The organism is Fulvivirga maritima (assembly GCF_021389955.1).
GTDB classification, from domain to species: Bacteria; Bacteroidota; Bacteroidia; order Cytophagales; family Cyclobacteriaceae; genus Fulvivirga; species Fulvivirga maritima.
Window position 1 is genome coordinate 766,544 of record NZ_CP089980.1, and the last position, 57,671, is coordinate 824,214.

Consider the following 57,671-nt stretch of genomic DNA (forward strand, 5'->3'; position numbering starts at 1 on the left):
TCCATTTTTTTGGCTACCTGTACCCCTTCGACCAATAAAAATTCAGATAAATCACAAAAAAAAGAAGCCACTTTACATAAGAAGCACTGGGACTATAAAGGAGAAACGGGCCCGGAGCACTGGGCAGAAATTGACGCCAACGACTGCGATGGCAAAGCCCAGTCTCCCATAGACATAATAGATCCTGTTGTAAGTACCGATATTACCCCGATAGACATCCACTATAATGATGTAACCAAAATTCATGATGTGACCAACAATGGCCATTCTATTCAGTATAATTTTTCGGATGGAGATTACATTACGGTAGAGGGTAAAAAGTATAGTTTAAAGCAATTTCATTTTCACGAACCTGCAGAACACACTATTAAAGGCATTCGGTACCCTATAGCCATCCATTTAGTACACATGTCTGAAGATAATGAATATGCTGTGCTAGCCTTACTAGGCGAAGAAAAATCAAGTAATGATGAAGTGTTTGAGTTTTTAAACAGCTACCTACCTCTCCAGGTAGAAGAAACAAAAGAAATAAACGAGGCTTTTAACATAAACTCAGTATTCCCTAAAAACAAAAGTTATTACTCCTACACAGGTTCACTTACCACACCTCCGTGCACCGAAAATGTGAAATGGTTTGTAATGCAGCAAGCTCTTCCGGTTTCTGTTGAGCTAATCAACACCCTTCAGGATTTAATGCCGGTAAATAATTACAGAAAGACCCAACCTCTACACGATAGAACTATTTGGGCTTCTAATTAACATTCTTACCCTCAAGTTCTGTAAGGGGCTTGAGGGGTTTTATCATCCCGTCAAAACGTCTACTCTATCCTTACCACAAAAGTCTTACAGATTCTCTCATAAAGGTCATTATCACTTTTCTTGTAATAGGTTTCAGTCTCTTGCCCAATTTTATTGTAAAAATTAAATGACTTAGGGTGGCTGCTACTTATTAGCATTTGGCGAAAGCCTAGATCATAATAATGAGGCATTATTACAGACTTTAACCAGTAACCTCCATACCCCTTCCCTTTTTCAATAATATGAAAGTACTTTAAAAGTATAGTTTTCTTAAAATCGCCGTGATTCACTCCAAGCTTATCAATAGCGCCTCCCACAATGGTTAAGACTCCTTTAATATCACCATCCTTTTCTATGGTATGTATTTCGCAACATATCCCTTCAAGTTTTTTCAGGCTTTCTATATAATTAATTGCATGATACAACTCATTATAATCATCCCAGCTGTTTTCAAGCTTCCAATTCACATATTTCCCAATAGGAGAAAATAGCCTGCTATCAAAGGATTTATAAATTATAAAATTCTCTCCATCTCCCCCCGTTCCGATTATTTCCATTAGTATTTTTCTAATTTTAAGTTAGAGTAAGCTTTTTACTACTACTCAAAACTACCAAAACCCCAGACTTCTGACCCGGTGCAGTCTGAGGTTTGTAAAACATGACAAAGACTATTTTTCCTTATTCTTTTTCTCTTCTATAAGGTAAGAAACAAACAAACCAATGCCTCCAAAAAGAAACAACATAGAGAGATAAGCTACCGGCGGCCTAAAGCCGGCAAACTCACGCAGCAATTCTCCTACAAGAATGCCACAGCCTACGCCTACAAAAAGAAATCCGAGTCGCAGGGCTAAATTATTTTGCCCTAAACCTCCACTCGCCAACCATTCTGACCTGTTTATCCCTTTCTCAATCAAAGCCATACGCTCATTATTGGTATACTTTCTTAAAAAGATAATAACCAGCACTATGCCTATTACTGCCAAAATGGGAACTGATAAAGCTAAAATTTGCATATTATTTTGAGTTTTATTTGCCGGTTGGACTTCAGTTATGAATATGAGGTTACAACTTGATTCTATTTTTTTTTAAAATAAAATTTTATGAAAAAATACGACATACCTTGTAACTTGATGATCTTTATCTGCGTCAAAAGCCCGTGCATAAGCAAAATGACAGTATTCTTGTAAATCGTATTATTAAAGGCGAGCAGCACCTTTTCAATATTTTAATTGAAAGGCATAAAAAATATGCATTTAACATTGCTCTTAAAATCTTAGATAATGCCGAAGACGCTGAAGAAGTGGCTCATGACAGCTTTATAAAGGCTTACAAGAACTTGCATAAGTTTAATCAGGAGGCGAAATTTTCTACTTGGCTGTATCGTATCACTTTTAATACGTCTATCACTGCCAAAAGAAAACAAAAGCACAAGAATGAAGAAATAGATGACGCTAAGCACGATTTCCAGCAAGCAGAAGCCAACCTGCTCGAAAAAAAGGATCAAAAGCACTACATCAACCTGGCATTAAAACAGCTATCTGATGTAGATCAGACTATTATATCGTTATTCTATTTAAAGGAGTTCTCTCTTGAAGAAATTGCCGATATTACTAATATGGATGCGAATAATGTGAAAGTAAAATTGCACAGGGCCAGAAAAAAAATGGCCAAAGAGATGCAAAACATTTTAAAAGGAGAAGCATTAAATTTATAGTTATGAAGAAGCCTATTAAAATATCAGACGAACTACTTTTCGATTATATAGACGGCTCACTAAACCATGCTGACAGGCTAATGGTAGAAGAGGCCTGCAAGAAAAGTCCCTGGAAAGAGCGGCTGCAAGAACTCACTGCACTAGACACTTCATTACTATCCATCCATGATAACTGGGCTGAACCTGCTGAAGGATTCAATACAAGCATTATGAAAAACATTAGTGCTTATGAAGCTACACCAAAAACCAGCAGAAGAAATATAATATTACTATCCGCCTTGATCCTGACATGCATTATTGGTTGCATCAGTCTCTCCAGCTTACCTGCAAGCTATTACATGAATCAGCTCTTAATTCCCCAGGAAGCACTTAACAATTTGAATATAAATGAATTACCAAAAAGCATTGCCATTAACTTGCAATTAGTAATCGAAGGATCATTGTTTGTCTGTGCGTTACTTGCTTTAATACTTTTCGACAGAATAATTTTAAAACCATTTTTCTCAAAAAGAAAAGTAAGCTCCAGCCACTAGCATTTGATTTTTCCCAAAAATGGAATTTCATTTCTATATTGAGTCTGCATAAAGAAAAAAGGGAAGCCTATGGCCTCCCTTTTTTCTATTTATAACTATTTAAACTATTGTCGAGTTTATATGTGTTGTTCCTTCACTGTTTGTTGCTCTTTCTCAGTAGTTTGTTTCGAGTAAGTCGCACAAGTATAAGCACTACAAGAAGAAGCGAGCAAGCCCACTGCCACTAAAAATAGTAAGGATTTTCTCATCTTTAAATATGGTTAGAGTTCATGTTAATTAATATTACCTGGTTAAATCGCAAAAAGAATACCAGATGGTATAACTCTTATGATTTGTGACCGTTGTATTTAGTATGATTATGTTCTCTATAGACCAATTCGATCGCAGCAGGTGAACAGATTTTCTTTTGAATTCGTTTTGAACTTAATCTTTACTGTTTAATTTTCTACGTCTAATTATGTTAGGTACACGATTCACTAAATATATACCCTCTCCCGATCAAAGTAAATCCGATTTTGATAAGCTTATGGATATATTCCTACAGCTGGTCACTATTACCGGAGGAGATGTAGCCGAAGCCCTGGCCTGGCTGAGTAATCTTGACAAGCAATATAACATTACCAGCGACGGTTATGGCATGGGTGATTTCATTGAGGACCTGCAAGACAAAGGCTACCTTACTGATAAAACACCCGATGGCTCTTTTGAAATTACAGCCAAAAGCGAGCAAAAGATAAGATCAGATGCTTTAGAAGAAATATTTGGCAAGCTTAAAAAATCAGGAAAAGGAGATCATAAGACCCACTTTAGCGGTCAGGGAGATGAACAAACTACTGACAGAAGAAACTATCAGTTTGGCGATAAGCTAGAGCAGCTCTCTATGACTGATTCTCTGCGTAATGCCCAGATCAACCACGGTTTGGATAGCTTTATGATGACTGAGAATGATCTTGAAGTGGTAGAGAACGAATACAAAACGCAGACCTCTACCGTACTTATGATTGACATTTCTCACTCCATGATTTTGTATGGAGAAGACAGAATTACGCCAGCTAAAAAAGTAGCTATGGCACTGGCAGAGCTTATCACCAGAAAATATAAAAAAGACACTTTAGACATCATTGTATTTGGAAATGATGCTTGGCAGATAGACATCAAAGATCTACCTTATTTGCAAGTAGGGCCTTACCACACTAATACCGTAGCCGGCCTGGAGCTGGCCATGGACCTGCTCAGAAGACGCAGGAACCCTAACAAGCAAATATTCATGATTACAGATGGAAAACCTACCTGCCTTAAACAAGGGATCAAATACTATAAAAACAGTTTTGGTATAGATAGTAAGATCCTTAACAAAACACTAAACCTGGCCAAGCAGTGCAGGAAACTTCAAATTCCGGTTACTACTTTCATGATTGCCTCAGACCCATACCTGAAGGAGTTTGTAAAAGAATTCACTCAGGTAAATAATGGCAACGCTTACTATAGCAGCCTTCAGGGGCTTGGCCACCTCATATTTGAAGATTATAAAAGAAACAGAAGAAAGAAACTTTAACAAAGGGAAAACATATTTATGGAATCAGCTCAACTGAAGGAAGTGAAGACCCTGGGCGCACTAAAAGCTACAGGGTATACCAGTAAATCCGTAAAACAAGAGTTGCGTGATAACTTAATACAAAAAATAAAAGATAAGGAAAATGTATTTGAAGGCATATGGGGTTATGAAGACACCGTAATACCTGATATGGAAAGAGCAATACTTTCTATGCATGACATTAACCTGCTTGGTCTGCGCGGGCAGGCTAAAACACGTATGGCGCGTATGATGGTTTATCTGCTAGACGAATACATACCTATTATTGATGGTTCTGAAATGAATGACGATCCTTTCAATCCTATTTCTAGATATGGAGTAGATACTATTGCAGAAAAAGGTGATGACACACCCATTAGCTGGCTACACAGAGAGGAACGATACAGTGAGAAACTAGCTACTCCTGATGTGTCTATTGCTGACCTGATAGGTGATGTGGATCCTATAAAAGCAGCCACTTTAAAACTTCCTTATTCTGACGAAAGAGTAATTCACTTCGGTTTAATACCCCGATCTCACAGAGGCATATTTGTGATTAATGAAATCCCTGATCTACAGGCTAGAATTCAAGTGGCTCTCTTTAATATTTTACAAGAAGGCGATATTCAAATCAGAGGATTTAAGGTAAGAATGCCTCTTGACATCCAGTTTGTTTTCACGGCTAACCCTGAAGACTACACCAATAGAGGAAGCATAGTAACTCCGCTAAAAGACAGGATTGACAGCCAGATTATTACGCACTATCCTAAAGACATTACTATAGGTAGAAAAATTACTGAGCAAGAAGCTAATATTAAACCCGAGCAAAAAGATCTTGTAGAAGTTAATGACATCAGCAAAGACCTGATAGAACAAATAGCATTTGTGGCTCGTGATAGTGAATATGTAGATAGCAAAAGTGGAGTTTCTGCAAGGCTTACTATTTCTGCCTATGAAAACCTGCTCAGTGCAGCAGAGAGACGCTCTTTGTACAATGGCGAAAAGACTCAGATAAGAGTATCTGACTTATATGGTGTAGTACCCTCAATTACCGGTAAAGTAGAGCTCGTATACGAAGGTGAGCAAGAAGGCGCTGGTATAGTAGCCAGAAACCTTGTAGGCAAAGCCATAAGATCTCAGTTTGTAGAGTACTTCCCTGATCCTGACAAAATCAGAAAGCAAAAAGGAGAGAACCCTTATAAAACTATTACTGACTGGTTTGGAGATAACCATGAAGTAGACCTGCTTAATGATTTTAATAATAAAGAGCACGAAAAAGCATTAAAAGACATTCCGGGTTTAGAGAAACTGGTAGATCAATATCATAAAAATGAAAGCTCTGCCACCAAGCTTTTCCTGATGGAGTTTGCCTTACACGGCCTGGCTGAATACAGTATGCTAAGCAGACATGAGCTGGTAAGAGGCCTGCAATTTAAAGACTTGCTAAGCGGCATGTTTACTATGCCTGGTCCTGATGATGAGGACGAAGAGGACGATAATCATTTTTAACTATTAATGATGAGCAACAATGCAACTCTCAGAGGTAAAAAGGCTCATCAGGCATGGGGAAAATGCCACGATTGAGTTCAAGACTAAAATACGGCATCCTGAGAAGGTAGTGAAAGAATTAGTGGCCTTTGCCAATACGGCAGGAGGCCACCTTTTTATTGGTGTGCATGATGATGGCAGCTTAGCAGGAGTAAAATACCCCGAAGATGAGATATTTGCCTTAGACAGAGCTATTGAAAAGTACTGCAAACCGGCATTTGAATATTCTATTTACACAGTAGACCTCACAGAAGACAGCTCCATAGTAGTCTACGAAGTGCCACCCAGTAACAACAGGGCGCATTGCGTAGTAAACAAAGAGCTTCTACAAGGCAGACAAGCCTTTGTAAGAGTGGCAGATAGAAGCATAAAAGCCAGCAAGCACGTAAAGGAGATCCTGGATAGGCAACGTAAAAACAAAAGTATCCAGTTTAGCTTCGGAGAAAAAGAAAAGCTGCTCATGACTTATTTAGAAGATCATGAAACTATTACCGTAAACCAGTTTAAAAAAATCTCAGGTCGCAATTATTACCAGGCTTCCAGAACATTAATACTTATGGTCCTAGCCAATGTTTTGGAAATTCACCCTAGCGAAAAAGAAGATTTTTATACTTTGAAGGGGGTGGCCGTTTAAGCTTTTACTAAGAAATTCTGAATGGAAATTTTAAAAATCCCCCACCACCAAACCTGGGCACTAAGACATAAAGTGATGTGGCCTGATAAACCGCTGGATTATGTCAAACTAGAAAATGATGAATCAGGTTTACACTACGGTTTGTTTATAGATGGAGAGCTAACTTCCGTAATTTCATTGTTCATAGAAAACGGTACTGGTCAGTTTAGGAAATTTGCCACCCAAGCCACCGAGCAAGGTAAAGGATATGGATCACGCCTGTTGCATTTCCTATTTGAAGAAGTTCAAAACCAAAATCTGACAGAAATATGGTGCAATGCAAGAGTAGACAAAGCAGGCTTTTACCAAAAATTTGGAATGCGAACCACTGATAAACAATTCACTAAAGGCGGTATTGACTATGTAATTATGAAACGAAACATTAAGTAATCTTTACTATTTCCCCGTTTCTTATTTGATTACAAAAAATACTTAAAATCTTTCGATCGTTTATTTCCGTTTTATCCCCAGATGGTTAAATTTACCTATTGACCACTTTTTAAACGACCTACCCTTTATGGCAAAAGCTCAATCCAAAGACAAGAAAATTTTTGTTTTAGACACATCAGTCATCATTTACGAACACAACTCCATCATGAACTTTGACGAGCATGATGTGGGCATACCCATCACCGTATTAGAAGAACTGGACCAGTTTAAAAAAGGAAATGACACCAAGAACTTTGAAGCCCGGGAGTTCACCCGCCTGCTTGATAAATTAGCTCAGGGGCAGATGCTGCATAATTGGAATAACCTTAATGGAAAATCTAAAGGCAAGTTTAAAGTGCTGATGTATGCCAAAAGCAAGGTAGACGCCAATGAAGTGTTTGATGAAGAAAAGGCTGACCATAGAATTTTGAATGCCGCCTTACAACTACAGCAGGAAAGCAAAGACAAAAAGGTGATCCTGGTATCTAAAGACATTAACCTAAGGCTAAAAGCCAAGTCACTAGGCTTGCCCGCTGAAGATTACAACACCGGAAAAGTTAAAAATGTAAGCTCTTTATATACAGGCAAAAAAATTCATGAAAAGATATCTCCTGACATGATCAATGAGCTATACGAAAAAGGCTCTTGCGATCCTAAGGAAGCATTAGGCAGTCTTAAACCTTTAAAAAACAGCTATTACATCCTGAAAAGTGGAAAAAAATCCATTTTAGCTACCTACAATGCCATAACTGACAAGATAGAGCATGTAGAGAAAAAGGCCGTTTACGGTATCAAGCCCAGAAACGCAGAACAGACCTTCGCTATCCATGCTATACTAAACCCAGAAATAAAGCTGGTGACTATGCAAGGAGTAGCAGGAACAGGTAAAACGCTTATTGCTTTAGCTGCCGCCTTAGAGCAAAAAAGAAGTTTTAAACAAATATACCTGGCCAGACCTATTGTGCCACTTAGCAATAAAGATATCGGTTTCTTGCCAGGAGATATAAAATCAAAGCTCAACCCATATATGGAGCCTTTGTGGGATAACCTTAAGTTTATCCAAAACCAATACCATGAGTCTGATAAGGAATATGCAAAGCTTACTGAGATGGTCAATCAGGAAAAGCTGGTGATTACCCCACTAGCCTACATACGAGGACGGAGCTTGTCAAATATTTGCTTTATAGTAGACGAAGCTCAAAACCTGACGCCACACGAAGTGAAAACCATCATAACCCGAGCTGGCGAGAATACTAAAATCATTTTCACCGGAGATGTTTATCAGATTGACACACCTTACCTAGATTCTCAAAGTAACGGACTGTCTTATCTGATTGACAGAGTTAAAGACCATGAATTATACGCTCATATTACATTAGAAAAAGGAGAGCGTTCTGAGCTAGCTAACCTGGCCAACGAGCTACTTTAAATAACTCAATAACACTTACTTTTTGATGTGATCAACTTTATTCAATATATTGGCAGCATGAAAATTATGAAAGCCCAATGGTTGCTTATAGCACTGGTACTATTAGTTACCAGTTGCTCCAAAACAGAAAAACAAGATACTGCAGAAGAACAACCTGCAGAAAGCAAAATAGATTCTTTAAGCTATACTTTTAATGATTACACCAAAGAGTATGGAAAGTGTGATACAGATACCTCTGCTTATTGCACCAGAATTCTGTTAAATTACCCTGAATTTGACACCGAAGAACATCCTTCACAAGCCACAGCTATTAATGAACAGATAGAGTCATATGTGCTCAATCAGTTTTTCCCTGACACTGTTGAAAACAAGTCTATAGCCATGTTTGTAGAGGGTTTTATTGAAGATTACAAAGAGGTAAAAGAAGCCTTTGGTGAAGCTTTTGGCTGGTACGCTAAAATTAACGGTAAAGTACTAAGAAATGACTCCATTTCTGTAACTATAGAGCTTACTGCAGACATCTACACTGGCGGAGCTCATGGAAGCTTTGATCTGCATTATCTTAACTTCAATCCTTCTACCGGAGATCTGATTGACTTTGAATCTTTATTTGAGCCCAACTACAGCACCAAGCTCAATGAAATAGTAGAACAAAAATTTAGGGAGACTTATAAAATAGAGCCTGGAACGGACTTAGGAGATGAAGGTTACGAATTTGAAGATGGGCTGTACTACAACATCAATAACTTCGCCTTACTGGAAGATGGCATCAAATTTTACTATAACAGCTACGAAATAGCTCCTTACGCCAAGGGACCATCAGAAGTATTTGTAAGTTATGCGGATCTGAAAGAAATATTAAAGAAGGCGAAAGAAGATATAGTGGTGTAATAATCCCGACATCAGTTTGAAATAAAACTATTTTTAAGTAATTTCCGTTAATTATTAACACTATGAGTTACAAAGGAAATAGTCTTTCAGAAAAAGAAATAAAGGATTTGTTCAAGGATAAAAAGTTCAGTGAAACGAATAATAATGCCTTAAAAGTAGACAAAGACTACCTTTATGACAGTCCTCAAATACAAGCGATATACGCTGACATGAAAAAATAAGCCACTCTCACTATGAGTTGGAGCATAGTAATCCTCCCCTTGTTAGGAGGATTTTATTTTTTATCTCGATCCATGTTTTGGAGAAATCGCATTAGACGAATGCCTCGTCAGGTATTAATCTATGCATCGGGTGTTTCGGGCGCAGCTTGGGCATTTGCCACATTATTAACCTCCAAGCTACTTCAGCTATGGGATCCTTTCCACCTCATCAGGCTTACTGAAAATACAATTAAAGACTTCATTCAAATAAATGAGCCATATGTGTATACATTAGCCTGTTCATTCTTCTTACCAGTAATTGCAACAGAGCTCTCCAATCTGGTCTTCAAAAAAAAGAGAAGATTATCAGGTATATCTGGCCATTAAAAAAACCGGAGATGAGCTTCAAAGATTACTTCTACAAGAATTTATAAATAGAAGGCCTATGTTATTCACTTTAACTAGTCAAAAAGTATACGTGGGGCTTTTAACACGGATGGGTGATCCGCATGGTGAAGATGGATTTATTAATTTAATCCCGTTATTTTCAGGATACAGAAACCAAAAAGGAAAAATGAAATTAACCACCAACTACCCTAAAGATGAAAGTAATTTTGAATTGGTAATTCCTATTGACAAAATCTTATCTGCCTCTTCATTTAACTATGAAGCCTACAAAAAATTAAACCTTTCTAAAAGACCCGTCTCCTCTATTTTCTCAAAGCTTTTTAACCAATAGAAAGTTGATGTTAATGTAAAACACCTGCCAAGCCCATAGCCCGACAGGTGCATTCAAAAACGGATTATTTAATTTCAAAAACCACTACTGAGAAAGGAGGTAATGACATGCTTATTTCTCCTTTTTTAGCCTTGAATTTTTTAAACTCAGCAGGCTTTATTTTCTCTGGTTGCTCAAATGTATTATGATCTTGCAACTTATCTGATGTCAGTATTTGTGCCGTTGTATTCTTAAGGTTAACACCCTCTAAATTCAGGGTAACTTCGTTAGTTTTATGAGCATCAATATTTACTACAGAGATATGGATTTTACCTTCACTGTCTTTTGATGCAGAGGCTGAAATGGCAGGTAATTTATCCTCTCCAAAAGTGTAATACTCCTCATTCATTTCTAGCGGAAGGAGTTCAGCATCCTGATGTACATTATACATTTTCATCACCCAGTAGGTAGGTGTTAATATCATTTTCTCTTCATCTGTAAGTATCACCGCCTGCAATACATTTATGGCCTGAGCGAGGTTGGCCATTCTCACTCTTTCTGCATGATTATTAAATACATTCAGTGTAGTACCGGCAATCATAGCATCACGCATAGTATTTTGCTGATAAAGAAAACCAGGGTTAGTGCCAGGTTCTACATCATACCAGCCACCCCATTCATCTACTACCAAAGCAATTTTCTTTTCAGGATCATATTTATCCATGATAGCGCTATGCTTCTCTACCAACTCCTCCATTTTAAGGGCTTCTCTCATGATTTTAAAATAATGCTCTTCAGAGAAAGTAGAGGCAGGGCCTTTGTTAGACCAGTCGATAACAGAATAATGATGTAAAGCCATTCCTTCGATCATATGGCTCGGAATGTTTTTCATAAGCACCTCAGTCCAGTTATAATCACCTGAACTAGCTCCTGAAGCTATTCTAAATAGACCGCCAGGCATAAAGGTTACATACCTTCTGTATACATCAGCATAATACTCAGGAGTCATGTTACCACCACAGCCCCAAGCTTCATTACCAATTCCCCAAAACTTCACTTTCCAAGGATTTTCTCGGCCATTTTCCAGCCTTAGTTTGGTCATGGGGCTTACTCCATCATGAGTAACATACTGCGCCCAGTCAGCTACTTCCTGCACGCTACCACTACCCACATTGGCAGAAAGATAAGGCTCTGTATCTAGTAGCTCACACATATTTAAGAAATCATGAGTCCCGAAGCTGTTATCTTCTGTAACGCCACCCCACCATTTATTAACTATGGTAGGTCTTTCATCTTTAGGACCAATACCATCTTTCCAATGATAAGTGTCTGCAAAACAGCCACCTGGCCAGCGCAGGTTAGGTATTTTTAAATCCTTTAATGCTTTTACCACATCATTTCTTACACCAGCAGTATTGGGTATCTCAGAATCCTCCCCCACATAAAATCCTCCATAGATACATCTACCCAAATGCTCAGCAAAGTGGCCGTAAATATTTTTATCGATCTTAACACCAGCCTGATCAGCCTTAATGTTAATTTTCACTTCTTCTCCCTTTTGCGCCAATAAATGAGTAGCAAACAAGCAGCAAAAAAGAATGCTTAGATTAAAAATTTTCATAGAGTTGATTTTGATTTGATATATGTGTTAAATATACACTTATAATAAAACAAGTGCCACCAAAATCACCAAACGTTTGATTCCCTATTACTTTTCTCCCTAGAAAAAAGATGCCGCATTTATTTCAAATACTTGCTAAGTGTTTTTCTTAAAATAGACTTATCAACAGGCTTAATTAAATGCTCATCAAACCCGGCTTTTCGGGCTCTTTCAACTTTTTCCTTATTTCCCCAACCAGACTGGGATATGAAAATGGTGCCACTGGCTTCAGGAGTATTTTTTAATTTTTCACATAACTCAAACCCATCCATATCAGGCATTCCTATATCAAACAAAGCAAAATCAGGCTTAAAGGCTTTAAATTTTTTGATGGCTTCTTCACCCGTGAAAGCCGTAATTATCTGATAACCATCACTGAGAAGCATTAGCTCGTACATCTCCACCACATCGATGTTATCATCAACAATCATTATTTTGGCCTTTTCCTTTCCCGGTAGATCCGCATCATCCTCTTCTTTAGTATCAGCATTTCCGGTAGGAGTAGTAATTGGAAGCATAACTTCAAATTCCGTTCCTTGCCCTTCTCCTTCACTTCTAGCCATTATTTCCCCATCATGCAATGTAACCAGCTTTTCCACCAAAGTAAGGCCTATACCCAGACCTCCTTTAGTTTTTGTTGAATGGGCATCTATCTGAGTGAACATAGTAAAGATAGAATCCAATTTATCTTTAGATATGCCTGCTCCATCATCTTTAATTTTCACACTCACCTGATCTCCTTGCTGTTTTACAGAAACATCTATCTGCCCTCCTATATCTGTATATTTAGCTGCATTATTAATAATATTGACAAAGACCTGAGTTAAGCGGGTATTATCTCCATATAACTCAATATCTTGTTCTGGAAGATCCAGCTTCAATTCATGATTTTTTTCTTCTAGTAACCTCTGGCAAGTTTCTACGGCATTTTTAATAATGTTATTTATAATCAATCGCTCCTTCTCTAACTTCACCTTCCCCTGGGTTATGCGAGACACATCCATGAGATCATTAATAAGAGTAGTCATATGACTCAGCTGCCTCTTCATAGTTCCTATGATTTTACTTTCCATAGGATTATTCTCCCCCTCTTCCAGCAAGGTAACTCCTACTGTAAGTGGTGTTAATGGGTTTCTTAACTCATGAGCAAGTGTGGCTAAAAACTCATTTTTATACTTGCTCTGCTGCTGTAACTGATCAATGTTTTTGCGCATGCGTTCTTGCACTTCCAGCACATGAGCCATAAACACCTTATTAAATCTCTCTGCTGTTTCTATATCATTATTATTCCATTCTTTACTCTTATTATGTATCGTTTTTTTATGAACATTAAAAGAAGAACGCGGCATTAGCCTCTCCTTTTTGGGAGAATTAGCTGATTTTTCTTCAGGAACTCCGGCCCATTTTTCTTCTATTACCTTTTCTTTTCTAAACCAAGCAGTAAAATAGCTCTTATTTTCTACTAATGGGGCCAATAAAACGCCTCGTATACCATTTAACTTACTTTCATCAGCAAACCATTCTCTTACATCTTGGGTCACTAAAGTTTCCTTCCCATCTTCACAACAACCATCGTATATCTGCTGTAATACCTCTAAATCAGGTACTGTGCCCAGTTTTATTATTTCAGATTCGGTATAAAACAAAAAGCCATCAGTATCAGTCATCTCCAATACTTCCTTTTCATTATTTCTAAACACATCCACAATAGGCTGATTAGAAGAAGTTTTATCCAGCATGCTATTAATAGATCTCTCGGTGACCTTTTTTCTATTAATAGTAAGCTCCTCTTCTTTAGCATAAAGGTGCCAGCTAAAAAGTTGACTAAGATTCTCACACTCTAATCTCACATTTTGAGGAATATACCTTGGCTTTCTATTATGACAAGAAATAATACCCCATAAATGATCATGTGTAACTAAAGACATAGACATGGAAGCTTCCAGCCCCTGATTACGCACATACTGCAAATGTATAGGCGACAAGCTTCTCAACAGAGATTTAGTCATATCTAAAGGCTCTCTTTCCCCCTCTTTTACTGAAGGAATAATTACCGATGGCTTAAGATTAACATCAGGGGTAAGCCTCACCCAATTCTTTTTATATAGGTCTCTTGCTTGTTTAGGAATATCCGAAGCAGGATACATCAGGTTCATATAAGAATCCATTTCTTCTTCCTTAGCCTCAGCTATAACCTTACCAGTGTTATCCTGGTTAAATTTAAAAAGCACTACACGATCATATCCACTTACATATTTGATAGTGGAAACTATCTCATTGGCCATTTGAGGCAAAGATTTGAAAGTCTTAAACTTAGGAGCCACGCTAGTAGCGTATAACTTCATAAATTGACTAGCACTGTAAGCGTCACGAAATTCGCCTGCCGGCTCTAACTCCACCACCATATACTGAGAGCTTTGATAAACTACAGCATAGTAGTCTGAAGCCTTTTTATCTTTAATAAAACTGCTCTTAAGATTAAATTGTATCGGTAACCTCACCCCCTGGCTCTGGGCTCTTTGATAGGTTTCTTTTAAAAAAGATACATATTCCTCTCCATCTATAAAGTCATAAAAACTACTCCCTATTATCTGATTTTCATTTATTAGACTTTGAACATTTTCACTAATGAGACGTATTTCGCCAGATTCATAATCTAGGGCAAACAAATAGCCATAGCCTTGAATAGACTCAGGTATATGTATAGGCTCATCTTCACAATGGTCAAATTCTAGAGAATCGATATCTAGCTGCATAGTCACTTTTGGAGAATTCATTCTTTCTAAACACGGTAACTACGCTTTAGTTACGGCTGCCAACAAGTATCTTAAGCTCAACTCCATTTTTGACCTCAAACTAAAAAACGTATTATTCATACCATAAAACCACTTTTAAATCATTATTTTAATCAACTTTGCACAGTTTTGAGATGCAATGCCCATCACATATAATTTATTCTATTTTGCAATAGCAGCATGTTCGACTTCAGACTTCAGGTATTTAAAACAGTAGCCAAGCGGCTTAATTTCACCAAGGCAGCTCAGGAACTCTCCATCACACAGCCAGCTGTAACCAAACATGTAAAAGAAATAGAGCAGCACTTTCAAGTGAAACTATTCGACCGAAATGGCACTAAAATAAAACTGACCCCTGCCGGGGAAATGCTACTGCAATATTCTGAGCAGATTTTTGATATCTATCGTAACCTGGAGATAGATCTCAACGCACTGGCAAGCAAGCACGGTGGCCGACTAAAAATAGGGGCCAGCACTACAGTAGCGCAGTACGTACTCCCTCCTGTTATAGCAGCTTTTCATCAAAAGTTTAAGGATATCACCATTACTTTAGACACCGGAAATACAGAAAAAATTGAGCAATCGCTTTTGGAGGGAAATATTGACTTAGGCATTATTGAAGGACAATCAAAAGCCGCTGGCATTAAGTATAGTCCTTTTCTTAAAGATGAAATAGTGCTGATTACTAACAGCCAATCAGCGCTAGCTAAGAACTCTGCTATTACCGTAGATCAGCTAAAAGAAATTCCGTTACTAATACGAGAGCCTGGTTCAGGCACACTGGAGGTAATACACTATGCCCTTAAAGAACAAGGCATACCTTCTGCAAACTTACAGACTGAGATGCAACTCAGCAGCACAGAAAGCATCAAATTATACTTACTTAACTCTACTTGCGCTTCTTTTCTTTCTATTCACTCCGTGTTAAAAGAATTGAAAAATAATGAATTATCGATAATAGATGTTCATGACCTTACTATTGAGAGGTATTTCAATTTCATTCAGCCACAGGGACAAAGCAATAACCTGGTAGACCTTTTCATTAAATTCACTTCGCGCTATAACTACAGGTAATAACTGATCACTAATTGTGATTTCTATTCCAGGATAACTCTGCTCAGTTTTGTCATATGAAAACAGCAAAAGAATGACAGAGCGAATAAAATCATATTTTAAAGGTCCATTTCAGAAAAACACATTATTACGAAAAGTTATATTTATCATAGCCGCTGCACTTTGTCTGTTTCCATTTGTTTCACCACCTACAGCCTTGCTAATGGGCATTATAATCGCACAGATCATAGGGAATCCATATTTACACCTGAACAATAAAGCCACTCACCTACTCTTACAGATCTCAGTAGTAGGACTGGGTTTTGGAATGAATATTAAGGAAGCCATACATGCCGGATCACAAGGATTTCTATTCACTATTTTCTCTATTGTAGGCACACTGACCTTAGGCCTGGGTCTGGCCAAAGCCTTTAAGCTTGATAAAATTACAAGCTACCTCATTTCTGTAGGCACTGCCATTTGCGGAGGCAGTGCTATTGCAGCGGTGTCACCAGTGGTTCAGGCCAAGGAAAAACAAATATCAATAGCACTCGGCATTGTCTTCATCCTCAACTCTATTGCCCTCTTCGTTTTCCCTGTAGTGGGCAATATTCTTCATTTAAGCCAGCAGCAATTTGGCTTATGGTGCGCCATTGCCATTCATGATACCAGCTCTGTAGTAGGGGCCGCTGCCAAATACGGAAACGAGGCTTTAGAAATAGCCACCACAGTAAAGCTAGCTCGTGCGCTGTGGATAATACCCGTGGCCTTACTCTCTGCTACATTTTTCAAACAAGGAAAAGGAAAGGTAAAAATTCCGTATTTCATTGGCTATTTCATCATTGCCATGTGCATAAACAGTTACTCCCCTTGGGTTCTAGCTCACAACCAGGTAATAGTAACCATAGCGAAAGCCGGGCTCACTTTAACCTTATTTTTAATTGGAAGCGGATTATCAAAAAAAGTGCTAAAATCAGTAGGACTAAAACCCATGTTACAAGGACTAATTCTTTGGACAACCATATCATTAGCCTCATTATCTGCTATTTACTACCTATAAATGACATCTCAATAACAGAATACTCCCTTCCATCCCTACAAAACTTCGTTCATCATTACACAAAAAGATAAGCCTAATATTTCCCTTACCTTTGGCGTGCTAAAAATTAACTATATCATGAAATTCAAAACATTAATATTAGCTAAGGCCCTTGCCCTGATATTTATACTCAACAGTCAGCAAGGAGTTTTAGCACAATCCGACTCTCTCAGAACACATGTTCACGGGCGAGTTTATTCACCCTTCATAACATATCAGGCCACGGCTGACAAAGTAAATGATCTGATAGACACCAAGCTAGAAGTATCATTTGACTATGAAAAGGCCTATTTATACGGTAAAGAATGGGTTACGCTCACCCCTCATTTTTACCCTACAGATTCATTGATTCTTGATGCCAAAGGAATGGACATTCATGAACTGGCACTCATAAAAGGTGACAAAAAAACACCTCTTAAATATTCTTATGACGATGGCTTACAATTACACATTAAGCTAGATCAAACCTATACCAGGAACGATCAGTACACTCTTTACATAGCCTATACAGCCAAGCCTAATGAATTAACATTGGGAGGAGGTAGTGCTATTGTTGATTCCAAAGGCCTTTACTTTATTAACCCAAAAGGAACTAACCCTAACAAACCGATTCAGGTTTGGACTCAAGGAGAAACTACCCAATCATCTTGCTGGTTCCCTACAATAGATCATCCTAACCAGAAAACCACGGAACAGATAGCCATGACCGTACCGTCAAAGTACGTGAGTTTATCTAATGGTGAATTAATTAACCAGAAAGAAAACAATGACGGCACCCGCACTGACACCTGGAAAATGGACGAGCCACATTCTCCATATCTATTTATGATGGCAGTGGGAGATTTCAAAATCCATCATGATGAATGGAAAGGCAAGCCGGTAGACTATTATCTGGAGCCTGCTTATGCGCCATATGCTGAAGACATTTTTGGAGACACACCTGAAATGATATCGCTTTTCTCTGATCTGCTTGGAGTAGATTACCCATGGAATAAATATGCTCAAATAGTAGTTCGCGATTATGTTTCTGGTGCTATGGAAAACACCACCGCTACCTTGCACGGTGAACACATACAAAAAACACCGAGAGAACTTTTAGACGGAAGTGCCGAAGAGACTATATGCCATGAGCTATTTCACCAATGGTTTGGAGACTATGTTACAACAGAAAGTTGGAGCAACATTACATTGAATGAATCCTTTGCAGATTATAGCGAAACTTTATGGGATGCACACAAGCATGGACAAGATGCCGGTGATGAAAAGAATTACAATGACATGCTCTCTTACATGCAGCTACCTGCCGAAGCAGATCATGACCTTGTAAACTTCTATTATAATGATCCTCTTGAAATGTTTGATCTGGTATCATACCCTAAAGGAGGTAGAATTTTGCATATGCTGAGACATTATGTCGGTGACGAGGCCTTTTTCGCTAGCTTAAAGGAATATTTGAACACTTATAAACACAGCAATGCTGAGGCACATCAGCTTAGACTTGTGTTTGAAAAAGTAACAGGAAAAGACCTAACCTGGTTCTGGAATCAATGGTATTATGGCAAAGGGTACCCTGAATTAGATGTTAATTATATCTATAATGATGAAGCCAAAACCGCTCAGGTAGTATTTAACCAAACACAGCAAGGTGATAAAATTTATAGACTGCCTATGAAAATAGACATCTATAGTGCTGATGGAAGCAAAAGCCGAATGGATTACCAGTTGGATGCTAAAAAAGACACCCTGACTATTAGCTACCCCACTGGGGCTAAACCTGCGCTGATAGATGTTGATGCCGAAAAAATATTATTAGCGAAGATCACTGATCATAAATCGCTTTCTCAATTCATTTATAGCTATAATCATGCAGGCATTTATGTTACAAGGCGACAAGCCATAGAATATGCCGCCCAACATCAGGATAATAAAGAGGCCGTTGACTTTTTAATAACAGCCTTAGATGATCCTTATTTCAGCATAAGAGAATTAACTATAGCAAAACTTGATCTTACAAAAGACTTAGTAGCTAAGAAAGCAGTAAAAAAACTAAAAAAAATAGCTCAGAACGACGAGAAGACCGTTGTACAAGCAGCTGCTTTATCTGCTCTTGCTCCACTTAAAGACAAGTCTAACAAAAAACTATTTTTAGCTGGCCTTAAGAGCCCTTCTTACAGCGTAGAAGCTGCTGCTCTGGAAGGCTTATTCGAACTAGATCCTAAATTGGCCTATGAAAATGCGGTGACTTTTAAAGATGATCACCTAAGCGTTCTCACTAACCAACTAGCAGTAATATTTGCTACTGAAGGTAATACTTCTGATAAAGAATTCTTTAAAACCACTTATTCAGAAGCATCATTATTTAACTCACTCCGCTTTATGGAACCCTACACCACTTGGTTGGCTCAGGTAGATGAAGCCGCCACAGTAAAAGAGTGCGTTAATCAAATGTATGAGCGCTTAAGCACCATGAATAATGTTCGTTTTATAGGATATGGTGTTCACTTTTTAGATCAATTACAACAAGCAAAACAAGATGATACTGAGGTTTTAAATTTCATTAACACCAAAATATCTCAGCTCCAGCAAAAAGCAGCATCGCTACAATAAAACACTCTGGCACCTAATCAAATACTGAGAAGTACACTATTTGATTAGGTGCTTTCCTTTCTGCCCACTTCAAACAATTGTGTTCTGTCCATGTTTTATTCCCTACACGTAAAACTATGGAACATATATGATTGTAAATAGAAATCTAAAATGGAGGCACATTATCCACTACACGTGGAGGAGTATCATTTACTTTTTCCTACTTTCTATTATGGTTTATGTACTCCATGTAGAGTTTGATATACCAAAGCTTTCCATCCCCTTTAATGCTGTAGCCACACTAAGTACAGCACTAGCCATATTCCTGGGTTTCAAAAACAATAATGCCTATGACAGATGGTGGGAAGCAAGAAAAATCTGGGGATTATTGGTTAACTACAGCAGAGCATGGGGTCGTGAAGTTATTTCGTTAGCTATTCCTGCTGATTATGAAGATGCTCAGGCACTTAAAAAATGGCAAACTAAAGTGATCAATAGACATATTGCCTTTGTGCATTCTTTAAGGGTTTTCTTAAGAAAAAAGCATGCTTATAATGAAAATGGCATCACTGAAGTAATAGAAGATAATAATCGATATGAAGACTTAAAGGATTTCTTAAGTGAGGATGAATATAAGCTCATTCTCAATAAAAAGAATCCACCTAACTACCTACTTCAGCTACAGAGTAATGACTTGGCCACAGCTTTCAAAAAAGGATGGCTTTCTGACTATAGATTTGTTAGACTAGACGAAACCCTGACGGAGTTCAACAACCATCAAGGAATGAGCGAACGCATTAAGAATACGCCGTTCCCCAGGCCTTATAGCTTTTTCTCAAGAGCCTTTGTACTGATTCATGGCACCATGATCCCTTTTGCTTTTATTGAAGAACTTGGCTGGATTAACATACCACTATCCATCCTGATCAATTTTGTATTTCTGACCTTAGACCTAATAGGCGAAAGACATGAAGATCCTTTTGAAAACCGAATGGAAGATACTCCATTAACCGCTATTAGTCTCACTATAGAAGAGAACCTCAAAGAAATGCAGGATCGCACTGACTTACCAGAAAAGCCAGAACCTGTACATGGTGTAGTATTTTAATGAGAATAAAACAACAAAAAAGCCTGTCGGAATCGACAGGCCTTTTTCATTTTAAGTATTTTAAAACAGCCATCACATCTTCCTCTCCAAATTCGGAAATAGCCTCCTGAAAAGTATCATGAGTAGCCAATCCTACCTTTCCGTTCAGCCCACTACTTTTAGCGTATCTCAAGTCTTTAGCCAAATGATCTAGAGTGAAAGCTGCCTTATAATTATCATTAAGCACTGCTTCACTTTTAATATGAACATAGGGACTGCCCAGTGCGCCGCTCTTTAAAATATTTAAGAAAACCGCTTTATCCACCCCCATACTTTCACTAAACCTGATGGTTTCTGCCAGCCCTTGAGTTACAATACCCAGAAAAGCATTAACAGCCAATTTCGCTGCATTACCTGTTCCTACTTCTCCAATATAGACCACTGCCTTACCTATCTTCTCCAGCAAAGGCTTCATCTGATCTACCGTCTTCTCTTTTCCGCCAGCTATAATCACCAGACTCGCTTCTTTAGCTTGCTTAACACTACCTGACACCGGAGCATCAATATACTCCAGCTGTTGAGCTTCGCATTTTTCAGCCATTTGTTTACTCATCTCAGGAGTGATGGTACTCATATTTATAATTACTTTCCCAGATGCTGAAGCTGAAAGCAAGCCATTTTCTCCGGCAAAAACTTCTTCAACGGCAGCGTCATCAGAGATCATCACAAAAACCACTTCCACTTGCTCCAACATATCTTTAGGAGAACTTATGAATTCAGCTCCTTGATCAACTAATGGCTTAGCCTTTTCTTCTGTACGGTTATACACCCACAAATCATGACTAGCATTTAATATTTTTTCTGACATGGGTACTCCCATTTTCCCCAATCCGATCCATCCTATTTTCATATTGACTTTTTATTTTTTTAACATAAGTGAGTTCAATAGGTTACAGCTCCATAGCCATTTGAATGTTAGCTCGTTCGTACGGAGTATTACGACCAGCTACTTTTTTAAAGCCAAGCTTTTCATATAAAGAAATGGCCGCTTTTAAAGTGGTATTACTTTCCAGATACAAATTAGAGCTTCCGAGCGACTTAGCCCTTTCTTTAATGGCGTTACCCAAAATAAACCCAAGTCCTTTGCCTTGAGCTTTTGGAGACACCGCCATTTTTGCTAATTCGTACTCATAAGTATCGTCATTCATCTTCACCAGTGCACATACGCCAAGAGGCTCTCCTTTATACAGCGCTACTAAAATAGCACCTCCATTGGCAATTATATAGCCCTCCGGATCTTCCAGGCTTTTAATATCTTGTGTTTCTAATCTGAAATATCGAGAAATCCATTCTTCATTTAATGCCTTGAATGCTTCTCTGTACTTAGGCTGATAATCTACAACCTCCACTTCTTTACTTTCTCGTAACTTCTTTTGCTCCAGAACTCGCCTTAACAAAGGCTTCTGCCCCAGCAAATATTCCCATTCCTCAATAGCATGCCACAAGTTGTTCTGAGTTTGAGACATGATATCTTCTACAGCATTATTTACATCTTCTAACTGACTTTTAAGCTTTTCATTAATCTCAATAGCCTTTTTTGAAAGAGAAACCACATTTCTACGTCCATCAGATTCGTCCTTTTCTTCCTTTATAAGCCCTGCCTTGCACATTTCTCTTACTATTTTACTTACTGAAGGGTGCGAATGCCCTATTTCCTTAGAAATACCGGTAATAGATTTGGCCTCTCCCTTAGAAAGGATATAAAAAACAGGAAACCACTTAGGCTGTAAGTCTATACCATACAACTGATACACTTCAGCCGCATCAGTAGTAATTTTCTCGGTTAATAATCTTAACCTACTACCAATAGCCATTTTTCCGACTTCATTAAAAAACTCCATATAATTTCAATTACGTAACCAGTTACGCAAATATAATTATAATTTGAAATTATCAGTTTAAGCAACATGATTTTTATATCTTAGCCCACAAAACCATCCACTATGAGTCGTACACATTCATATACTACCACACTTAACTGGACAGGAAATCAAGGCAAAGGCACAGTTAACTACAAAAGCTACGAGCGATCTTACAACATTTCGATCCCAGGAAAACCTGACATTTCCGGCTCGGCCGACCCTGCATTTAGAGGAGACCCTGGCAAGCACAATCCAGAAGAAATGCTGGTAGCATCCTTATCATCATGCCATATGCTGTGGTATTTACACCTATGCTCCACAGCGGGCATTGTAGTGACAAGCTACCAGGATAATGCAGAAGGAACCATGGAAGAACTTAAAAATGGTAGTGGAAAATTCACTGAAGTCACCTTAAAACCAATAGTTACCATATCTAAGGCAGAACAAATAGAAAAAGCAAAGGAAATACATGCGGAGGCCAACAAAATGTGCTTTATCGCTAACTCTTGCAATTTTCCTGTGAGGCATGAGGCTGAAATAAAATTGAGTTAAAAATATCCATAACATAAATAAAAGCCTTATCAATTATCACTCTAGGAAGCGCCTCGTCGCTTATTTCTTACATCTAAAAAAATTTACTTGACCTGAAAACAATTTTTAGCTTAATTTGTTAAGCGTCTCATTCAAAGACGGTTTCATTATCATTGACTTTCATTTTTTAATTTAACGTTATGATCAAGTCTGAAATCATCTGGTTCCACCTATTGCTAGGCCTGGGTATTATTTTTTATGAACTAGCTATGAACAACATTTTTGAAGTCACTTTCTGGACTATGCTCACAAGCGCAGAATGGATGGTTTTCAAAAAATTAGGGCTTATAAGTTAAACTAAGCCCCTTCATTTTTACCCTCTTCGTTTAGTCGATTCATTAGCTTAGATAAGGTTTGTTTAAAATTCATTACCTCATCTAACGATATCTCATCAGTGCTCATTTGACTAACTATAGCTTCTGGAACGCAAGCAGCTTTATCTCGTAGTTCCTTACCCTCAGGAGTTAGAGAGATAACCACTTTTCTTTCATCGAGTTGTGAGCGCCTGCGCCTAACCAACTTCTTCTGCTCCATTCGCTTTAAAAGCGGAGTAAGGGTGTTTGACTCCAAAAACAGTAAATTACTAATTTCATTTACTGACTTATGATCCTCTTTCCATAACACCAAAAGCACCAGGTATTGTGGATAGGTAATATCCAGCTCCGCAAGCAACGGCGTATAAAGTTTAGTAACCATCCGAGAAACAGCATATAACGGAAAACATATTTGATTTTCCAGCCACAGCTGCTCCGGGCTACTATATTCATCATTTTTTTTCATTCTATTAACTAGACTTTTTATGTAACAGCGCCTTCAAAGCTCCGCTAGACCACAACGCCCACAATATAAGCACGGGCTGAAAGAATAATCTTATTAAGCGTTTTTTGTCAGTATCTAAACCAAAAGCATCTATTCCATTCAGATACTGGGCGATATTTCCAGGGAAAATAAGCACATAAAAAATGGCTAATGCAAGACCTGCCCAAACTTTAAACCTACCAAGAAATACCATTGAAACTCCCAAAATCAATTCTGCTATTCCTGATAAAATTACCACTAAATCTTTTCCTAAAGGAACCCAATCAGGAACCTGAGCTTGAAACTCGCCCCTCTGAAAGGTCATATGGCCAACAGCAGCCATGATCATGAACAATCCTAAAATTATCCTGAATACCTTCTGAACTTTACTAGTGTGAATGTTTTTAACTATCATTTTAATATCGTTTAAGAATTTATCGTGTGCGACACAAATATAACAGCATTCATCATATTAGGTTCAAACAAAAGCCATAGTTTGAAGAACTTTTCGTTAATTAAAGCGTAGAGTTATCAAAAAAGGCAATATTAGTTGCACTAAAGTTTATAGACCATGACTTACATATTAGAAAATAATCATTTAAAAATAAGCGCGAAATCACAGGGCGCAGAGCTTACTTCCATCATCAACAAAAAAACAGGAAAAGAAATGCTATGGGGCGGCAATCCTGATTTCTGGGGTAGACATGCTCCCATTTTATTCCCTTTTGTAGGTAAGCTAAATGACAACAACTACACTTATCAAGGAACAAAATATCCTATGAGCCAGCATGGCTTTGCCCGGGATATGAATTTTGAAATAGAGGAGCAATCGGATAATAAATTAGTGTTCAAGCTACAATCTAACGCTGAAACGCTAGAAAAATACCCATTTTCATTTGAGTTGAAACTAGGCTATGAACTGAAAGCAGAAACCATCATCCACACTTACGAAGTGAAAAATACAGGAACTGACACCATGCTTTATTCTATTGGTGGGCACCCAGCTTACAGCATAGAAGGTGATTTTGATACGCATGAACTTTCTTTTGAAAAGGAAGAGTCAGAATTAAAAAGAACTCACCTCCACGAAGGTTTATTAGATGAAAAGAAGCCATTCGAGTTAAAAAACCACAAAGTATTACCACTTAACTATCCTCTGTTTGCAGAAGACGCATTAGTATTTGAAAGCTTAAATTCTAACGAAATAAGTCTCACAAATAATGGCTCTAAACTGCTCACTATGAACTTTGAAGACTTCCCTTTCTTCGGCATCTGGACTAAGCCTGGAGCCCCATTTCTTTGCTTAGAACCTTGGTTAGGCATAGCAGATGTAAAAGACTTCGATGGAGATTTATCTGAAAAGAAAGGCATCATGAAACTTGAAGCAGGTCAGATGGATCACTTCAAGTATGAGGTGTCATTTTATTAAATCCTTAAAAAAGCCTTCGAAAATCGATTATAGCATAGATTTTCGAAGGCTCTTTTGTAATATCTTTCTCAGATAAGAAAAAATTATTCCATCCCTTCCCACCAATGATCAAAGGTTTGAGTAGTATCCTTTAAACGTACCACCTCACCGATTTTTGGTGTAACCAGAGGAAAATTATAATCCGCACTTAAACGACTGACTTCAGAAAGGGGCTCATCCCATGGATGCCAGGCCAGTTTAAATTTTGACGAGTGCACAGGAAACACTCGCTTCGCTTTGAGATCTGATCCTGCCTTTAACGTTTGCTCTGGCAACATATGAATCGCCTCCCAAGCCTTATTATACTGCCCGTTTTCTAATATTGCTAAATCAAAAGGACCAAATTTACTACCGATATCAGCGAAATGAGTATCATACCCGCTATCTCCACCAATATACAGCTTAAAGCCTTCCGCCTCTAACACGTAAGAGCTCCACAAGGTATTATTTCTTTTAAATCCTCGACCTGAAAAGTGTCTTGAAGGGGTAAAATAAGCCTTAAATCCATCATCTAAATCCACCGCATCACACCAATCTCCTTCTATAATCTGATCTTCAGTATACCCCCACAACTCAAAATGTGAACCTACACCCAATCCGCACATTACTTTGCGCACTTTATTCTTCATAGCCACGATAGTTTGATAGTCCAAATGGTCATAGTGATCATGACTGATGAACAGATAATCTATATCCGGCATATCTTCAACTCCATACCCATTAGCTCCCGGAAAGGCTTTTACAGAACTAGGAATAGGCGAGGCATTACCACTAAAAACAGGGTCAACCAGAATTTTACGGCCATTAAGCTGAATAAAATAAGAAGAATGCCCAAACCAAACCAATACATTTTCATCAGGACCGAAATTCTTTAGATCTGTAACTACAGAAGGTATACTATCTTTTGGCTGCGTTCTGGGGTGTTTTCCAAAAATCTGCTTATACATAACACCTATCATGCTGTAACCTTCTGTTAGCGTAGGGGTGTGGTGAAAGTTTTCAAATACTCCATCTTTAAAATGTGACGATTTACTCATCCTTTCTAATCGCTCTCCCTCCGGATTCTTACCAAACAGATCTTGTGACATATAAAAGTATGTGGCAATAGCAACCGCTACCACCACCCCTATAATTAATATCATTGCTCGCTTTATAATTTTAAAAAATCGATTCATGCATTACTAGACGTACGTAAGACATTTATATTTTAAGAAGACCTCTTTTCTACTCTATTTTATTTAACAATTCTAATTTTTCTATTTAACCTTTTATTCCATCCATTTAGGATCCTGTTTTTCGATCTCTTTATTAACAATACAATTATCATCATGAGCTCCTTTTAAGAAGCCTATACTCATTAGAAATTCGCCCACTATTTCCCCTCCGGTAAAGCGGAAAGTCTTCTTAAAAATCTTAACCCACTCCGCTTTAGTTTTAGGATGATGGTGCTCGAGCCACTTTTCAAAAGAGCCGTACTCCTGCTGTAGCTCTTTTATTTTTTTGGCATTTTCAATGGCTGCATTAACCTTTAGTTTATTTCTGATAATCCCCGCATCTTGAAGTAACCTTTCTCTATCCTCCTCAGTATAGGCGGCTATCTTTTCAATATTAAAATTATCATAGGCCGCTCTAAAAGAGTCCTCCTTCTTGAGTATAGTTTCCCAGCTCAAACCCGCCTGATTGATCTCCATGATTAATCTCCCAAAGAGCTCATTATCATCGTGGATAGGAAAACCATAGTGATAATCATGATATTTTTTATGTAAAGACCTCCTAGGCTCAGGCATAGTCTTTATAACTTCACAGTATGACATTTAATTCTTCGTTTAGAATAGAACAAACGGCGAGGATAACATGCTGTTTCGATATTTGAGAAAAACATTTTATCGGAAATCATCTATCTGGAGAGTTATTAGCATCAATTCCAACCATAACATATCTATTCTTTTTATTAAGTAATTCATTTATAAAGCAAAAATCTCCAATACACCTCTGTTAATGAGGTTAGACACAGAACTACTGGCCCCTTTTTTACCCATTTGCAAGGAATTCATTAGTTTTAGGTTTTAATAGTTTGCTTATTCAAAATATTGATGAACACATTTGAATCTTATCTCCATGATTTTGTAAAGCTACCTCAAGAGTCAATGCAGGCCCTATTAGGGCTTTTTAAACCGGTTTCTATGGAGAAGCAATCGCATTTCGCTAAAGAAGGAGAATACTCAAAAAAGCTATGCTTTATAGAACAGGGCATTATGCGCGCTTATTACAGAAACCCCAAAGGAGAAGAGTTTAACAAACTGTTTTTTATTAACCCTGCCATAGTAGGAGGATACTCATCGCTAATTACAGGCAACAAGAATATGATCAATATCCAATGCCTAACAGAATGCTCCTTGCTACAAGCCAGCTTTCAAGACATTCTGGATCTTTACGAGGAATATCCCTTAGTAGAGAGGCTGAATAGAGTAATTGCTGAAGATTTCTTCGTAAAAAAGGAAAGACGGGAAATGACACTGGTAATGAATGATGCATCTGAAAGGTACAAGATATTTAAAGAGGAATATCCGCAGCTTGAAAATCAGATTGCCCAGTATCATGTAGCTTCATATTTGGGAGTTACCCCAACACAGCTGAGCCGGATCAGAGCAAAAAGAGACTAGTCGTTTTCTTTACATATGTAAATGTTTCTCAACCAAGAGCCGCCCATCTTTGCTTCATAATCAAATATTAAAAGTTATGGATCAAAGCACATTCACAACTCCGACGGAAGAGTATTCTTCTAACACTAAAAAGAACTCAAAGAGAAATAAAGAAAACACCAGCAAACCATCTAATGCGTTTGTGGCTGTATCTTGGTGTACCTTAATTGTCGGTATGACGGCCTATTTTATTGGCCTTTATAATGCTGAAATGCTATTGAATGAAAAAGGATATTACTTTTCGATAATCATGTTCGGCTTGTTTTCAGTGGTTTCTGTACAAAAAAGTGTACGCGACAGACTGGAAGGGATACCCGTAACAGACATATACTACGGAATCAGCTGGTTTTCAGCCTTGCTGGCAGTAACACTATTGGTAGTAGGTTTATGGAATGCAGAACTGACCTTAAGTGAAAAAGGCTTCTATGCCATGAGCTTTTTATTGAGTATGTTCTCAGCCATTGCAGTACAGAAAAACACTCGTGACCTGCAAGCTCATACTAACTCCGATAATTAAAATCATTTTTAAAGAGGCTTCTCCACACAGAGAAGCCTCTTTTGTTATTTACCTCTAATAATAATTCTAAAATACCCTTTAAAGCGATCACAGCTTGGAGAAGAAGTTGATCCTTCAGACTTCTTTAAGATTCTCACCTAAAAACCAACTGCACACACCCGACGCATACCAATAATATTTTGGAAAGATTCTAAAAAAACAAATATTCATTTACAATGAAGTTAAAGCATATTAAAATTCCCTAGTTTAGCCTCTGAAAACAAAATGGAGTATGCGAATAGAGGCATATCCGTGTTTTATGTTAAATAAAGCCATAATTCTGAGCGAGAAAGGCATCTCTCAAATGCCTAATAATAAAGCTCAATTTTGAAAACATATAAGAAGAATGAGAAGTGATGAAGTAAAAAAAGGGTACGAGAGAACACCTCATAGATCGTTGTTCCGAGCCACCGGACTTAAAGATGAAGATTTTAACAAACCCTTTATTGGAGTAGCCAACTCATTTGTAGAGATTATCCCTGGCCACTTTTTTTTGAATAAAGTATCTGAGATTATAAAAGAAGAAATCAGAGCTAATGGCTGCGTTCCTTTTGAATTTAATACTATAGGAGTAGATGATGGTATTGCTATGGGGCATGACGGCATGCTTTACTCACTACCCAGCCGTGAGCTGATTGCCAGCTCGGTAGAGACTGTAATGAATGCTCATAAGCTGGATGCCATGATAGCTATCCCTAACTGCGATAAAATTGTACCCGGTATGATTATGGGCGCACTAAGGGTTAATGTGCCTACTGTGTTTGTAAGCGGCGGCCCCATGTCTAAAGGCCGTAAAAAAGACGGTACTCCTATAGACTTAGCCACCGCTTTTGAAGCGGTAGGTAAGCATGAGGCCGGCACTATTACCGATGAAGAACTGCTTGAAATAGAATGTAATGCCTGCCCAAGCGGTGGTAGCTGTTCTGGTATGTTTACAGCCAATTCTATGAACACGCTCATGGAAGCCATGGGGATAGCTTTACCTGGCAACGGAACCATTTTAGCACTTACCCCTCAACGTGAAGAGTTATATAGAAAAGCTGCCAGAAGAATCTGCGAAATAGCTAAGAGTGAGGAAGACTCTGAAAAATATAAGCTAAAGAATATATTAAATGAAAATGCGGTAAGAAATGCCTTCGCTGTAGATATGGCCATGGGCGGCAGCACCAATACGGTATTGCACATGCTAGCCATAGCAAATGAAGCTGGCGTTAACTTCCAACTAAAAGACATTAACACTATCTCTCAAAAAGTTTCTCACATAGCCAAAATATCTCCCAGCCTGAGCACGGTTCACATGGAAGATATTAACAGAGCCGGAGGCGTAAATGCCGTAATGAAAGAGATGACCAAAAGAGGAAATGATGTATTAGCAGATAACCCAACCATAGGCGGAGAAACTGTTCTTGAAAAAATAGCTGATGCTAAAATAAAAGACACTAATGTAATTCATCCCTTTACTAACCCTTATAGCAAAGTAGGTGGGTTAGCCATATTATATGGTAATCTGGCTGAAGAAGGAGCTGTAATTAAAACCGCAGGAATTACTGGTGACCGCGTATTCACCGGAAAAGCGATATGCTTCGATGGGCAACCAGAAGCCATTGAAGGCATTCGTCAAGGCAAGGTGAAGGCGGGAGATGTAGTAGTGATCAGATATGAAGGCCCAAAAGGAGGTCCCGGCATGCAGGAAATGCTCGCCCCCACCAGTATGATTATGGGCATGGGGCTAGGCAGCTCAGTAGCGCTCATCACTGATGGCCGCTTTAGTGGAGCCACAAGAGGAGCATCTATAGGTCACGTTTCCCCAGAAGCTGCTGAAGGTGGCATGATAGGCTTACTTAAAGATGGTGATGAAATTCATATAGATGTAGACAAATATATCTTATCGGTTAACCTTAGCGATGAAGAAATAGCTAAGCGAAAAGCCGAGTTTGTGCCTGTAAAAAAAGCTATTCAATCAAGATGGCTAGGGCAATATAGAGCCTTGGTAACTAATGCCAGCAATGGAGCTGTATTAAAAACAGACTTATTTTAAAGCAACAATCCGATCCTTTTTTTATTTACAAAAGACTTCTCGCTGCGAGAGGTCTTTTGTTTTTTAATATGGTCATTGCTTATCACCTCCTCCCCATTGAAATTATTTCAATAAGCCCCTTCCAAACGCATCCAATTTTAACAAATCAACAAAAAAATAATTAATTTTTAAAAACACCACATAAATAAAGTGATTTCATTGATAATATTTGAATAAAAAGAGACTTTACTTAACTTTGAAATATCAATTAACGAATTGATCTACACTGTAGGGTGATGAAACAGGCAGACATGCCCTCCGGTCTCGAGGGTGGAGGTCACGGGATAAATTCTTTCAGGTATCCAATAACACTTAAAAGCACTAACCGCTTCGTGGAGGTTCGAATCCTCCCTCTACAGCAACAATGAAAAGGCAGCTCTTAACAGCTGCCTTTTTATTTTCTCCTCACTTTTTTAACCGGCCTTTATGCAGCTAAGCATAAGCTAGTTATGAAAATTTCAGCTCCATTTAACATTTTCTATTGTTCGGAAGCATCAGCGGGCTATTTTCTATACCAGAATTGATCTAAATTCTGAGAACTAATCGTAATCCAGGAAAGTCTGAGTGGAGATAAATCAACCAGGGCATTAATTCTTACTCACTTCTAACATAAATATTACATCCAAAAACTCATCCTTTAGAGCTTATCTTAGCTCAAAACTCTACACTCTCCCCTCGCTATAACCTATAAACTACATGACAATATCACAATCTAAAACTTTAATTATCTGTGGCTCTATAGTTCAGCACATATCATAACAATTTAAATCCTGCGGGAGGATAAAAGAATAATCGGAAAAATCCACAAACAATCTTAGAGCGTAATGTTTCACGACATTTGACAAGAAAAAGCACCTGCCAAATGATTAGCTTTTGTATTGATAACTGTTAAGGCTAACACAGAAAATTAATTAGATCAAACCTTCTACATATTCAGCAAAAAAAACAGTTAGCAGCCAAATCATCGATCAATTTACCAAAGAAAAAATGTCACTACTCAATATGATTGCTCACCTAAAAGATAAGCTTTATACTAGGCATAAAGGCTTAATCTCTTCGTGTCTAAAAAGTCTATCATTAATAATTACTGTTTGTACTTTAGCTATATTAACTGTCAATCAAGCGCAAGCTCAAACACCTGGATTAATCATAGATCCTGCTGCAGGCGGGGCTCCTATTCTAGACCCTAATGCCGATGGTTATGTCTCAGCAGATAATGGAGGCTTCATAAGTAATGATAATACCGAGAGCGAAATAGCCTACCAACCTATTACTGTGCCTGAAGTAGAACCCACCAGCGATGTAGCTTCCGGCCCCGCTTGTGGCTTTACAGATTTTGCTGATGACGCTACACGCTATGTAGCCGCCTCATATTTAGATGCCTCCGATAATTGGCTATTCAGATTTCGCTTAGGCGGTTTTAGCCCTAACTCCAAAGGCTATAGTATTTTAATTGATACTGATAACTTATTTGGAAGCGGTAGTGATCCTAATTATGTAAGTGGCAACCCTGGCTTTGAAATCGAAATTGAATTGGTAACCAATTTTGGAGTGAGACTCTATGATGTAGACGGCACCACCACTCCTACACTGATGACCACTTTAGGTTATGATGATTATGCGCAAAAGTCTATCGCTCAATCTTCCTCTTGCGGTGATTTTGACTATTTTTACGACTTCTACATTCCCTTCTCTACCATTACTTTTTATTTCCCCTCGATTACCACCTCTACCCCCATGCGACTTGTAGCCAATACCGTGATCAATACTCAGAGTGCCTTAAGTGGCAACATCTCAGATATTGGAGGAATAGATGACAATGCATATGGCAATAATGTAGAAAAAATGTGGGGAATTATAGCAGACAATCAGGTAGCCACTGCACCAGACGACATCAACGCCGGCTTTCCGCCAAGCCGCAGTGTAGCACCTGTTATAAGCAGCCCTGTATCGATAGGAGCCACTAGCGTTTCAGGCTCATCCAGCGAAGCCACTGGCACCGTTATAGAACTTTTGGTAAATAATATTTCAGTAGGCACGACTACCGTTTCTGGAGGAAGCTGGACCTTATCAGGTCTAACCGCCTTGTCAGAAAATGATATATTGACTGCTACTGCTACTGCCAGTGGAGAATCGGTATCACTATTCTCTAATGAAGTAAGTGTGGGCGCTTCCTGCAGTGCTGCACCTTCCATTACTTGCGGTGGTCGTAAGGGAATAGAAGTCAGTACTACCACTTCTCTACCAGTAGGTACTATTCTTAATGCATATAATCCCGATCACGCTTCATTCCCTGGCCCTATTAGCACCTTTACGGTCACCACACCAGGTACATTGTTTGTTATCGCTTGTAACGGCTCCAATTCCGGCTGTAATTCTGGCACCAATTGCCAGCCCAATGGTACTTACTGGGCTACCGTGCAAGAGCCAGGGAAATGTGAATCTATTCCTTCCGCCCCTTTTTGTACCGGTGGAGGCAGCTCTGCAAGCACCCCCCCGATAATAAGCACCACCTCTGTAACCACCTCCACTACCACTATTACAGGAACTTCCACTAGCGGATTTAAAATATTTCTTTTTATTGATGGTGATTATGTCAGCACCACCACCGCTAACGGATCAGGAGCATGGAGCTTTTCGGGTCTATCTCTTAGCTTAGGCCAGACATTACAAGTAAGAGCTCTACAGTCAGGACAGTGTTTATCTCCAATAGCGAGCAGAATCGTGACAGAGCAATCTACTGCACCAACTATAACAGGGCCAATCGTAAATGGAGCTACCAGTGTATCTGGCACCAGCTCTGAAGCGTCAGGCACAGTTATCAATGTACGGGTAGGTGGTGTTACCGTGGGTACTACTACTGTAGATGCTAATGGCAACTGGACTGTTACAGGACTATCATTAAGCACAGGCCAGGTAATCACTGCTACCGCCACTGCCCCTGGAGAATTGGTAAGTGCCGCATCATCTTCTTTTACCGTTTTAGCTGCAAGCGCTACTCCGTCTATCACTGGCAGCTACTCAGAAGGAGATACATCCGTTTCTGGCACTTCTCCATCAGCCGACGGCTCAGAAATAGATGTATATATTGATGGAGGAGAATTAGGCTCTACAAATACCTCAGCCGGAAACTGGACTCTTGGCGGCCTCAACTCTGCCAACTCTGATTTATACGCAGGTGGTGTGTTAACAGCTACCGCCACAGAATCTGGCAAAGCCGAAAGTACTCCATCAGCAGGCAACACTGTAAACTGCCAACCGCCCCTCACCAACCGAACTGTAAATGTAATCAGCAATGAGGTATGCGAAAACACTACCGCTCAGGTAGAAATAACTAATTCTGAAGATGGGGTTATATATACCCTACGTGATAATGGAGATACTGTAGACAAAAGCACATCATTGCTGGGCACAGGAGGCGCTATCACTTTTGATTCTTTTGAATTAACAGCTAGCGAAACGTTACAAATAAAAGCCCTAAAAATACCCGATTTTACCTGCACAGGCTTAAATAGTAACACTGCAGCCATTACCGTGTATGATAACCCCGCTGACGACCGGGCAATCACCAGCACCGCCACTACCATTGAACCTGGAGAATCTACTAACATTGAAGTGGCTAACTCCGAGCCGGGGGTAGAATATCTATTAAGAGATGATGCCGATGATTCAGAGATAGGTACTGCAGTAACAGGAACTGGCAGCACCATTCTACTCCCTACCGGCAATCTGAATACCACCACCACTTTTAATGTACTGACCACCAAAACATCTCCTATCATATGCAGCATAGAACAGCTTAATACCGCTACAGTAACGGTTAATCCCATACTTCCTGTAGAGTTAATCAGCTTTACAGCGAAGAAAGATATTGACAATATGCTAGTTCACCTTAAATGGACTACAGCCTCAGAAATTAATAATGACTTTTTTATAATAGAACGCAGCTCAGATGGTGTGATTTTCAATATCATAGGACAGGTAAAAGGAGCAGGTAACAGCGATGAGCAATTAGACTATCACTTTACTGACGAAAGGCCTACTGCAGACTTGAGCTACTACAGACTAAAGCAAGTAGACTTTGATGGCAGTTATCAGTATTCTTCAATTGTATCTATCGCCAGTGATCAAGGTGACTATCAAGTTCTCATTAATCCTAATCCATTTGATAAATTCACCACATTTAGAGTGAATGGCGCCCATAAGAATGATCAAATCAACGTGACTCTAATGGATAATTCCGGGAAGTTAATGAAGCGCTTAGAAGGAGGCCCTGCTATCAAGCTTTACAGAGAAGAGTTATCATCAGGACTTTACATCTATAAGATATATGTGAATAAGCAATTGATAAAAACTGGCAAACTTATTATTGAATAATACTGCTTTAATTCATCTTATATAAAGGATTTTAAGAGCAATGGAATGAAAACAAATGATAGGACCTTCAAATGAATGACATGCCTTATTAAAAAATTATCAAAAAACAGCCCGTTAAAGAGATTGAAATTACTAACTTAATAATATAAACACGTTTAATTTATATAAATTGCAATAATTAAGTCATTTCATTAAGAAAATTTGAATAAAAGAAAGGTTTCCTTACCTTTGAAATATCAATTAACGAATTGATCTACACTGTAGGGTGATGAAACAGGCAGACATGCCCTCCGGTCTCGAGGGTGGAGGTCACGGGATAAATTCTTTCAGGTATCCAATAACACTTAAAAGCACTAACCGCTCCGTGGAGGTTCGAATCCTCCCTCTACAGCTACAAAAAAGACAGCTTTACCGGCTGTCTTTTTTTATTTTAAGCTCACCTTATTCTATCTTTAAGAATAAACAATAAATGCGCCTTATTGCGTTAATTACTATTCGATGAAACACTTGGCGAGTTCATTGATTTTTTTTTCGTTATTCAACCAAACCCACGATCTTAATCTGATTTTTAAATTATACCTATATGTTCCAAAATGTATTGAAGAAGATAAGGAATAATAGCTTTATTATGCTGGCATCTGCCCTGGCTATTATTTCCTGTAATGATGATGACACCGTTGACAATGGCATATCAGATGCAGTAAACAGTGAGCAAGCAACATTGGATTCTATATTTTTATATGCCAAAGAAATTTACTTCTGGAATGAAGATCTTCCCGAGTATGATGAATTTGCTCCCAGAAATTACGCCTCTTCATCTGGTGAAGAACTGGAAAACTTACAAGCTGCTTTATTTGACATCACTCAATATCCTATAAACCCAGATACTGGCAATCCTTATGAATACCTGGGGCCAGGAGTAGGCTCACCTAAGTACTCATATATAGAGGAAAATGGCTCTACCAGCTCTCAGTTAGGGTCTTTAGCCGTTAACCCTTTAGATGGTGAAGACGAGGGTTATGGTTTTGCTCTCACAGCTATAGGCACTGAAGATATTCGGGTAAGGTATGTTACCAATGGCTCACCGGCTCATGACCTTGGCATAAGAAGGGGCGACAAGCTAATAGCCATCAACGGCCAGAGTCTTAGTGTGGCTACACAATCAGATATTGACTTTATTAATGGTGCCTTTGATGATAATTCATTTACTGCCACCATGGTAGATTCAGAAAATGACACCGCTGATTTTGACCTATCTTACTCTACTTTTGAGCTCTCTCCGGTATTTAAAGATACTGTAATAGAAGCAGCCAACACCAGCATCGGCTATCTGGCTTATGACATGTTTACTTCACTAAGTAACTCTCAAGAAGATTTGGAAGCTGCTTTTAGCAATTTTGCCAGCGAACAAGTGACCGACCTCATTATAGACTTAAGGTATAATGGCGGAGGCTACGTAGCTACTGCCACGCTACTGACTAACCTTATTGCTCCAAGCAGTTTAAATGGCAATGTTATGTTTGTAGAGCACTTTAATGAAACTATGAAAAGCGGACAGGCTTCTATACTTAGAAATCAGATTTATACTGATGCCAGTGGTAATAGAGTACCATATAATGGCAGGGATCTCACTTATTATGATCTTGATTATAGTGCCGCTGGCAATACCACTCTATTTGAAAAAGCAGGAACTTTAGAGACTGTAGAAAATGTATATTTTATCACTACCGAAAATACGGCTTCATCTAGTGAATTGGTGATTAATTCGCTAAAACCTTATGTTAATGTAACCTTGATAGGAACTACCAGTTATGGTAAACCAATAGGGTTTTTCGGCATTGATATAGATGAATACACCATGTACATTTCTAATTTCCATACTTTGAACTCAGAAGGAAACGGTGATTATTTCCAGGGATTTGAGCCAGACTTTGAAGGGTATGATGACGTATCTCGTGACTTTGGTGATCCTGAAGAGTATTGTACGTCTGTAGCTATTGGTTTGGCTACTGGCAACCTTCCTAATTCTGGCAGAACTAGCAGAGAAAGTAGCTTTAATGCTATAGAGATTAATAAAACTCCAAGGTTCAATGGAATGATAGAACAAAGAATCAATATAAAACAATAGTCATTTTCAGGTCAGCTTTGAACCGCAATAAACAGGTTCAGAGCTGACCTTTTTAACTCATCATCTCCCTCCAGGAAACCTCTATTGAAAATTTATCAATTCGACACCTATAAAAGTCATTGAAATTAAAATACAATCAACAGAATGGTCATAAAATTAAATATACTATAATTATATAGCCGATTCATTAATATAATTTGAATAAAAGAAAGGTTTCTTTACCTTTGAAATATCAATTAACGAATTGATCTACACTGTAGGGTGATGAAACAGGCAGACATGCCCTCCGGTCTCGGGGGTGGAGGTCACGGGATAAATTCTTTCAAGAATCCAATAACACTTAAAAGTACTAACCGCTCCGTGGAGGTTCGAATCCTCCCTCTACAGCAACAAAAAAGGCAGCTCTTAACGGCTGCCTTTTTTTATTGTCATTTTAATGCTCTCAATTATTCCGGTCCATAATAATACAGACTACCTTTATAATATCCTTTTAACTTATGGCCTTCTTCATTAACCATATCAAAGGTGATTTCATAGTCGTCCCCGTCTTTTTCTACAGTCATAGCCCCTGAAACGAAGGCGCCTTCCAAGTTTCCGCCTACATCTTCATAATCTCCATAAAATAGTAATCCTGCTTCAATCGCCATATCACCGATATAAGTGTATTTTCCTGGGCCAAGTCCCTCTACTTCAGCTGAAGACAATGCTTCAAAAAACATCCCGAACCCTTCTCCATCAACTTCAATTTCACCATCACTTTCGTAAACCTCTAAACCGTCAGAATACAGCATTAAGGACAACCAACTTAAATCTTCACCCGACTCCCCTACTACAACGTCTTGAAATTCAAGAGCACCGCCTTTCAAATTGAATTCGTTATCTTCTATACTTACATAATTACCGGTTATCTCATTTTCATCATCGTCATCAGAACATGATGTCAGTAGCACAACACTAAGTGCCACAAAAAGCATTGATTTAAAACATGTCTTCATTTAGTTATAAATTATAGTTATTTATTGACTGAATATTACAATTAAAATTTTATTAATAAAATACCTATAACAAAAATAAGGCCACTCTCTTAACGAAAGTGGCCTACCCAATTAAACTAAACTTAACTACTAGTTATTCTTCAATACTTTCATTTCAGCATCTAAGTCAAATGTGTTATTTACTTTTTCTGCTGTAATGTTACTATCTACTTTAAAAGAGTCAGACAGTTGAATATCTTTAGATGATGCACCAATTTTAACAGTGTAAGTACCTTGTTCGGCTACCCACGCGCTCTGCGCATCTACAAATGAGGCCAGATCTTTAGCTTTTAAAGTGAAGCTTATTTTCTCTGATTTTCCCGGCTTCAAAGTTTTGGTTTTAGCAAATGCTTTCAATTCTGCCTCTGGCTTATCTACCAATACAGCGGGAGCACTAAGGTATAACTGAGCTATTTCTTTACCAGCTACTTTTCCCGTATTAGTTACTTTAAATGATACCTCTATCTCATCTTTAAAAGTGCCTTCACTGAGCTTAAGATCAGAATACTCAAAAGAAGTATATGATTTACCATAGCCGAATTCATACACAGGCTGTACGCCAAAAGTGTTAAAATAACGATAGCCTACATAAATACCTTCTTCATAAAATACTTCCTCAGGGTCAGCAATCGGAGTACCTAACCAGTTGGCAGCAGAAGGATGATTATTATAATCTACCGGGAAAGTCATGGTTAGCTTACCAGAAGGGTTAACTTTTCCTGAAAATACATCAGCCACAGAGTTACCACCTTCCTGGCCAGGTTGCCAAGCTAGCAATATGGCATCTACCTTATCTTTCCAGCTGGCAGTTTCTATAACACCACCAATATTCAGGATTACAATCACTTTCTTGTTTTCAGCATGAAAAGCTTCAGAAACCTTATTGATAAGTTTTATCTCGTCTTGTCCAAGATAGAAATCATCATTAATATGACGGTCTTCATTTTCTCCTGAATTGCGGCCAATGGTAATCACAGCTACTTCTGATGACTTAGCCTTTTGCTGCGCAAGATCATCTTCTAAAGGCATCTCTATCAATCTCTGCGGAACCGCTAGCAACCCTCCATTTTCCTCTCTTCGCTTCATTTCTTTAGCTACTGCATCATCCACGAAAGGCACATATTGCTTCTTTAAATCTTCGTCAATTTGATATCCCGCTTTTTTCAGGCCTTCAATCAAAGAAACTGTATAAGCTTCATTCACATCTCCACTTCCTGTACCGCCTGCAATAAAATTGTAAGATGTATTACCAAACACAGCAACTGGCGTTGACTTTTCAGTATAAGGCAGAACATTGTCGTTATTTTTTAACAGCACCATACCTTCAGCTGCAGCTTGACGAGTTACTTCAGCATGAGCTTTTAAATCTGGCTTATTGCTATACTTGTACTTTTTAAATGTTGGCGAATTAAGTACCATATTTAAAATACGCTTCAGGCTCTTGTTTACAGCTTCTTCAGAAATCTTACCTTCTTTCAAGGCTTTTACTAATCTGGCATGCTGCGCTTCCATACCAGGCATAAGCAAGTCATTACCCGCTTCTATTTGCGCCACCACATCACTTTCTGCTCCTTCTGTCATAATAGATTGAAAACCAGCATAACCACCAAACCAGTCAGTCATAACAAAGCCTTCGTATCCCCATTCGTCTCTCAAAATAGTAGTAAGCATATCTTTATGAGAAGATGCATACTCACCATTTATTTTATTGTAAGCCGACATAATAGTCCATGGCTGAGAATTTTTAATCGCGATTTCAAACCCTCTTAGATACAACTCTCTCATAGCACGCTCAGTGATATGCTCATTGATAGTCAACCGATTGGTTTCCTGATTATTAGCAGCATAATGCTTTATAGAAGTACCTACTCCGTTAGACTGTATACCATTTACATAAGCAGCGGCGATTTCACCTGATACCAATGGGTCTTCTGAATAATATTCGAAGTTTCTTCCATTTAGAGGGTTTCTGTGAATATTTAAGGCCGGAGCCAAAAGCACATCAACACCATATTCTTTCACTTCTTCTCCCATGGCTTTACCCACTTCCTCTATCAGCTCAGTATTCCAGGTAGAAGCCAGTGCTGTACCTACAGGAAAAGCCGTAGCATAGTAAGTATTATCATCACCTTTACGCTTAGGCTGAATTCTTAAGCCTGCTGGTCCATCTGCTACTACAGTTTCGGGTATTCCAAGTCTTGGAATGGCCCTGGTACCACCAGCAGCACCTAACACACGTACATCTGGCTCACCCTCTAAAGGAACCAAACCAGCATAACCAGGCATTCCTGGTCCTATTAATAAGTCTGCCTTTTCTTCGGCAGTCATTGCATTTATTACTTCATCAATAGAAGCTTTGCCAAGCTGAGGTGCTTTTTGAGCCACACTCACGTGACTAAAAGTAACCAGCAACGATGCTCCTAAGGCAAGTTTTTTTAGTTTATCAATCATTTTATTAAGTTATTGTTTATTCAAAAATTCAAACTGTAAAAGCCAATCTTCAAAGCGCTTATACCAGGTATCTACTGGCAAGCCTTGAGTTCCCATACCAAAACCATGACCGCCATTAGCATACACATGCAACTCTACAGGGTAGCCTGAAGGCAGCCACTTATTATATAAATCTATGCTTCTGGGAGCCAATCCTAACTGGTCATCACTAGCAGCACTGATAAACAGCGGGATTTCGGAAGCTGGCATATCTGCTTCTAAAATATCATTGCTAGGGCCTCCATAAATCGACGCGGCAAAATTTGGAAGTGTCTCTTCTTCACTATGGAAAACACTTTCTAATATTACACTTGCTCCAGCAGAAAAACCTATTACTCCAAGCTTCTGAGGGTCAATTCCCAGCTCCTTAGCATGCTCTCTTATGTAAGAAATTGCCGTTTTTATATCATTGCCAGCCATCTCTTTAATGGGAGCGGTTTTCTTATCAAACTGCTTACGATCTTTAAGGTTAGCCATCATTTCTCTGGCCGGATCGTTAGATTTGGTTTCTAGCAACCTGTATTTTAACACAAAGGCAGTGATCCCTTTTTTAGCTAATTCTTTAGCCAAATCTTTCCCCTCACGGTTGATAGAAAGGCTTTGAAAACCTCCTCCAGGAGCGATAATTATAGATGTTTTATTGGCCTTCCCTTTTGGCTTGTACAATAGTAAACTGGGGTCAGTCACATTATAGACCACCTGCGTTTTAAAAAGATCAGAATACATTTCTGCTTCTTTATGCTTCCAGCCCTCAGAGCCAGGCGCCGCTCCTTCATACAAAGAAATGGTCTTATCCTGAGCCTGTAACTGAACCCAGCATATTGCAAAGGAAAATATTAATATTGCTTTTAATTTATTCATGGTTTATAGCGTTTCGTTCTTTCATCATTAATTACACCGCTCCAGTTTAAGCCATAGCCAAAATCATAAACATGACCTTCAGCATCTTCATATGCTTCCATATCAAAAGGAACATCTTCTTGCTGTAGCTCTACTGTTTTCATATTTGCTGGCATTTGTAAAGGCAATAAACCAGAAGGCTCTGCTTTGCCTGAAATGATATCAAGCACAGCCTGGGTAGACACCCCAAAATTGAGCACTATCCCTTCCACCCTTTCTTCAAATTCAGAAAAAATCATGGGCTTATCTGCCGTAACTGAAACTATCACAGGCTTATCTTTCATCAGCATTTTGGTATCCCAAATGGTTTTGAGATCCATAATATTAGATGCTGTAGCTGTTTTACCTTTATAACTTCTATTAATTATTTCGGGGTCTACTACGGGGTCTCCTGCTGCTATACTCTGCTCACGTCCGTACTCAGATGTGTAACTCTGGTATTGTAATGATATGGGCAGGTAGCCATTGCCTCCTAACTGACGGTCAGCCTCACTATATCCAGCCTCAGCACTTTGAGGATTCTTCACGAATACAATGGCAAAATCAGCCATTTTAGGATCATCAGTAACATTATAGTACTGACTTACCAAATCAATATTTACCGGATAATCAAAAGTAGCAGGAGTAGCATTACCCCACCAGTCTGTTTTTACCGGAGTATAAATTTTAGGGATATAAACCGTTTTCTTATCTGCAATAGGCAATACTGATGACTTGTTTTTAAGCATTATCACCGATTTTAGCTGAGCCTGATAGCCAGCATCCATAAACTCAGGTTTACCAACTGTAGCTATAGTCTCATCGACATCAACATATGGGTTTTCGAACAGGCCTACTCTAAAGATATTTTTAAGAAGCCTTACAGCTGAGCGCTCAAAACGCGCCCTCATGTATTCTTCTCCAAACTCCTTTACTCCCATCTGATAGGCCGCAAGTACAGGGGCTTTTTCATTATTGCCTCCAAACTGATCTACACCAGCTTTGAGTACTTTATAATGCCTTTCTTCTATACTTAAATCTTCTACACCCCAGGGTTTACCCGCGAAAGTTCCCGGTGTAGCTCCCTCATCAGAGGTGATCAGCCAATCTGTGCAGACTACGTCATCATAACCATATTTATCTCGAAGAAGCTCAGTAATCATATATTTACTAAAGCCATTGCCTACATTTTCATTGTAAACCTTATCCTGATCATAGCTAATGGTGTAGTAAGGCATTACGGCCGAAGCTGATTTAGTGCCTCCATCCAGCTTGAAAGCTCCTTCTGTGAACGGCTTTACATGATCATTAAAATTAGCTCCGGGATACACAGCAAACTTACCCATAGCCCAGTGGCCATCTCTACCGCCTTCTTCTGGCCCACCGCCAGGCCAGTGTTTCACCATAGCATTTACACTGTGGTATCCCCAACCCTTATTGATTTCAAAGGCCTTTTCTGAAGTCTGAAAACCTTCTACATATGCCTTACCCATATCTTTTACCAAGTCCGGACTTTCACTAAACACATAGGCAATACGATACCAGCGAGGCTCTGTTCCTAAATCTATCTGTGGAGAAAGTGCGGTAGAAATACCCAGCGCTCTATACTCTTGAGAGGCGATCTCTCCAAATCCTTTAACCAAATCAGGATCAAAAGTAGCCCCCATAGCCAGGCCATCAGGCCATAAAGAAATATGCCCTCCTGCTCCGGCATTAAACTCAGAAGTAACGGTAGCGGTATTTCTAGGATCAGAACTATTATTAGCAGGAATACCCAAACCAAGCCCTTCTACATAAGCCTGAAGGTTGTTATTCCACTTAGCAGCTACTTCAGGAGATTGCACGCTGGTAATCAGAACGTGGCGCATGTTATCTTCCTTCAAAAACTTCTTCTGCTGATCAGTTAATAAAGAAGGATCAATATTTCCTTCTTCAAACAGCTTACCATCATAAGTACCCGGATAAGGTGAGTTTTTAGATGCCGGAATAGCCTGATGCTGACTATATAGCATCAGGCCGGCTATTTGTTCTACTGTCATTTTTGAAGCCAGGTCTTCTGCCCTTTTCTCCGGGGTCAGCCTCCAGTCTTCATAAGGATCGAGCTTACCATTTTTATTCAGGTCTTTAAACGCTTTACCTTTTACTTTTATGATTTTAACACCTGAAGCCTGGCTAAAGCCTAGCACGGGGCCAGACTTCACTTTTACCGTCTTAATATCGCTGCTTTGGGCGTCAGCTTTTTGACTATTTAGTCCCAAGCAAACAGCTAAAATAGTCGTGCAAATATTTTGTATTTTCATGAGTGGCTCTTTTGAATAAATATTGTATTAAAAGACTTAGGCTGTACTACTCCCCGCACTTCATCTCCATTTACCTTCACCTTGAAATTTTTGTCTTGATCTCCAATAGCACCATCAGGATTTGTAAAACCACTTATTACGTATGCAATTAAGAATAGCATAAATATGCTTTTGAGTCTATTCATAATTATACTATTTCAGATTATATAATTGAAGCTTAGAGTAGAAATCAGAAAACATAAGTCTATTATCTAATTGATTGTAAACTCTAATGAATCTACCCTTGTGATTCACTTCATATAAGCCCTCATCATTTACGTTAGGAGCTTGTTTCATCACAAAAAAACTAGATGAAGGATCAGCCTCAAAAGAGGACTGCAAGGCCGTAAGTAGCACTAAGGGATTATCTCCCATAATATAAGTTTCACCTATTCTTATATTGTATCTCTCCACCTTATCCATTAAAGCATAAATTTTATCAGCAAGATATTTACCAATTGGACCTTGTGTTTCCACTCTCAGCTTTAGTTCTGAATAAGACATTAAAGTTTGTCTATATGCATTTCTAGGCACCTGCCAAAGTGGTATATCTGATTGGTTGAAAATCACCTGTACGGCTTTCAGATCAATACCAGTATTGTATTCTAATGTTGTATATCCTGGTGGAGAGGTAGCTAAATCAGCATATTCGCTACCTCCTATCCAAATTAAAGTGAGCCTTTCAGATATTCTAGGTTCCATTAAATATGCGCTTGCAATCTCGGTAAGCCCACCTCCACACACTACATATAGCGGAGTTTCTACATCTGACCTCATTGCCTCTTTCACTATGGCTTTAGCCGCCACTGATTCAATAGGCTTCTTTGCGCTTGTAAGGGCCACATTACTTCCCTGATAAACAGCATATTTATCTTTCATCCCCATGAGCTGTAGAACCTCTTTTATATTACTAACAGCATGGGTGGCTGTTTCATCAGAACTATCAAATCCATCTCCAGATCTCAAGTGCGAGCCTATTATTCCCCGTATTTCTACAGAGGGAGATAATAAATGATGTACTAACTGAAATAATCCATCAGGATCTCCTGCATAATCATTATCTAAAATCACCCTAGCTCTAGCAGACACATGTTCACTGTTATGTTGAGCATGTGCTTTGGATATAATTGTAACCAAAACCATAATGCCTGCAATCAGTATTTTAATTCTTTTCGACATACTAGTTTCTTTTTTAATTATAAATGAAGACATCAGCCAATCTAGAAATGTATGTTCACAGAAGCCTGCACTGTAAATGGACGGATGTATGAGCTAGTTAGTAGCTGACCATAGTATTGACTCGGGTCAGTTATAAGCTCAGAGCCATTAATAGTTCCTTTGGCTCCACGCTGATTAAGGAAGTTTACTACAGTAGCCCCTACATCTATATGATCATTAACTTTATAATCTATACCACCAAAATTTTCCCAACGTGCTTTGAAATAAAGAACATTTGTAAGGCTAGAATACTGCCTGCTAAAATATCTGAAGCTAGCCCAGATTCTCCAATCACCGATAGTATAGCTAGGATCAATTTCCATAAGTGTTTTCGAGATTTCTAACACATTATTGTCGCTGTAATCATAGTCATTACCAAAGGCACCGAAGGTAAACTTCTTATAAACAGGATCTTGAAGAGTGATCAGATAGTGTAGCCTAAATCCCTTAAATGGGGTTAAAACCAAATCGGTAGTCCATCCGATAGTTTGAATATCATAGTTAACTGAGCCGTTTTGAGACTCTGAGCTATTAGCAGGATTTACAAAATTATATCTTTGCAAATAATTGTTTTTATACAGATACGTAGCTTGAGAAACTAAACTTAACCACGGAGTATTCCAAAAGACTCCTAAAGCTCCAAGGGGTGTCTTTCTTGTTTTTAAGTTAGGAACAAAAGAAGTAGAAAAGTCATTTAATCTTCCGTTCTCTTCAGTATATAAGAAGTTTCCTATCAACCCAAAATTCTTGGTAAGGTTGTAGTTAGCATTAATTTTTCCGCCAAGTTGTAGCCAACCTTCATTGAACGAAGCAGTTTGCTCACCATTCATTACTGTTGTAGAATTTGTAGCACTTGCTAAAAAGTCTCCTTTAATATTATGATATCGAATATGAACACCATAATTCAGACTTAGTTTATCGTTCACCTCCCATTTATCAGTGCCGAAAAACGACAATTTATTTTCCGTACCTTTATAAAATTCACCTCCAGCATTATAACCATAGAAGCCGTATTCATCTGTATTTGGACTTATTAATTTAGAAGGTTGGTCTTCTACCGTTTGGTAGAAAAAGGAACGGTTAGAATGATAATCATCTATATGATAATATTGCTCTAAAACACCTAACTGGAGGGTATGATTCTTTATGGTTTTATTAAGAGAGAATCTTCCCATTAATGTTTTAGTGGGTATATTAGGAGAGTTCATTGCTAATTGAGTTGCCACGTTTCCTGTATAAACATCTCCAGTATTAGCATAAGTATAGCCTGCCGAAGCGTCTACATTCTCCGTAATGCTCAGCGGAATTTGGTATAACAGGCTCGTTTTAGCACTATGATAACGTGTAGAATATTTAAAATTCCAGCCATTATTAAGCTGGTAATTACCAAATACATCTATTGTATGGCTTTCTGTAGTGGCTTGATTACCATCGATATCAGCAGAATAATATTCACCCGATATTAATTCTTTGAAGCGGTATGTACCGTCATTTACGATAAATGAACCCTTTCCAAAAGTAAAGCCATCCAGCTCTTGCGCTTCGCCTCCCTCTTGGTATCTAAATAAAGCATAATTAGTTACAGAGTAAGAGTTTGCATATTTATAAGCAGCAGTAATCTTTCCTTTATCGTCTTTGAAATACTTAGTGATACCTGCTCTGAAAATTTTTGTTTCATCAGCATTTCTCACTGATTTGAGATCATACGTATCAGGATCATAATTTAAGAATGCACCAGCAGAATATGTCCATCCATTTTTAGTTAAAGGCCCTGAGACATTTACATCTCCCTGAATCCATCCATAATGACTTCCAGAGAACTTTCCTTTAAAATGAAAATCTTTAGTGCCTGTTTGCGTATAACTATTAACAGCAAACCCCAAATCTCCCATAGAAGTAGCCAGTTCATCCATTTTTAGCAAACCTGTCTTTTCCAAGCTTACACTAGGCCTCCAGGATCTATTGGGAAGCTCAGGCCAAAAGTAATACACAGAAGGCAAATCATTTTCTAAAATAGTGATACCTCCCACTGATGGCGGAAGCCCAATATTAACATCACGTGGCCCAGTATTACTCGATGCATTTAACATCACATTTCTATCTCCTCCTTCTTTAGGCTTATCCTTGGTTACCTCTTGATTCAATTTTACAGAATCAGGTGCTGATAATTCATTTTCCTGCGCCAATGATCTATGGCCAGAAAGCCACAAAAAAGCGGCAATAATTAATAGTTGAAATTTATTCATGATATTCAATTAACAGTATTACTTAATTCATAGTTTCCTTTTGAAGCATTGAGAAATTGTAAAAAAAGGGGGCTATGCACCCTCTATATTTATTTAATAATTTATTTTGAATCTTTCACTTTTTCACCATTGAAAATAGCTTTATCACCCCCATTAAGAATTACTTTATGTAGATAATCATCCGTATCATACATTCGCTGGAAGGTGTCATAAAACTTTTCTATCTTCTCAGGAGATGTTTTTTTCCACTCATTTTCAGGCACTTTATACTCTTGCATCAAAGCATTAAGCTTCTCATGGAGTCGTTTTTGAACTTCAGCATATTCAGGCTTATCATAAACATTCGCATGCTCTCTTGGATCCTTTTCAAGATCATACATTTCCCAATAATCATTGGCATCATAAAAATGCATGAGTTTATATCTACCATCAGAAACCCCATAATGACGATCAACCATATGGAATGCCGGGAAGTCATAAAATTCATAGAATAATGCGTCTCTAAATTCTTCGTCTTTCACTTTACCATCCAACACCGGTTTGAAAGATTTGCCTTGCATATCAGCAGGTATTTCTACTCCAGCATAGTCAAGTAAAGTCTCAGCAAAATCAAGGTTTTGAGTTAAAGCATTAACCTCTTTTCCTGACTCTATTTCTTTTGGATAACGAATTAAGAAGGGTTGTCTGAAAGATGTTTCATACATAAACCTTTTATCGAACCAACCATTTTCTCCCATCCAAAATCCCTGATCTGAGGTATAAACCACGATTGTATTTTCGGCTAAGCCATTAGCCTCTAAATAATCCAACACTTCCCCTACACCATCATCTACAGCTTTAATAGTAGAAAGGTACTCTTCCATGTATCGCTGATATTTCCAAAGGTGAAGATCCTTCCCTTTTAAGTTAGCTTGATGAAAAGCATCATTTTTAGGCTGGTAAGCCTTATTCCAGGCTGATCTTTGCTCGGGTGTCATCCTTTCAAACTCCACATGAAACGGATCTTGCGCCAAATCAGGACTTCCTTCCTTTTTAGTCATTTTAAGATCATACCCTTCATACATATCTTTATAGATGGTCATGATCTGATTCTTAGCCGCTTTTTGCGAATCATCAAATTCACGGAAGTAATCACTAGGCACAGGAAACTCTACAGAATCATACACATTATAATATCGCGCTGGTGCCATCCAGTTTCTGTGGGGAGCTTTTTGATGAAGCATAAGAAAAAATGGCTTTCCACTATCTTTTTGCTGCTCTATCCAACTGATTCCTTTATCTGTAACTATATCGGTAGCATAGCCTTGAACTACAGAAGTGTCTCCATCAGCTATGAAATCAGGATTGTAATAATTACCCTGTCCTTGAAAAATATCATAATGGTCAAACCCAGTAGGTTCGGTTCCCAAATGCCATTTACCTATTATGGCAGTACTATAATCTGCCTGACCGAGTAGCTTTGGTAAGGTAATTTGCGTGCCATCAAACTGATCTCCATTCATTCTGAATCCATTTAAATGACTGAATTTACCAGTAATGATAGTAGCTCTACTTGGTCCACAAAGTGAATTAGTATTATAATTTCTGGTGAAGATAGCGCCATCTTCTGCCAGACGGTCAATATTAGGGGTAGGAGCAAGCTTACCTACTTCTGAGCCATAAGCACTTATAGCATCAACCGCATGATCATCTGACATGATGAAGATAATATTAGGCCTGGGTTTAGCCTTCGTATCATGGCCTTCCTCCGCATTCTTATCTGAAGAGGTTCCTCCACAGCTTACTAGAAAAAAAACCGTTCCCAGTATGGTAAAAAACTCACCTATCTTTCGAGTATACATATTTATGAGATTAATTTTAGTTTATTCTATATCACTTGTTACATCCATCACACACCTAAAACCGGTATGCTCAAAACCACTATCAGGTGAAGACATCATTCTGGATGTTGTTCTATAACCTGAACAATACATTTCATTACACATGAAGGATCCTCCACGCGTTACTTTTACGGGTACTGTTGGCTGCCTGGGATCGAAACCTCTTTCTGGGCCCTGCGGATCTACAGCTAACTGTTGGGCCACTGTTTTATAGTAATCATGCCTATAGTTATCAGCACACCATTCCCAAACATTACCCGCCATATCATATAGATTATACCCATTAGGCGGAAATGACTTAACAGGAGCCAGAGAGACAAACTGGTCTTGACCTGTATTTTTATAGGGAAATTTACCATCCCAGGTATTGGCTTTGGGTTCGCCTTCATAAGGCTCTTCGTTTCCCCATGGATACAGCTTATCTTCCATACCGCCGCGGGCTGCAAACTCAAATTCAGCTTCAGTAGGTAAGCGTTTGCCTGCCCATTGAGCATAAGCGTTAGCATCATACCATGAAACATGTACTACGGGGTAATTCTCCTTTCCTTCTATATCACTATCTGGTCCGTGAGGGTGCCTCCAGTTAGCTCCAGAAGTCCAGCGCCACCAGAGAGCGGCATTGTCTAAAGGCACAGGACCGTCAGTGCCATGAAATACTAAAGATGCGGGTACTAGTAAAGAATCTGCTGGCTTTGGCGTGCCCGGAGGAAGTTGCTTTTTTAACTCCTCCCAATCTGGCGCCTGCTCGGCCGTAGTAATATAACCTGTAGCTTCTACAAATTCAGCAAACTGGGCATTAGTTACTGATGTTTGATCTATATAAAATGATGATACTTTTACCTGATGTTGAGGATACTCATCTGGCCTGCCTCTTTTATCTGAAGCTCCCATGGAGAATGTACTCCCCTTTACCAAAATCATTCCTTCGGTGCTTCTTTCTTTTCTGGGCTCTATCTGTTGTGAAGCGTCTGTATTAGAAAATCTGGAAGGTAAGTTATTGTGACAACTAGTCATAGCTGTGTCTTCAGCTACTTTTGCCTCATTACTCACTTCTTTCTGCTGTTGCTTACAAGAAAAAGCTATCAACAACCACACCCCTATAATTATTTTACTCCTCATTCTTCCTTGCATGTTAAAATTGAGTCTCCGCTTATTTCAATCGTTTTCTAAAAAAGACATGTTTAAAGCTTCATTATGAAGCAATATAAAACAATTTTTTTATTGTTTCAAAGTGAATCAATAAAAATCTGCAAACGTTTTAGATTTTTATTCATTATTACTTAGTTTGGAGCCTAGCTTCTGCTATCAGATTAATCGACCACCTATGACTATTAAAATACATCAAAAACTTGTAGATGATTCCAATAAGAACAAGGAGCTCTATCTACCCAGTGTATCAATAGATTGTACCGTATTTGGTTTTAGTGAGGGAATATTAAAGGTTTTGCTTATTAAGATAAAACAAGCAAAGCAATGGGGCCTACCTGGTGGATACCTTAAAAAGGATGAAGATCTGCACACTGCTACTCAGCGTATTTTAAAAGAGAGAACAGGCGCTGGAGAAATTTTCCTTAATCATTTCAATACTTACGGCGATCCGTATCGATCTCAGGAATTTTTTAAAGACTACCCTGATGACCTATGGAATAAGCAGCGATTTATTTCCATTGCTTATTATGCACTTATAGATTTTTCCACGCTTACACCCACTCCGGGAGAATATACTAAATCCGCCGAATGGGTAGACCTGAATGAGCTCCCTGAGCTGATGATGGACCATGGTCAGATATTACAAGATGCCCTGATCCACCTAAGAAGGGACTTGAATTATAAACCAATAGGCCTTAATCTATTACCACATAAGTTTACAATGCCTGAGCTGCAAAAACTATATGAGACTTTACTCGATAAAAAGCTCAACAGGGGTAACTTCTATAGAAAAATGATGCGATACGGCATACTAACCAAGCTAAATGAAACCCGCAAAGGAGGCGCTCACAAAGCTCCGGACCTATATACCTTCAATCAGGAAGTGTATGAAAAAACCCTTAAAGAAGGACTACAGGAAAGCTGGTAAACATAATGCCCTAGCTCGTTTGAAAAAATTAATTCCAGATGTAAGTTATTACACAAATTCAAGAAATTATATACATCTGCAAGCCTTACCTTTACCCTGATTTTTTAATATTACAATAAGGTTATGGTTTGGAACTTTAATTTTTTAACGAAGAGTAAAATTATTCTCTTCATTTTGTTCTTTACGTTTCTCACAGCAGAGGCACAGATTGAAGATTATTCTTTTTCCGTTGGTGATGAATTTTTATTACGAAATAGTGATCGCTCTTTTTTTACAGAAGGAGCCCCTTGGCGAATTTTTATTGATGAAGTAACAGATATTGAGGAAAATGCTGTTACTGGAGTGGGGTATGATATAGGTTTCCCCTTCTATTTCAGTGGCAACTACTTTGATCGCTTCGCACTTTCTTCGAACGGTTATATTAAACTAGGAACTTCTCAAGAGCCCTTTAGCATCCCAACATCATTTGATAGCGTATTTTCTTCTAATTCATCATCCTTATTTGACAATATGATCGCTCTTGGAAGAATCAGCACTAGTTATTATCCCGATTACAATTCTATTTCAATTAGTACTTTTGGGTTTCCTGGAGAAAAAACATCTATTATAGGGATAGGATATCAAGACGGAGCTTCCCTAAAAGGTATTTCCTGCCAAATTGAACTTTCTGAAATTGATCAATCCTTTAGATTAGCATATTCAGCTCTTCAACGATATGGTATATTGACTGAAATTCAGTTCCTTACGATAGGGTTTAGAGGAGATACGGTTAACAAAGTCTCATTACTGAAAATTCAAGAAGACACTAACACTTGGGCCACTCCTCAAATTGTAGATGATTTAAATGCCGTCTGTGAGCTCAATGAAAATGTGTTCATTTTACCAAACGACAATGAGATTACAGGATGGTCATACAACTTCACACCTCCATCTGGCATTATCCCTCCTTGTAGCAAACCTTTTTATCTAATCACTTACAAAGGATTTCCTGAAGCCCAGTCAACTCGATTTTTAGATGATCCAAATCAAATTGGTTACTTCAACCTGCTTGATGGATTTGCTCAGGCTCCCACCACTAACTTAACAGTAGCTTGGGCTGAAGCCTCTGAGCATGATGCGACCTATGATATCCTTTTAGGTGTATCGGGGCAGGCTCCTGATACCTTATCTCTCAATCTTGCGTCAAGAGAAATCAATTTGCCGCAACTTCTTCCGGATACAGAATACACTATTGAAAGAATAGCTAAAGACAGTGATGGAAACGTTCTTTACTCTTGTCAGGCTTCTTTTTCGACTCAACTTTATCAAGACTATTGTCAACCTAGACCTTTAATAGGGGGCAACGAATATATCAATCATATTAGAATCAATACATTAGAATACAATCGAAATGCTGAAGATGAAATTCTGACACTTTTACCAGAAGAGCGGTACACTACTACCTTAAAAGCCAATGAAACCTATACCTTCAACTTCACAAATAGTGTTCTCAATGGCAACCTGTACAAGTATAATGTATGGGTCCACATTGATCTTAATAGAGATGGCAACTGGGACCACGAAACAGAATCTTTCCTGATGGGAACCACTGCATACAACGACAGAAGCTTAAGCAATACCATTACCATCCCTGAAAATGTAATACCAGGAAAGACCAGAATGAGAATAAAACTCACTAACTCAGCATCTACTACTCCTGGAGCAAATGAAGCCTGCGGCAATGATCTTTTTGGAGGAGGCAGACAAGACTACATCATAACGCTGGAAGCTCCTGAATCTTGCAATGGACTAGCGGTAAGTAACACCTCTCAAAATGCTAGTTGTATTAATGCCAGTAATGGCTCTATCACATTAAACCCTACAGGTGGATCCGGAGACTTTAGTTATTCATGGACAAGAAATGGTACTTCCTTCAATGCTAATACGCAGCAAATCTCTAATCTTGAACCAGGTAATTATCAGGCATGGGTTGAAGATGTAAACACTGGTTGTCAGGTGCAAACAGCGTTAATTGGCATAACACAGCCTTATCCATTATCTTTTTCAAGCCAAATCATATCTCCGCAATGCGCTGACTCTGAGACAGGATCTATCCAGATTTACCCTACTGGTGGTACTACCCCCTACTCGCTTTCTATCATCCAAAATGGTCAGTTATTATACCAGGTAAATAGTTATGACACATTATCTCAGGATCAGCTTTTAGCTGGCTCCTACGAATTAATTCTTACTGATGCCAATGATTGTGAAATTTCACAAACCATTATGATAGAAGACCAGCTTCAACCACTACAATGTAGCTACACTATAGAAGACGCCGATGGGCAAACAAAAAGAATATTCATCAACTGTGAGGGCGGAACCCCTCCATACCAATTTGAGTGGGAAGATCCTGCTATTCTTGGACAAGAAGTAATATTAACACCAGGCAGCTATAATGTCAATATAGCTGATAGTCAGGGTTGTAATACTACCATTGAAAACATAGAAATACCAACCATCACCAGCACCGAAAACCCCGTTTTATCAGACCTTCAAATCTATCCGAACCCTACTGAAAACAACCTTTGGATTAAAAGTAATGAAGATAAAAGCATGAACATTTCTATCATGAGCAGCACTGGTAAAACTATATCAGAACACCACCTGGAGTTAAAAGCTCATGAGCCTTATCTACTAGATGTATCTGGACTGGAAAGTGGGGTGTATGTGATAAAGATTTTAGATAATGAAAAAAATCAAATAGTCAAAATGATGAAATCCCTATAAAGACACTTTAAACAGCATCTATCAACTTAAACTAATATTCTATGAAAATTTCAAAATTGTTTTTTTTATTCTTTTTATTATGCTTCTCTAGCATAAAGGCTCAGGAGATACAAAAGAAAAATGGTAACTTATATAGTCCAATTGATAACTATGACGTAGTTGACTTTAATTCTTCTAATACAGAATATCGACTTAGTAACCCTGATGAGAAACCCATTGAAGACATCCGTTGGTATACCAGAGGAGACCTGAAGATTGTAGGAAATAATAATGGATTCACTGTTCAAGTAGAATCCAGAAACGTCAAGGAACCATCAAAACCTGGGTATGGTAAAGGAAGATTGTATGTTAGCTATGAGGTGGATGGTGCTGAAAAAGTCTGCGGTACTAGAACGGTCAGTGTAGATATATACAAATCTTTCGGAGAACAGTCAAATGTTCGTATTGTTGGTGGCTCATGCATACTCACTGGAGATACTGTTACCTACTCCATAGATCCTTTAGTTAGTGTAAATATTAATGATCAAATAGGCATAGACTTATACGAATGGGATGTCCCCAACAACTGGGATGTACTTTTTTATAGTGGAGACAGTAGCTCTATTACTTTTAAAGTAGGACAATTAACTGGTAATGACATTTTAAAAGCTGATATAGGAATTGCCAATTTCAATGATAGTTTCTCATACGAACTTCCTATGGCACAAGGTCCTGCAGCCCCCACATTTAGTGTAGCTCCACCTGAATGTTTATCTTTAGATGATTCTCAGTTCACAGTTTCCCTCAATGCCATTGAAGGTGAAGAATATGAATGGGGTTTTGGTATTGGCTCTAGCTGGACTTTTGCTGATGGTTCTAGCCCTAATGACCCCTCAATAACAGTAAATACTGATAACAGACAAGGAGAACTTACACTTAAAATAACTGGAAGCTGTAATCAACCCTTAGACACTGCCTTTGTCATAAACAGGTCTTTTGGAAGCAATAATGAAATAACTGGAGAAGAATGTGTGGAAGCAGGAAGCTATGTTACCTACTCAGTTACTAATTCAAACACTAACGTAATCTGGGATTTGCCAGAAGGCTGGAGTAAAGCTGATGCAAACACAACCTTGTCTACCATTACTTTAATCGCAGGAGAGACAGGCGGTGTAATAACTGCTCAATCTGCTAATTGTGGTAATGACGCTTTAACCTTTGATGTAACTATTAAACCAAACACTCCTGCTACAATCGATGGACCTACATGCTTAGAATTTGGCTTTGATGAAGAAGTAACATACAGCGTACCTGCTGTTGATAATGCTACCGGATACCAGTGGACTTTCCCTAGTAGCTTCTCTCCCAGCTCATTAACCACTACGTCACCATCTGCAACCACCACTGCTGGCTTCTTTAATGGGAACAGCTCAGTTTCTGTAATAGCCCTTGGTTGTGAGAATAGCGAATCAAGCTCATTAACAATTGCTTATGCTCCTGAAACGCCTGTTATCTCTGGACCTTCATGCTTAACCGAAACAGACCTGAATGCAAGTCTTACCTACAGTGTAGCAGCTCAACAAGGAGTTTCCTTTAACTGGTCTCTCCCTTCAGGATGGACATTCGTATCTAACAATACCCATCTTAATTCTATAACTGTAGCGCCTAATGGCAATGCTGTAGGAACTGTGAGCGTGTCAGCCGTAGGGTGTACAACCACCGCACCAAGTACCTTAGACGTATCTACAGCGGGTGACGGAGGCTATGAGTTTATAATCACACAGCCGTTTGGAGCTGGAATATATCAAATCACCACCACTTCTGGCGGGTATAATTTCAGTACTTATAATCAACTTATATGGTATTTAAATGGAAACGTTGTAAGCTCTAATACCATCATTTATGCTCCTGGTAATTGTGCTGAAGGAGAATTATCAGTAGAAATTATTGATAACACTGAGTGTATCAATACCACAACTTCAATTATAAATGAATGCTCTAATGGTTCTTCTGCGGCCAGAACCACGAACAACCTTACCGAAGAAGAAAAAATTGCGAACAAAATGCAATTTAAGGTTTCTCCTAACCCTGTTAGCAATAAGCTAAAAATAGCTTTACCAGAAACCGCTTCTCAATTCACTATTAGAGTTATAGACCTTAATGGTAAAACAATAATTACTGAGCAAACGAAAAATGAAAGTGCCACACTTAAACTGGGAGGTTTAGAAAGAGGAACTTATATCATATTAGCTGAAGACGGGGATCAACAGTATATAGAAAAAATCATTAAAGAATAAATCTATCCAAATAACAAAACCAAAAAAAGCTCGGAATTATAGAAATTCCGAGCTTTTATGCTCTAAGCCGTGTGGCAGATTATGATTTTCACAAAAAACACCCCAACAGGGGCACTTGGATTTCAAATTCATTAACGATTGTAGCTGAAAATAAAAATATACACAAAAAATTAGTCAATAAATTGATAAAATTTGAACAAAAAACATCTTTTATTAACTTTGAAATATCAATTAACGAATTGATCTACACTGTAGGGTGATGAAACAGGCAGACATGCCCTCCGGTCTCGGGGGTGGAGGTCACGGGATAAACTCTTTCAGGTATCCAATAACACTTAAAAGCACTAACCGCTCCGTGGAGGTTCGAATCCTCCCTCTACAGCAAAGGCAATAGCCTTTTTTCAAATAGTGAGAATTCCTTGTATTGCACAGAATGTTTAAACAGCTACCTGACGCTTTCCTAATCATCAGGTAGTTTGTTTAACTTCTTATTTTATTACTTCAGGGTCTAACTCCAGCTTGTAAAGCATATCTCGTTTATTTCCTATATAAGCTTCAAAATAGAACTTCAGATGTTTACCTATCAAAACATCATCGATATGGAACTGCTTCAAGTCATTTCCAGCTACATTACGAAGGTCGAATAATATATAATGTTCCTTTTCTCCTGTTATGTCGTTGATGGTATAAACTGAAATAAATCCACCAGCTCCTCCTCTATGAATATCCGGCCTGTCATTATCTGCAATATTGGCATTCTTAATATGATCAGGCATCATAAAGTAGTGAGTTTTATTCTTATCATAATAAGTGTAAAGAGCCCCTATATTCTGGTATGAGTGTGTGTTATCAGCACCCCCAATATGGTGTTTGTTTATATTCTTAGCCCACAAGACTTCACCTGCTGCATTTATTTTCATACCAACTACATCCTCTAAATGCAAGATATCTCTGGTTCTTCCCATATCATATTCACTCAAAATATAGCTAACCTCGCCCCATAACATCCAACTACCATCTTTCCTAGGCTCAACTTCTTTCAGCACCAAATTTCTTAT

The 57,671-nt window shown here is 38.5% G+C and carries 47 protein-coding genes (2 of these 47 running past the window's edge); 27 read left to right on the forward strand and 20 right to left on the reverse strand.

Annotated elements, in window-relative coordinates:
* Positions 1-759 carry the 3' portion of a carbonic anhydrase gene (locus LVD15_RS03220; protein ID WP_233778847.1) on the forward strand. The gene continues 33 nt to the left of window position 1, outside the view, so 759 of the gene's 792 nt are visible here — the last part of the coding sequence; the start codon falls outside the window, past its left edge; the stop codon is at positions 757-759.
* Positions 760-818: 59 nt separating this feature from the next.
* Here the strand turns inward: LVD15_RS03220 and LVD15_RS03225 are convergent, their stop codons facing one another.
* Both LVD15_RS03225 and LVD15_RS03230 read right to left on the reverse strand, forming a co-directional pair.
* Positions 819-1,355 (reverse strand): hypothetical protein, encoded by a 537-nt coding sequence (locus LVD15_RS03225; RefSeq protein ID WP_233778848.1) that lies wholly within the window; start codon positions 1,353-1,355, stop codon positions 819-821.
* Between the two features lie 111 nt (positions 1,356-1,466).
* Positions 1,467-1,811, reverse strand: coding sequence for a DUF6249 domain-containing protein (locus LVD15_RS03230; RefSeq protein ID WP_233778849.1), 345 nt, complete (start codon positions 1,809-1,811; stop codon positions 1,467-1,469).
* A gap of 143 nt (positions 1,812-1,954) precedes the next feature.
* On the opposite strand from LVD15_RS03230, the gene LVD15_RS03235 reads away from it, so the two are divergent.
* The 11 genes from LVD15_RS03235 (at position 1,955) to LVD15_RS03285 (ending at position 10,527) form a co-directional block, all read left to right on the forward strand.
* A complete protein-coding gene (locus LVD15_RS03235; RefSeq protein ID WP_233778850.1) occupies positions 1,955-2,512 on the forward strand; it encodes an RNA polymerase sigma factor in 558 nt (185 codons plus the stop codon).
* Positions 2,513-2,514: 2 nt separating this feature from the next.
* A complete protein-coding gene (locus LVD15_RS03240; RefSeq protein ID WP_233778851.1) occupies positions 2,515-3,045 on the forward strand; it encodes an anti-sigma factor in 531 nt (176 codons plus the stop codon).
* 457 nt (positions 3,046-3,502) lie between these two features.
* Positions 3,503-4,600 carry a vWA domain-containing protein gene (locus LVD15_RS03245; protein ID WP_233778852.1) on the forward strand — a complete coding sequence of 366 codons (1,098 nt, stop codon included), beginning with the start codon at positions 3,503-3,505 and terminating at the stop codon, positions 4,598-4,600.
* A gap of 18 nt (positions 4,601-4,618) precedes the next feature.
* Positions 4,619-6,127: a sigma 54-interacting transcriptional regulator gene (locus tag LVD15_RS03250; RefSeq protein WP_233778853.1), complete on the forward strand. Its 1,509-nt coding sequence runs from the start codon at positions 4,619-4,621 to the stop codon at positions 6,125-6,127.
* A gap of 19 nt (positions 6,128-6,146) precedes the next feature.
* Positions 6,147-6,800, forward strand: coding sequence for an AlbA family DNA-binding domain-containing protein (locus LVD15_RS03255; protein WP_233778855.1), 654 nt, complete (start codon positions 6,147-6,149; stop codon positions 6,798-6,800).
* 21 nt (positions 6,801-6,821) lie between these two features.
* Positions 6,822-7,229, forward strand: a complete 408-nt coding sequence (locus LVD15_RS03260; protein ID WP_233778857.1) for a GNAT family N-acetyltransferase — start codon at positions 6,822-6,824, stop codon at positions 7,227-7,229.
* A gap of 127 nt (positions 7,230-7,356) precedes the next feature.
* Positions 7,357-8,697, forward strand: a complete 1,341-nt coding sequence (locus tag LVD15_RS03265) for a PhoH family protein (RefSeq protein ID WP_233778858.1) — start codon at positions 7,357-7,359, stop codon at positions 8,695-8,697.
* A gap of 57 nt (positions 8,698-8,754) precedes the next feature.
* Complete coding sequence (locus LVD15_RS03270; RefSeq protein WP_233778859.1) at positions 8,755-9,588, forward strand: DUF3298 and DUF4163 domain-containing protein; 834 nt, start codon at positions 8,755-8,757, stop codon at positions 9,586-9,588.
* A gap of 62 nt (positions 9,589-9,650) precedes the next feature.
* On the forward strand, positions 9,651-9,809 hold the full coding sequence (locus LVD15_RS03275; protein WP_233778860.1) for a hypothetical protein: 159 nt from the start codon (positions 9,651-9,653) through the stop codon (positions 9,807-9,809).
* Between the two features lie 12 nt (positions 9,810-9,821).
* Positions 9,822-10,175, forward strand: coding sequence for a hypothetical protein (locus LVD15_RS03280; RefSeq protein ID WP_233778861.1), 354 nt, complete (start codon positions 9,822-9,824; stop codon positions 10,173-10,175).
* A gap of 58 nt (positions 10,176-10,233) precedes the next feature.
* Entirely contained in the window at positions 10,234-10,527 is a 294-nt protein-coding gene (locus tag LVD15_RS03285) for a hypothetical protein (protein ID WP_233778862.1), read from the forward strand.
* Positions 10,528-10,591: 64 nt separating this feature from the next.
* On the opposite strand, the gene LVD15_RS03290 is transcribed toward LVD15_RS03285, so the two are convergent.
* Both LVD15_RS03290 and LVD15_RS03295 read right to left on the reverse strand, forming a co-directional pair.
* Entirely contained in the window at positions 10,592-12,127 is a 1,536-nt protein-coding gene (locus tag LVD15_RS03290; protein ID WP_233778868.1) for an alpha-N-arabinofuranosidase, read from the reverse strand.
* 119 nt (positions 12,128-12,246) lie between these two features.
* Positions 12,247-14,943, reverse strand: a complete 2,697-nt coding sequence (locus LVD15_RS03295) for an ATP-binding protein (RefSeq protein ID WP_233778869.1) — start codon at positions 14,941-14,943, stop codon at positions 12,247-12,249.
* 198 nt (positions 14,944-15,141) lie between these two features.
* Here LVD15_RS03295 and LVD15_RS03300 point away from each other — a divergent pair, with 198 nt between their 5' ends.
* From LVD15_RS03300 to LVD15_RS03315, 4 genes are all read left to right on the forward strand, one after another.
* On the forward strand, positions 15,142-16,035 hold the full coding sequence (locus LVD15_RS03300) for a LysR family transcriptional regulator (RefSeq protein WP_233778871.1): 894 nt from the start codon (positions 15,142-15,144) through the stop codon (positions 16,033-16,035).
* Between the two features lie 73 nt (positions 16,036-16,108).
* A complete protein-coding gene (locus LVD15_RS03305) occupies positions 16,109-17,074 on the forward strand; it encodes a YeiH family protein (protein WP_233778874.1) in 966 nt (321 codons plus the stop codon).
* Positions 17,075-17,191: 117 nt separating this feature from the next.
* Positions 17,192-19,720 carry a M1 family metallopeptidase gene (locus LVD15_RS03310; RefSeq protein WP_233778876.1) on the forward strand — a complete coding sequence of 843 codons (2,529 nt, stop codon included), beginning with the start codon at positions 17,192-17,194 and terminating at the stop codon, positions 19,718-19,720.
* Positions 19,721-19,847: 127 nt separating this feature from the next.
* Entirely contained in the window at positions 19,848-20,807 is a 960-nt protein-coding gene (locus LVD15_RS03315; RefSeq protein WP_233778878.1) for a bestrophin family protein, read from the forward strand.
* Positions 20,808-20,853: 46 nt separating this feature from the next.
* On the opposite strand, the gene LVD15_RS03320 is transcribed toward LVD15_RS03315, so the two are convergent.
* The gene (locus LVD15_RS03320) at positions 20,854-21,696 is read right to left on the reverse strand and encodes an NAD(P)-dependent oxidoreductase (protein WP_233778880.1); all 843 of its coding nucleotides are present in this window, start codon (positions 21,694-21,696) and stop codon (positions 20,854-20,856) included.
* A 40-nt stretch (positions 21,697-21,736) separates the two neighbouring features.
* Positions 21,737-22,687: a bifunctional helix-turn-helix transcriptional regulator/GNAT family N-acetyltransferase gene (locus LVD15_RS03325; protein ID WP_233778881.1), complete on the reverse strand. Its 951-nt coding sequence runs from the start codon at positions 22,685-22,687 to the stop codon at positions 21,737-21,739.
* Between the two features lie 102 nt (positions 22,688-22,789).
* Here LVD15_RS03325 and LVD15_RS03330 point away from each other — a divergent pair, with 102 nt between their 5' ends.
* On the forward strand, positions 22,790-23,260 hold the full coding sequence (locus LVD15_RS03330; RefSeq protein WP_233778882.1) for an OsmC family protein: 471 nt from the start codon (positions 22,790-22,792) through the stop codon (positions 23,258-23,260).
* A gap of 179 nt (positions 23,261-23,439) precedes the next feature.
* On the forward strand, positions 23,440-23,595 hold the full coding sequence (locus LVD15_RS03335) for a hypothetical protein (protein WP_233778884.1): 156 nt from the start codon (positions 23,440-23,442) through the stop codon (positions 23,593-23,595).
* 1 nt (position 23,596) lies between these two features.
* On the opposite strand, the gene LVD15_RS03340 is transcribed toward LVD15_RS03335, so the two are convergent.
* Together LVD15_RS03340 and LVD15_RS03345 are read right to left on the reverse strand one after the other, a co-directional pair.
* Positions 23,597-24,079, reverse strand: a complete 483-nt coding sequence (locus LVD15_RS03340) for a MarR family winged helix-turn-helix transcriptional regulator (protein ID WP_233778885.1) — start codon at positions 24,077-24,079, stop codon at positions 23,597-23,599.
* A gap of 4 nt (positions 24,080-24,083) precedes the next feature.
* Entirely contained in the window at positions 24,084-24,512 is a 429-nt protein-coding gene (locus LVD15_RS03345; protein ID WP_233778886.1) for a DoxX family protein, read from the reverse strand.
* A gap of 156 nt (positions 24,513-24,668) precedes the next feature.
* Between LVD15_RS03345 and LVD15_RS03350 the strand changes: the two genes are divergently transcribed.
* A complete protein-coding gene (locus LVD15_RS03350) occupies positions 24,669-25,526 on the forward strand; it encodes an aldose 1-epimerase family protein (protein ID WP_233778888.1) in 858 nt (285 codons plus the stop codon).
* Between the two features lie 83 nt (positions 25,527-25,609).
* Here LVD15_RS03350 and LVD15_RS03355 read toward each other — a convergent pair whose 3' ends face one another.
* Both LVD15_RS03355 and LVD15_RS03360 read right to left on the reverse strand, forming a co-directional pair.
* The gene (locus LVD15_RS03355; RefSeq protein WP_233778889.1) at positions 25,610-26,707 is read right to left on the reverse strand and encodes an MBL fold metallo-hydrolase; all 1,098 of its coding nucleotides are present in this window, start codon (positions 26,705-26,707) and stop codon (positions 25,610-25,612) included.
* A gap of 126 nt (positions 26,708-26,833) precedes the next feature.
* Positions 26,834-27,379, reverse strand: coding sequence for a DNA-3-methyladenine glycosylase I (locus LVD15_RS03360; protein ID WP_233778891.1), 546 nt, complete (start codon positions 27,377-27,379; stop codon positions 26,834-26,836).
* A gap of 279 nt (positions 27,380-27,658) precedes the next feature.
* On the opposite strand from LVD15_RS03360, the gene LVD15_RS03365 reads away from it, so the two are divergent.
* The 5 genes from LVD15_RS03365 to LVD15_RS03385 all read left to right on the forward strand — a co-directional run bounded on the left by LVD15_RS03365 (position 27,659) and on the right by LVD15_RS03385 (position 37,405).
* Positions 27,659-28,228 carry a Crp/Fnr family transcriptional regulator gene (locus LVD15_RS03365; protein ID WP_233778892.1) on the forward strand — a complete coding sequence of 190 codons (570 nt, stop codon included), beginning with the start codon at positions 27,659-27,661 and terminating at the stop codon, positions 28,226-28,228.
* Between the two features lie 76 nt (positions 28,229-28,304).
* Entirely contained in the window at positions 28,305-28,784 is a 480-nt protein-coding gene (gene yiaA / locus LVD15_RS03370) for an inner membrane protein YiaA (protein WP_370687396.1), read from the forward strand.
* Between the two features lie 385 nt (positions 28,785-29,169).
* Positions 29,170-30,861 (forward strand): dihydroxy-acid dehydratase, encoded by a 1,692-nt coding sequence (gene ilvD / locus LVD15_RS03375; protein WP_233778894.1) that lies wholly within the window; start codon positions 29,170-29,172, stop codon positions 30,859-30,861.
* A gap of 1,026 nt (positions 30,862-31,887) precedes the next feature.
* A complete protein-coding gene (locus LVD15_RS03380) occupies positions 31,888-35,277 on the forward strand; it encodes a T9SS type A sorting domain-containing protein (RefSeq protein WP_233778895.1) in 3,390 nt (1,129 codons plus the stop codon).
* 583 nt (positions 35,278-35,860) lie between these two features.
* Positions 35,861-37,405, forward strand: a complete 1,545-nt coding sequence (locus LVD15_RS03385; RefSeq protein ID WP_233778897.1) for a S41 family peptidase — start codon at positions 35,861-35,863, stop codon at positions 37,403-37,405.
* A gap of 446 nt (positions 37,406-37,851) precedes the next feature.
* On the opposite strand, the gene LVD15_RS03390 is transcribed toward LVD15_RS03385, so the two are convergent.
* The 9 genes from LVD15_RS03390 to LVD15_RS03430 form a co-directional block, all read right to left on the reverse strand.
* The gene (locus LVD15_RS03390; RefSeq protein WP_233778898.1) at positions 37,852-38,400 is read right to left on the reverse strand and encodes a DUF4999 domain-containing protein; all 549 of its coding nucleotides are present in this window, start codon (positions 38,398-38,400) and stop codon (positions 37,852-37,854) included.
* Between the two features lie 129 nt (positions 38,401-38,529).
* Positions 38,530-40,890 carry a beta-glucosidase gene (locus LVD15_RS03395; protein WP_233778900.1) on the reverse strand — a complete coding sequence of 787 codons (2,361 nt, stop codon included), beginning with the start codon at positions 40,888-40,890 and terminating at the stop codon, positions 38,530-38,532.
* 9 nt (positions 40,891-40,899) lie between these two features.
* Entirely contained in the window at positions 40,900-41,790 is an 891-nt protein-coding gene (locus tag LVD15_RS03400; protein WP_233778901.1) for an alpha/beta hydrolase, read from the reverse strand.
* Complete coding sequence (locus tag LVD15_RS03405; RefSeq protein WP_233778902.1) at positions 41,787-44,108, reverse strand: glycoside hydrolase family 3 protein; 2,322 nt, start codon at positions 44,106-44,108, stop codon at positions 41,787-41,789. Before LVD15_RS03405 ends, LVD15_RS03400 begins: the two co-directional genes overlap by 4 nt.
* Positions 44,105-44,293 carry a hypothetical protein gene (locus LVD15_RS03410; protein WP_233778904.1) on the reverse strand — a complete coding sequence of 63 codons (189 nt, stop codon included), beginning with the start codon at positions 44,291-44,293 and terminating at the stop codon, positions 44,105-44,107. The genes LVD15_RS03405 and LVD15_RS03410 overlap by 4 nt, the downstream gene beginning before the upstream one ends.
* 7 nt (positions 44,294-44,300) lie before the next feature.
* On the reverse strand, positions 44,301-45,326 hold the full coding sequence (locus LVD15_RS03415) for a nucleoside hydrolase (protein WP_233778906.1): 1,026 nt from the start codon (positions 45,324-45,326) through the stop codon (positions 44,301-44,303).
* A gap of 41 nt (positions 45,327-45,367) precedes the next feature.
* Positions 45,368-47,611: a TonB-dependent receptor gene (locus LVD15_RS03420; protein WP_233778907.1), complete on the reverse strand. Its 2,244-nt coding sequence runs from the start codon at positions 47,609-47,611 to the stop codon at positions 45,368-45,370.
* A gap of 101 nt (positions 47,612-47,712) precedes the next feature.
* The gene (locus LVD15_RS03425; protein WP_233778909.1) at positions 47,713-49,452 is read right to left on the reverse strand and encodes a sulfatase family protein; all 1,740 of its coding nucleotides are present in this window, start codon (positions 49,450-49,452) and stop codon (positions 47,713-47,715) included.
* 21 nt (positions 49,453-49,473) lie between these two features.
* Entirely contained in the window at positions 49,474-50,610 is a 1,137-nt protein-coding gene (locus tag LVD15_RS03430; protein WP_233778910.1) for a formylglycine-generating enzyme family protein, read from the reverse strand.
* 205 nt (positions 50,611-50,815) lie between these two features.
* On the opposite strand from LVD15_RS03430, the gene LVD15_RS03435 reads away from it, so the two are divergent.
* The 3 genes from LVD15_RS03435 (at position 50,816) to LVD15_RS03445 (ending at position 56,613) form a co-directional block, all read left to right on the forward strand.
* A complete protein-coding gene (locus LVD15_RS03435; protein WP_233778912.1) occupies positions 50,816-51,568 on the forward strand; it encodes an NUDIX hydrolase in 753 nt (250 codons plus the stop codon).
* Positions 51,569-51,742: 174 nt separating this feature from the next.
* Positions 51,743-54,337 (forward strand): T9SS type A sorting domain-containing protein, encoded by a 2,595-nt coding sequence (locus LVD15_RS03440; RefSeq protein ID WP_233778914.1) that lies wholly within the window; start codon positions 51,743-51,745, stop codon positions 54,335-54,337.
* Positions 54,338-54,378: 41 nt separating this feature from the next.
* Positions 54,379-56,613 (forward strand): PKD-like domain-containing protein, encoded by a 2,235-nt coding sequence (locus LVD15_RS03445; protein WP_233778915.1) that lies wholly within the window; start codon positions 54,379-54,381, stop codon positions 56,611-56,613.
* 488 nt (positions 56,614-57,101) lie between these two features.
* Here the strand turns inward: LVD15_RS03445 and LVD15_RS03450 are convergent, their stop codons facing one another.
* Positions 57,102-57,671 carry the 3' end of a hypothetical protein gene (locus LVD15_RS03450; protein WP_233778917.1) on the reverse strand. Its footprint extends 1,008 nt past the window's final position, so the window shows 570 of its 1,578 coding nt (coding positions 1,009-1,578); its start codon lies beyond the right edge, outside the window; it ends in the stop codon at positions 57,102-57,104.

What these genes read in the sequence shown, in the direction of transcription:
- LVD15_RS03395 (WP_233778900.1), bottom strand. Translation starts at nt 40,890, where the DNA reads ATGATTGATAAACTAAAAAAACTTGCCTTAGGAGCATCGTTGCTGGTT.
- LVD15_RS03305 (WP_233778874.1), top strand. Translation starts at nt 16,109, where the DNA reads ATGACAGAGCGAATAAAATCATATTTTAAAGGTCCATTTCAGAAAAAC.
- LVD15_RS03445 (WP_233778915.1), top strand. Translation starts at nt 54,379, where the DNA reads ATGAAAATTTCAAAATTGTTTTTTTTATTCTTTTTATTATGCTTCTCT.
- LVD15_RS03310 (WP_233778876.1), top strand. Translation starts at nt 17,192, where the DNA reads ATGAAATTCAAAACATTAATATTAGCTAAGGCCCTTGCCCTGATATTT.
- LVD15_RS03430 (WP_233778910.1), bottom strand. Translation starts at nt 50,610, where the DNA reads ATGAGGAGTAAAATAATTATAGGGGTGTGGTTGTTGATAGCTTTTTCT.
- LVD15_RS03340 (WP_233778885.1), bottom strand. Translation starts at nt 24,079, where the DNA reads ATGAAAAAAAATGATGAATATAGTAGCCCGGAGCAGCTGTGGCTGGAA.
- LVD15_RS03275 (WP_233778860.1), top strand. Translation starts at nt 9,651, where the DNA reads ATGAGTTACAAAGGAAATAGTCTTTCAGAAAAAGAAATAAAGGATTTG.
- LVD15_RS03290 (WP_233778868.1), bottom strand. Translation starts at nt 12,127, where the DNA reads ATGAAAATTTTTAATCTAAGCATTCTTTTTTGCTGCTTGTTTGCTACT.
- LVD15_RS03255 (WP_233778855.1), top strand. Translation starts at nt 6,147, where the DNA reads ATGCAACTCTCAGAGGTAAAAAGGCTCATCAGGCATGGGGAAAATGCC.
- LVD15_RS03390 (WP_233778898.1), bottom strand. Translation starts at nt 38,400, where the DNA reads ATGAAGACATGTTTTAAATCAATGCTTTTTGTGGCACTTAGTGTTGTG.
- LVD15_RS03240 (WP_233778851.1), top strand. Translation starts at nt 2,515, where the DNA reads ATGAAGAAGCCTATTAAAATATCAGACGAACTACTTTTCGATTATATA.
- LVD15_RS03315 (WP_233778878.1), top strand. Translation starts at nt 19,848, where the DNA reads ATGATTGTAAATAGAAATCTAAAATGGAGGCACATTATCCACTACACG.
- LVD15_RS03415 (WP_233778906.1), bottom strand. Translation starts at nt 45,326, where the DNA reads ATGTCGAAAAGAATTAAAATACTGATTGCAGGCATTATGGTTTTGGTT.
- LVD15_RS03345 (WP_233778886.1), bottom strand. Translation starts at nt 24,512, where the DNA reads ATGATAGTTAAAAACATTCACACTAGTAAAGTTCAGAAGGTATTCAGG.
- LVD15_RS03420 (WP_233778907.1), bottom strand. Translation starts at nt 47,611, where the DNA reads ATGAATAAATTTCAACTATTAATTATTGCCGCTTTTTTGTGGCTTTCT.
- LVD15_RS03270 (WP_233778859.1), top strand. Translation starts at nt 8,755, where the DNA reads ATGAAAATTATGAAAGCCCAATGGTTGCTTATAGCACTGGTACTATTA.
- LVD15_RS03410 (WP_233778904.1), bottom strand. Translation starts at nt 44,293, where the DNA reads ATGAATAGACTCAAAAGCATATTTATGCTATTCTTAATTGCATACGTA.
- LVD15_RS03225 (WP_233778848.1), bottom strand. Translation starts at nt 1,355, where the DNA reads ATGGAAATAATCGGAACGGGGGGAGATGGAGAGAATTTTATAATTTAT.
- LVD15_RS03325 (WP_233778881.1), bottom strand. Translation starts at nt 22,687, where the DNA reads ATGGAGTTTTTTAATGAAGTCGGAAAAATGGCTATTGGTAGTAGGTTA.
- LVD15_RS03260 (WP_233778857.1), top strand. Translation starts at nt 6,822, where the DNA reads ATGGAAATTTTAAAAATCCCCCACCACCAAACCTGGGCACTAAGACAT.
- LVD15_RS03350 (WP_233778888.1), top strand. Translation starts at nt 24,669, where the DNA reads ATGACTTACATATTAGAAAATAATCATTTAAAAATAAGCGCGAAATCA.
- LVD15_RS03295 (WP_233778869.1), bottom strand. Translation starts at nt 14,943, where the DNA reads ATGAATTCTCCAAAAGTGACTATGCAGCTAGATATCGATTCTCTAGAA.
- LVD15_RS03285 (WP_233778862.1), top strand. Translation starts at nt 10,234, where the DNA reads ATGTTATTCACTTTAACTAGTCAAAAAGTATACGTGGGGCTTTTAACA.
- LVD15_RS03355 (WP_233778889.1), bottom strand. Translation starts at nt 26,707, where the DNA reads ATGATATTAATTATAGGGGTGGTGGTAGCGGTTGCTATTGCCACATAC.
- LVD15_RS03335 (WP_233778884.1), top strand. Translation starts at nt 23,440, where the DNA reads ATGATCAAGTCTGAAATCATCTGGTTCCACCTATTGCTAGGCCTGGGT.
- LVD15_RS03405 (WP_233778902.1), bottom strand. Translation starts at nt 44,108, where the DNA reads ATGAAAATACAAAATATTTGCACGACTATTTTAGCTGTTTGCTTGGGA.
- LVD15_RS03330 (WP_233778882.1), top strand. Translation starts at nt 22,790, where the DNA reads ATGAGTCGTACACATTCATATACTACCACACTTAACTGGACAGGAAAT.
- LVD15_RS03230 (WP_233778849.1), bottom strand. Translation starts at nt 1,811, where the DNA reads ATGCAAATTTTAGCTTTATCAGTTCCCATTTTGGCAGTAATAGGCATA.
- yiaA (WP_370687396.1), top strand. Translation starts at nt 28,305, where the DNA reads ATGGATCAAAGCACATTCACAACTCCGACGGAAGAGTATTCTTCTAAC.
- LVD15_RS03320 (WP_233778880.1), bottom strand. Translation starts at nt 21,696, where the DNA reads ATGAAAATAGGATGGATCGGATTGGGGAAAATGGGAGTACCCATGTCA.
- LVD15_RS03435 (WP_233778912.1), top strand. Translation starts at nt 50,816, where the DNA reads ATGACTATTAAAATACATCAAAAACTTGTAGATGATTCCAATAAGAAC.
- LVD15_RS03365 (WP_233778892.1), top strand. Translation starts at nt 27,659, where the DNA reads ATGAACACATTTGAATCTTATCTCCATGATTTTGTAAAGCTACCTCAA.
- ilvD (WP_233778894.1), top strand. Translation starts at nt 29,170, where the DNA reads ATGAGAAGTGATGAAGTAAAAAAAGGGTACGAGAGAACACCTCATAGA.
- LVD15_RS03300 (WP_233778871.1), top strand. Translation starts at nt 15,142, where the DNA reads ATGTTCGACTTCAGACTTCAGGTATTTAAAACAGTAGCCAAGCGGCTT.
- LVD15_RS03245 (WP_233778852.1), top strand. Translation starts at nt 3,503, where the DNA reads ATGTTAGGTACACGATTCACTAAATATATACCCTCTCCCGATCAAAGT.
- LVD15_RS03265 (WP_233778858.1), top strand. Translation starts at nt 7,357, where the DNA reads ATGGCAAAAGCTCAATCCAAAGACAAGAAAATTTTTGTTTTAGACACA.
- LVD15_RS03280 (WP_233778861.1), top strand. Translation starts at nt 9,822, where the DNA reads ATGAGTTGGAGCATAGTAATCCTCCCCTTGTTAGGAGGATTTTATTTT.
- LVD15_RS03385 (WP_233778897.1), top strand. Translation starts at nt 35,861, where the DNA reads ATGTTCCAAAATGTATTGAAGAAGATAAGGAATAATAGCTTTATTATG.
- LVD15_RS03400 (WP_233778901.1), bottom strand. Translation starts at nt 41,790, where the DNA reads ATGAATAAATTAAAAGCAATATTAATATTTTCCTTTGCAATATGCTGG.
- LVD15_RS03250 (WP_233778853.1), top strand. Translation starts at nt 4,619, where the DNA reads ATGGAATCAGCTCAACTGAAGGAAGTGAAGACCCTGGGCGCACTAAAA.
- LVD15_RS03360 (WP_233778891.1), bottom strand. Translation starts at nt 27,379, where the DNA reads ATGTCATACTGTGAAGTTATAAAGACTATGCCTGAGCCTAGGAGGTCT.
- LVD15_RS03380 (WP_233778895.1), top strand. Translation starts at nt 31,888, where the DNA reads ATGTCACTACTCAATATGATTGCTCACCTAAAAGATAAGCTTTATACT.
- LVD15_RS03425 (WP_233778909.1), bottom strand. Translation starts at nt 49,452, where the DNA reads ATGTATACTCGAAAGATAGGTGAGTTTTTTACCATACTGGGAACGGTT.